This is a genomic window from Enterobacter cloacae complex sp. I1M, assembly GCF_014982425.1.
GTDB classification, from domain to species: domain Bacteria; phylum Pseudomonadota; class Gammaproteobacteria; order Enterobacterales; family Enterobacteriaceae; genus Enterobacter; species Enterobacter intestinihominis.
Map to the genome: position 1 here is coordinate 105,536 of NZ_JADCLG010000029.1, position 57,671 is coordinate 163,206.

A 57,671-nucleotide genomic window follows, 5' to 3' on the forward strand; every position below is an offset into this window, starting at 1 on the left:
TTGTCAGTGTTGCCGCCGTTGTCGGTGTTACCACCATCATCGGCGTTACCACCGTCATCTGTGTTACCACCATTATCGGTGTTGCCACCGCCGTCGGTGTTACCGCCGTCATCATTATTGCCACCGTCATCGGTGTCGTCGGAAGGATCATCAGAAGGCGTCGCCTTTGATTCCAGATACCAGTTTCCGTCACTGTGCTGGTAGAGGTTATATTCCCAGGCGCCTGCGACGACCGGTTTTGCCAGCGTCAGCTGGGCTTCGGAACTGCCGCCAATGCTGACAATTTCCATACCGTTAATGGTTTGCGCGCCTGCGCCGCCAATGTTGGTAATGCTGACGCCGGACTGACCGAAGCTGCTGCCCGTAATGGTGAGGTGGTCAGTTGGTGAGTTATCTTCACCCAGAGTGCTGTTCATCACAATCTGGCTACCGTCAGAGCCGGTGTAGTCGCCATTAATCGTAAAATTATTGCCAACGCTATTATCAGCCGCACTCAGCAACAGCGTGCCGCCATTAGCCACGTTGCCGTTGATGGTATCAACACCGGAAGCGCTGAGCGTGGAGTTACCCTGGACTGCATTCCATGCCGCCAGCGTACCGCCGCTAAGAATCGCGATGTTGTTGTTCACTTCGCCTGCGGTGGCAAAGGTCGCGCCGTTTTCAACGGTAACGGTGGCGTTACTGCCCTTGACGCCGAGCGTTGCTCCGGTGGAGACCAGCGTGGTGCCACCGTGCAGAACCGTATTCCCTGTATAGCTATTTTTGCCTGTCAGGGTCAGCGTGTTGGAATCAACTTTTTCGACGTTACCGCTACCGGTCATGTCGGTGGCGAAAGTGAAATCGCTACCCTGATTAAAAATGACGGTACCATTGTTGGTGAGCCCACCGCTGAGCGTCGCAGTTTTTTCGCCATCGCCCAGTTGCAGCGAGGCGTCTTTGGCCACCCGCGTATTACCGGTATTCGATACCGCACCCGACAGGGTTAACGCGCCAGTCTCTATCAGCAAGGAGTCGCCAGAGCCAATAATGTCGAGATCGCCCGACAGTGTCCAGCTTTCACCCTCCATTTTTACGCTGGCAAAACCGTCGCCTTCATTCAGACCCACGAAGTTACTGTCTTCCGTACCGGTGCCGATCAACGTCAGGGTATTTCCTCTGGAATTTGTGGATATTACGTCACCGATGAGGTTGGAGCCAGTGTCGAGCAGTAGCGTGTTATTTTTATCGCTGGCAAACATAATAGCGTTTGTTTCACCACTAATCGTTCCGCTATTTTTGATATCTAATTTTGCTGTATCTTTTACATTGATTCCGTACTGGGTTCCCTGCACAGTGGCACTGTTAAAAATCTTAGTGTTGCCATCATTTGCCGTAATAGCATCACCGTTTGTACCGATAATTTCGCCACTGTTATTAATGCCAATGCCAACCTGAGTACTAAGACCTGTTTTTCCTTTTATCGTTCCGGTGCTGGTATTGGTAATATTTACTGCGGAGGAGTTTTCACTGACAAAAATGCCATTTTCCGAGCCAGTAATGTTTCCACTGTTATTAAAATCACCGAGTAGTGACTGAATATTCACCGCATTCGCGGTGGTGGAGGAAATGGTTGCGCCGATGTCGTTATTAATTACAATGCGCTGTACACCAGTATTTATATTCAGGCCATTTCCCGTGCCAGAAATATTCCCTTCGTTAGTGACATGGGTGAGAGTAAACCCAGAGACCGATACCGCCGCTTCACTACCGGCGGAGGAGATCGTCACGTTTTTATTAATAATATATTCAGCATCGGCTGAGAAATCTTGAGGAACAGAAGTTGATTGGTCAATCGTTGCAGAAAATGCAACCGCAGGGGTGCATATCAACAAGGCAGGAAATATCTTTCCAAGAGTTTTGGTTGTATGATTTAATCTAAAGAAATTGTTGCTCATGTACACATCCATTTGAGTGAGAAGGAACATTAGATAACGTGCGTAAAACGTATTTAGTCCGTCTTAAAGCGTGAGCTTAAAACAAAAAAAGCATAAAATTATTATTTTTTCAATAGGTTATGTACAGGTTGATTTATTAAATAATGACTTAAGTTTCGCTAAAAATATCTGTTGATAATATGAATGGCCATAACTATTTTGTAGGATGAATTTGTCTCGCGTATCGCTCTTCGTGTTTAGCGCCACTGTCGCTGGTAAGGTGGGATGGGTTGCCAATACTTGCGTTTTACTTTTAACCGTTAGATAGCCCCTTTAAGTCGGGGTGGTAACTGTCTACACTCAATGCTACAAGAAAAGTAAAAGACAGGCATATTCATGGTTCTGATAATTTATGCGCATCCCTATCCGCAACATTCGCATGCGAATAAACGGATGCTTGAGCAGGCAAGGACGCTCGAAAACGTTGAGATACGTTCCCTCTATCAACTCTATCCTGATTTCAGTATCGATGTCGCCGCCGAACAGGAGGCGCTCTCTCGTGCCGATCTGATCGTCTGGCAGCATCCGATGCAGTGGTACAGCACACCTCCGCTGCTGAAATTGTGGATCGACAAAGTCTTGTCGCACGGTTGGGCATACGGACATAACGGCAAAGCGCTTCAGGGAAAAAGCCTGATGTGGGCTGTAACCACCGGTGGGGGGGAAAGCCACTTTGAGATTGGCGCTTTCCCCGGATTTGACGTGCTGGCGCAGCCGCTCCAGGCTACCGCCCTTTACTGTGGCCTGAACTGGCTTCCGCCTTTTGCAATGCACTGTACCTTTGTCTGCGACGATGAAACCTTGCAGGCGCAGGCTCGTCACTACAAACAACGCTTACTCGAGTGGCAGGAGGGGCACAATGGATAGCCATACGATGATACAGGCGCTGATTTACCTCGGCGCGGCGGCATTAATTGTGCCCGTGGCGGTCCGTCTGGGGCTGGGCTCGGTGCTCGGCTATCTGATTGCCGGGTGTGTGATTGGCCCCTGGGGCTTTCGGCTGGTGACGGATGCCGAGTCAATCCTGCATTTTGCGGAAATCGGCGTGGTGCTGATGCTGTTTGTTATTGGCCTGGAATTGGATCCGCAGCGGCTGTGGAAACTGCGCGCCTCGGTGTTTGGCGGTGGCGCTTTGCAAATGCTGGCCTGCGGTCTGCTGTTGGGCGGGTTCTGCATTTTGCTGGGGATGGAGTGGAAAGTCGCAGAGCTGATCGGCATGACGCTGGCGCTCTCCTCGACGGCGATTGCCATGCAGGCAATGAACGAACGTAACCTGACGGTCTCGCAAATGGGGCGCAGCACCTTCTCCGTACTGCTGTTCCAGGATATTGCCGCCATCCCGCTGGTAGCGATGATCCCGCTGCTGGCAACCAGCGGCGCTTCAACGACGCTGGGGGCATTTGCCTTATCTGCGCTGAAGGTTGTCGGTGCGCTGGCGCTGGTAATTCTTCTGGGGCGCTACGTAACGCGTCCGTTGCTGCGCTTTGTGGCTCGCTCTGGCCTGCGCGAAGTATTCAGCGCCGTTGCGTTATTCCTGGTGTTTGGTTTTGGATTGCTGCTTGAAGAGGCTGGGCTGTCGATGGCGATGGGCGCTTTCCTCGCAGGGGTCTTACTGGCAAGCTCCGAATATCGTCACGCGCTGGAAAGCGATATCGAGCCGTTTAAAGGATTGCTGCTTGGGCTGTTTTTCATCGGCGTCGGGATGTCTATCGACTTCGGGACGCTGGTAACCCACCCGCTGCGCATCATCATTCTGCTGGTGGGTTTCCTGGTCATTAAAATGGCGATGCTGTGGCTGATTGCCCGACCGTTAAACGTGCCAAAACCGCAACGCCGCTGGTTTGCCGTGCTGTTGGGGCAGGGGAGTGAGTTTGCTTTCGTGGTCTTTGGCGCCGCGCAAATGGCAAATGTACTCGATCCGGAATGGGCAAAAGCGCTGACGCTGGCGGTCGCGCTGTCGATGGCCGCAACGCCAATTCTGCTGGTGCTGCTGACGCGTCTGGAAAAAACGGGAAGCGAACAGGAGCGAGAAGCCGATGAGATCGACGAGGAGCAGCCTCGCGTGATCATCGCCGGATTTGGCCGCTTCGGGCAGATCGCCGGCCGTTTACTGCTCTCCAGCGGTGTGAAAATGGTTATCCTCGATCACGATCCTGACCATGTTGATACGCTGCGTAAATTCGATATGAAAGTGTTTTACGGTGATGCGACCCGGGCGGACCTGCTGAAATCCGCCGGAGCGGCGAAAGCCGAGGTGCTGATTAACGCCATCGACGATCCTGAGACCAGCATGCAGATGGTTGAGCTGGTTAAAGAGCATTTTCCGCATCTGACCATTATCTCACGTGCGCGCGATGTGGATCACTACATCCAGCTGCGTCAGGCGGGGGTGGCAGCCCCTGAACGTGAAACCTTCGAAGGGGCGCTCAAATCTGGCCGCATGGCGCTGGAAAGTCTGGGGCTTGGTGCGTATGAAGCGCGTGAACGTGCCGATCTGTTCCGCCGCTTTAACCATGATATGGTGGAAGAGATGGTGGCGATGGCGAGCAGTACGGCAACCGAACGCGCAGCGGTGTTTAAACGCACCAGCACCATGCTGACGGAAATCATCAACGAGGATCGTAATCACCTGTCGCTGGTTCAGCGCCACGGCTGGCAAGGGACGGAAGAGGGCAAGCATACCGGTGATCCTGCGGATGAACCGGAGAGTAAACCCTCTGCGTGAAGTGGAGTTGCCAGCAATATTAAAAAATTTCTAATTCTTTACCCTGCCGCCAGTCGACGAAAGATTAAGCTTTCCGTATAGTGGCGGCAATTTTTTGCATCCGGGAAATTTTCAATGATCAGTCTGATTGCAGCGCTGGCGGTAGACCGCGTTATCGGCATGGAAAACGCCATGCCGTGGAACCTGCCTGCCGATCTCGCATGGTTTAAACGTACTACGTTAAACAAGCCGGTAGTGATGGGCCGCCTGACCTGGGAGTCGATTGGTCGTCCATTGCCGGGTCGTAAGAATATTGTGATCAGTAGCCAGCCGGGCACTGACGATCGCGTGCAGTGGGTGAAATCCGTTGATGAAGCGATTGCAGCCTGCGGCGATGCCGAAGAGATCATGGTGATCGGTGGTGGTCGCGTGTATGAGCAGTTCCTGCCAAAAGCGCAGAAACTGTATCTGACGCACATTGATGCGGAAGTGGAAGGGGATACCCATTTTCCGGATTACGATCCGGACGAGTGGGAGTCCGTATTCAGTGAGTTTCACGATGCGGATGCGCAGAACTCGCACAGCTACTGCTTCGAAATTCTGGAACGTCGTTAACGTTTTTATCCTCTCCCCAAAGGGAGAGGATAAACATCTTCAGGAGGCGACCGCCTCTCCCTCGCCTAAATCCAGCTGTCGGTTGGATGGCTGGACAAAGTAGGTTTTATCTTCCCAGCGTAAGCAGGTTAAATCCCCGCCCCAGCAGCATCCGGTATCCAGCGCATAGATATTTTCCGGGGTGCCTTTTCCTTCCAGTGATGCCCAGTGCCCAAATACCACGCTAAATTCGTTTGTCACGGGGCCCGGAATCGCAAACCATGGCTTAAGCGGCGCAGGGGCATTTTCCGGCGTATCTTTGCAATACATATCCAGCTGCCCGTTCGGGAAGCAGTAGCGCATCCGCGTAAAAGCATTGGTGATAAAACGTAGCCGCGCCAGGCCGCTGAGGTCATCACTCCAGTTATTCGGCATGTCGCCGTACATCGCATCGAGGAAGAACGGGTAGGAGTCGCTCGCCAGCACCGCTTCGGCGTCGCGCGCACAGGTTTTTGCCGTCTCAAGATCCCACTGAGGCGTGATGCCGGCATGAGCCATCACCAGCTTTTTCTCTTCGTCAATCTGTAGCAGTGGCTGGCGACGCAGCCAGTTGAGCAACTCATCGGCATCCGGTGCTTCCAGCAGGGGGGTAATGCGATCTTTCGGCTTATTACGGCTGATCCCGGCGTATACGGCCAGCAGATGCAGATCGTGGTTGCCCAGTACCAGCCGCACGCTGTCGCCCAGAGATTTGACGTAACGCAGGACGTCAAGGGAGCCAGGGCCGCGCGCCACTAAATCGCCTGTAAGCCAGAGCGTGTCCTGCCCGGGAGTAAAATCGACCTGTTTTAATAATGCGATCAGTTCATCGTAGCAACCGTGAACGTCGCCAATCAGATATGTAGACATTAGATTAATGAATAAGTGTAGGTACGGCGAGACGGAACACAGGAATAGCAATGCGGAAAGCATTACCGTCGGCATCGACCATTTCGTAATGGCCTTGCATGGTACCCAGTGGCGTTTCAATGACCGCACCGCTGGTGTACTGATACTCTTCGCCAGGGGCGATATGGGGTTGTTCACCGACCACACCTTCACCCTGGACTTCAATTTCGCGGCCATTGCCGTTGGTGATAAGCCAGTAGCGCCCGAGCAGTTGCACAGGCATCCGCCCCAGATTGCGAATGGTTACTGTATAAGCAAAGACAAAACGTTCTTCATCCGGTGTGGATTGGGACTCAATGTAGACGCTTTGAACCTGAACACAGACGCGGGGCGAATCAATCATGGCTTAGCTCTCCTTCGGCGGCGCATTGTCGCTGATGTAATTAGCCAGCTTGCAGTACTGCTCTACGGAAATATTTTCCGCACGCATTGCCGGGTCGATGCCCAACTCAGCTAACACGTCAACGGTAAACAGATTGCCAAGGCTGTTACGAATCGTTTTACGGCGCTGGTTAAAGGCTTCTGTCGTGATACGGCTCAGCACGCGCAGGTCTTTGACCGGATACGGCATCGTTTTATGTGGCACCAGGCGCACAACCGCAGAATCCACTTTTGGTGGTGGCGTGAACGCGGAAGGCGGCACTTCTAATACCGGGATCACGTTACAGTAATATTGCGCCATCACGCTTAAACGACCATACGCTTTACTGTTCGGCCCTGCAACCAGACGGTTAACGACCTCTTTTTGCAACATGAAGTGCATGTCGGCAATGGCATCAGTATAGCTAAACAGATGGAACATCAGCGGGGTGGAGATGTTGTACGGCAGGTTACCGAACACGCGCAGCGGCTGTCCCATTTTTTCTGACAGTTCGCCAAAGTTCATGGTCATCGCATCCTGCTGATAAATCGTCAGCTTCGGCCCGAGGAAAGGGTGCGTTTGCAGACGCGCGGCCAGATCGCGGTCGAGTTCGATAACGGTCAGTTCGTCAAGGCGTTCGCCTACCGGCTCGGTCAGCGCGGCAAGACCCGGGCCGATTTCGACCATGGCCTGGCCTTTCTGCGGATTAATGGCAGAAACGATACTGTCGATCACAAACTGATCGTTGAGGAAGTTTTGCCCGAAGCGTTTACGGGCTAAGTGGCCCTGATGGACTCGATTAGTCATTGAGTATTAACAATCATTTTGATGGCGAGATTAAGCGCCGTGATAAAACTGCCGACATCTGCTTTTCCCTGGCCTGCCAGATCCAGCGCAGTACCGTGGTCAACGGACGTTCGAATAAAGGGTAAGCCGAGGGTGATATTCACCCCGCGACCAAATCCCTGGTATTTTAGCACGGGCAGACCCTGATCGTGGTACATCGCGAGTACGGCATCGGCTTTATCCAGGTATTTGGGCTGGAAAAGGGTGTCGGCAGGCAGTGGCCCGCTGAGGTTCATCCCCTTCGCCCGCATCTCCTCAAGCACCGGAATGATGGTGTCGATCTCTTCAGTGCCCATATGTCCGCCCTCACCCGCGTGCGGATTCAGGCCGCAAACCAGCACATGCGGCTGCGGAATACCGAATTTGGTTTGCAGATCGTGATGCAAAATGCCAATGATCTCACGCAGGAGTTCAGGCGTAATGGCATCCGGAATGGCTTTGATCGGCAGGTGCGTTGTTACCAGCGCAACGCGCATTGCTTCGGTTGCCAGCATCATCACCACTTTCGGGCTGTGCGAACGCTCTTCGAAAAATTCGGTATGCCCGGTAAACGGAATGCCCGCGTCGTTGATTACGCCTTTATGCACCGGACCGGTGATCAGGGCTGCAAATTCGCCCTGAAGGCAACCGTTACAGGCGCGCGCCAGCGTCTCGACAACGTAGTGGCCGTTTTCGATGTGTAACTCACCGGGGACAACAGGTGCACGGAGCGGAACTGAAAGCAGGGTGAGAGTACCAGCCTGCTGCGGTGCGGACTGTTGGCCTTCAACGTAAGGGAGGAGCGTTAAAGGCAGACCGAGCAAGGCTGCCCGGTCTTGTAACAGTGTTGCATCTGCGCAAACAACCAACTCTACCGGCCAGCTGCGCTGGGCGAGCTGAACCACAAGGTCAGGCCCAATCCCGGCGGGTTCGCCGGGAGTGATCACAACACGATGCGGTTTCATTAGTTGCTCAACACTTTCACGTAAGCGCTGGCGCGTTGTTCCTGCATCCAGGTTGCGGCTTCTTCAGAGAACTTACGGTTAAACAGCATGCGATACGCACGATCTTTCTGCGCCGCGTCGGTTTTATCCACGTTGCGCGTGTCCATCAGCTGGATCAGATGCCAGCCGAAGGAGGAGTGCACTGGCGCGCTCATCTGACCCTTATTCAGCTTCATTAACGCATCGCGGAAAGCTGGATCGTAAATATCCGCTGCCGCCCAACCCAGGTCACCGCCCTGGTTTGCAGAGCCAGGATCCTGAGAGAACTCTTTTGCCGCTTTATCGAAGGTGGTTTTACCGCTCTTGATGTCTGCGGCGATCTGTTCCAGCTTCGCACGGGCCTGATCGTCAGTCATGATCGGAGACGGTTTGAGCAGGATATGGCGCGCATGCACTTCGGTAACCGAAATGTTCTGGCTCTGACCGCGCAGGTCGTTCACTTTCAGAATGTGGAAGCCCACACCGGAACGGATTGGACCGACGATGTCGCCTTTCTTCGCCGTGCTCAGCGCCTGGGCAAACAGGGATGGCAGCTCCTGAATACGGCCCCAGCCCATCTGGCCGCCTTTCAGCGCCTGCTGGTCAGCAGAGTAGGTGATCGCCAGTTTGCCGAAGTCATCGCCATTACGCGCCTGCTCAACGATAGCGCGCGCCTGACTTTCCGCCTCAGCCGCCTGATCGGAGGTTGGGTTTTCCGGCAGTGGGATCAGGATGTGGCTCAGGTTAAGTTCAGTGCTGGCATCATTCTGATTACCCACCTGTTTCGCCAGGGCATCCACTTCCTGAGGCAGGATGGTGACGCGGCGACGGACTTCATTGTTACGCACTTCTGAAATCAGCATCTCTTTACGGATCTGATTACGGTAGGTGGCATAGCTGATGCCGTCATAGGCCAGGCGGCTACGCATCTGGTCCGGGGTAATGTTGTTCTGCTTTGCAATGTTAGCGATCGCCTGATCGAGCTGCTCGTCAGAGATCTTCACACCCATTTTCTGGCCCATTTGCAGGACAATCTGATCCATGATCAGACGTTCCAGGATCTGGTGGCGCAGCGTAGCGTCATCCGGAAGTTGTTGACCTGCCTGGCCCGAGTTGAGCTTTACAGATTTCATCAAACCGTCAACGTCACTTTCAAGCACGACGCCGTTGTTAACCACAGCCGCGACTTTATCGACAACCTGTGGGGCCGCGAAGCTGGTATTCGCAACCATAGCGACACCGAGTAGCAGCGTTTTCCAGTTCTTCATACTTTTTCCATTTCAATTAACCGCAAAGCGGATTACGTTGTAAATCAAGCACATTACAATGAACTACGATACGGCAGAATGTTCGAGCGCAGCATCTGCTGCGTGCCCAGACCGTAGTTAGAGCTCAGGCCGCGCAACTCGATATTAAAGCCAATCACGTTATCGTATTTGCCCTGACTGTTTTGCGTATCCCAGCCGTTAAGTTTGCGTTCGTAACCGACACGTATTGCGTAACAGCAGGAGTTATATTGCAGACCCAGCATCTGGTCAGCAGGTTTTTGGGCATTCGTGTCATAGTAGTAGGCTCCGACGACTGACCAACGATCGGCGATAGGCCAGCTCGCGGCGGTACCCACCTGTGAAATACCGTCTTTGTATTGGTCTGTATTCGCATAGTTTGGCAGTGTCGCCTGGATATACTCCGGGCTGGCGTAACGGTACGTCAACTGCAACATGCGATCTTCATCACGACGATATTCGATGGCAGCGCTGCCCGTCGCGATATTGTCCAGTCGTGTATCGTACTGAACACCACCGCGCAGACCCCAACGATCCGTCATACGCCAGTAGGTGTCGCCCGCCCATACCAGTGAGCCCGTTTTGTTGTCTTTCTCCCAGTTAATGTCGTCATCACCGGTACGAGACTCGGTGAAATAGTAGATTTGACCAACAGAAACGTTAAAACGTTCAACGGCAGCATCATCATAAACGCGCGTTGTGACGCCGGTCGTTAACTGGTTAGCAGACGCAATACGGTCAAGGCCGCCGTAGGTACGATCGCGGAACAGGCCGCTGTAGTCTGATTGCAGGAAGGACGAGTCGTAGTTTTGAATTTTGCTCTGATCGCGATAAGGCACGTACAGATACTGCATACGTGGCTCAAGCGTCTGGGTGTATCCATCCGCAAGAAGAGCCATGTCACGTTCGAAAATCAGCTTCCCGTCCATTTTGAATTGCGGAAGCGTACGGTTTACCGACTCTTCAAGATCGGTGCCATAGCGTTTGTTATACCAGTCCAGATTTTTCTGCTGATAGTGGGTGGCCATCAGCTTGGCTTCGGTATTCAGGCTTGCCCAGTCGTTTGACCACGGCAGATTGATCGTCGGCTCGATATGCAGACGCGTTGATTCCGGCATATCCGAGTTGGTGTTGACGAAATGGACCGCCTGAGCGTAAACGTGCGTGTCGAAAGGACCCACATCGTTCTGGTACCAGTTCACGTCCAGCTGCGGCTCTGCACCATAGGTACTACGCGATTGCGTATCAAATACCTGGAACTGCTTGGTCGACACCGTCGCGTCAAAGTTCTCAATGGCGTAGCCCACGCTGAATTTCTGCGTGGCGTAACCGTCGGTACTGGACCCGTATTTAGAGTCGAAGTCGTTGAAGTAATACGGATCGCTGACTTTGGTGTAGTCGATGTTGAAGCGCCACACCTGATCCAATACCCCGGCGTGCTTCCAGTAGTACATCCAGCGGTGCTTATCACCTTCGCTCGGATGTTCGTCCTGGAACACCTTATCTGATGGCAGATAATCAAACTCCATCAGACCCGCGCCCGCTTTGGTCAGATAGCGGAATTCGTTCTCCCACATGATGTTACCGCGCTTATGGATGTAGTGCGGCGTGATCGTGGCGTCCATGTTGGGCGCAATGTTCCAGTAGTACGGCAGGTAGAACTCAAAGTAGTTCGACGTGCTGTACTTGGCGTTCGGGATCAGGAAGCCTGAACGACGTTTGTCACCCACAGGCAGTTGCAGGTAAGGACTATAGAAAATGGGCACCGGGCCGAGTTTAAAACGGGCGTTCCAGATCTCTGCAACCTGTTCTTCACGGTCGTGGATCACTTCGCTGCCCACAACGCTCCAGGTATTTGACCCTGGCAAACAGGACGTAAACGAGCCGTTTTCGAGAATAGTGTAGCGGTTCTCGCCGCGCTGCTTCATCAGGTCTGCGGTACCGCGCCCCTGACGACCGACCATCTGATAATCACCTTCCCAGACGTTGGTGTCTTTGGTATTCAGATTCGACCAGGCTTTCGGACCTTTCAGGATGACCTGATTGTCGTCATAGTGCACATTACCCAGCGCATCCACCGTACGGACAGGCGCCTGAGCACCTTCCGGCTGCTTCTGGTGCAATTGCACTTCGTCAGCCAGCAGACGGCTGTTACCCTGGTTAATATCGACATTGCCCGTAAAGGTTGCATTGTCAGGATAATTACCTTTTGCGCTGTCGGCATTAATGGTGACGGGTAAGTCATTCGTATCGCCTTTCACCAGTGGGCGATTGTAACTTGGGACGCCAAGCATACACTGCGAGGCGAGATCGGCTGCGAGCCCCTGTTGGCTGTACAGGGCGGTGCCAATCATTGTGGCCAGAAGGGTGGGGATACGTTTTTTCATACGTTGTATTTTATTGTTCCGTCATCAGTGGCTACGGCTTACAAACGCTCAGAGACTATCTTACTCATCAGCGCAGTACCAGCGTTAATCCTGCCCGTTTGCGCGCCAGAGTGTTAGGCTCGCTATCGAATGACGAGTATGATAATGCAAATTATAGGCGATGTCCCTCAATTGACCGTGGCGCGACCACTGTAATGATGGCGTTGCGTCGGCCAGGAACATGACCATTCGGGGAGTATATGCAGTATTGGGGTAAAATAATCGGCGTTGCGTTCGCAATTATTATGGGTGCCGGATTCTGGGGTGTTGTTCTTGGCCTCATTATCGGCCATATGTTTGATAAAGCACGCAGCCGCAAAATGGCCTGGTTTGCCAACCAGCGCGAGCGCCAGTCACTCTTCTTCTCCACCACCTTCGAGGTGATGGGGCACTTAACCAAATCAAAAGGGCGCGTAACGGAAGCCGATATTCAGGTTGCCAGCGTCTTTATGGATCGCATGAATCTGCACGGCGAATCCCGCGTCGCGGCGCAGAATGCATTCCGGATTGGTAAAGCGGATAACTACCCGCTGCGTGAAAAAATGCGGCAGTTCCGTAGCATCTGCTTCGGGCGCTTTGATTTAATTCGGATGTTTCTGGAAATTCAAATCCAGGCCGCCTTCGCGGATGGCTCTCTGCATCCGAATGAACGGGACGTCCTGTATGTGATTGCTGAAGAGCTGGGCATTTCCCGCATGCAGTTCGATCAGTTCCTGCGCATGATGCAGGGCGGCGCGCACTTTGGCGGCGGTTATCAACAGCAATCGTCCGGTGGCGGCTGGCAGCAGGCGCAGCGTGGCCCTACGCTTGAAGATGCCTGTAATGTCCTCGGCGTGAAGCCCTCTGACGATGTCACGACCATCAAACGCGCCTATCGTAAGCTGATGAGCGAGCACCATCCGGATAAGCTGGTGGCGAAAGGCCTGCCGCCTGAGATGATGGAGATGGCGAAACAGAAAGCGCAGGAAATCCAGAAAGCCTACGAGCTGATTAAAGAGCAGAAAGGTTTTAAATAAAAAAATGGCCCGACAGTGTCGGGCCATTTTTTCAGAAGTCCACCGGGGCTTTGAACGTCATGGCGTTGCAGAAAGCAGGGTGGGTGATGGTGAGCGTCTGCGCATGCAGTTGCAGGCGCGGCGCTAACGCCAGCGCTTCCGGCGGCGCATAGAATCTGTCACCCAGAATCGGGTGACCCATCGCAAGCATATGCACACGCAGCTGATGGGAGCGCCCGGTAATCGGCTTCAGCAGGACGCGCGCGGTATTATCCGGCGCGTACTCCAGCACTTCATACTCGGTCTGCGCAGCCTTGCCGGTTTCATAACACACCTTCTGCTTTGGCCGGTTCGGCCAGTCGCAAATCAGCGGTAAATCCACCAGCCCTTCCGCCTGCGCCGGATGGCCCCACACGCGGGCGACATACTGCTTCTTCGGCTCGCGCTCGCGGAACTGACGCTTCAGCTCACGTTCTGCCGCCTTATTAAGAGCCACCACAATCACGCCGCTGGTCGCCATATCCAGACGATGGACAGACTCGGCCTGGGGATAATCGCGCTGGATACGCGTCATCACGCTGTCTTTATGCTCTTCCAGACGCCCCGGCACGGACAACAGACCGCTCGGCTTGTTAACCACCATAATGTGCTCGTCCTGATACAGAATGACCAGCCACGGATCCATCGGGGGATTGTAGGGCTCCATTACCATTTTGCGCTCCGCTTACTGATGCGTCACAACGATAAGACGCAGGGCGTCGAGACGCCATCCCGCCTGATTCAGGCTTTCCAGCACCTGCTGGCGGTTGCTCTCAATTGCGGCCAGCTCATCGTCACGAATGTTCGGGTTCACCGCTTTCAACGCTTCCAGACGCGACAGCTCGGCAGAAAGCTTCTCATCGGCTTCGCTGCGCGCCGCATCAATCAGCACTCTGGCCGCTTTTTCGGCCTGGGTTTCACCCATTTGCAGAATGGCATGCACGTCCTGTTGCACCGCATTCACCAGCTTGCTGCCGGTATGGCGGTTCACCGCGCTCAACTGACGGTTGAAGCTTTCAAACTCCACCTGGCCGGCCAGATTCGTACCGTTTTTATCCAGCAGCAGACGCACCGGCGTTGGCGGGAGGAAGCGGTTAAGCTGAAGCTGTTTCGGCGCCTGCGCTTCCACAACGTAGATCAGCTCCACCAGCAGCGTGCCCACAGGCAAGGCTTTGTTCTTCAACAGGGAAATGGTGCTGCTGCCGGTATCGCCGGAGAGGATCAGATCCAGACCGTTGCGGATCAGCGGGTGCTCCCAGGTAATGAACTGTGCGTCTTCGCGGGACAGCGCCACATCACGCTCAAAGGTGATTGTGCAGCCGTCTTCCGGCAGGCCCGGGAAATCCGGCACCAGCATATGATCGGACGGGGTCAGCACGATCATGTTCTCGCCGCGATCGTCCTGGTTTATACCGACGATGTCGAACAGATTCATGGAGAAGCTGATCAGGCTGGTGTCGTCGTCCTGCTCTTCAATGCTTTCGGCCAGCTGCTGCGCTTTTTCACCGCCGTTGGAGTGGATCTCCAGCAGGCGATCGCGACCCTGCTCCAGCTGCGCTTTCAGTGCGTCGTGCTTCTCACGGCAGGATTTAATCAGCTCATCGAAGCCCTCACTATTTTCAGGCGCGGCCAGGTAACCGATCAGATCGCCATGGACCTGATCGTAAATGGTGCGGCCGGTCGGGCAGGTGTGTTCAAACGCGTCCAGCCCTTCGTGGTACCAGCGCACCAGCACGGACTGGGCGGTTTTCTCCAGATACGGCACGTGGATCTGAATATCGTGCGCCTGCCCGATACGATCCAGACGGCCGATACGCTGCTCCAGCAGATCCGGGTTAAACGGCAGATCGAACATCACCAGATTGCTGGCGAACTGGAAGTTACGGCCTTCAGAACCGATTTCAGAGCACAGCAGAACCTGCGCGCCGCTGTCCTCTTCACCAAACCAGGCTGCTGCACGATCGCGCTCAACTATGGACATGCCTTCGTGGAACACGGCGGCGCGAATGCCTTCGCGCTCACGCAGAACCTGCTCCAGCTGCAATGCGGTAGCGGCTTTGGCGCAGATCACCAGCACTTTCTGGGAACGGTGAGCGGTGAGGTAGCCCATCAACCACTCCACGCGCGGATCGAAGTTCCACCAGGTGCCGGTGTCGCCTTCGAATTCCTGATAAATCTGCTCCGGGTAGAGCATGTCGCGCGCGCGATCTTCCGCAGATTTACGGGTACCCATAATGCCGGAGACTTTAATCGCCGTCTGGTACTGGGTCGGCAGCGGCAGTTTGATGGTGTGCAGCTCGCGTTTCGGGAAGCCTTTCACGCCGTTACGGGTGTTACGGAACAGCACGCGGCTGGTACCGTGGCGATCCATCAGCATGTCGATCAGCTCTTTACGCGCGGATCCCGCATTATCGCTGTCGCTGTTCGCGGCCTGAAGCAGCGGCTCAATATCCTGCTCGCCAATCAGATCGCTGAGAGTGTTAAGCTCATCATTAGAGAGACGATTACCGGCCAGCAGCAGCGCGACGGCGTCCGCCACCGGGCGGTAGTTTTTCTGCTCTTCAACAAACTGCTCAAAATCGTGGAAACGGTTGGGATCGAGCAGACGCAGACGGGCGAAGTGGCTCTCAAGACCCAGCTGCTCCGGCGTGGCGGTCAGGAGCAGAACGCCCGGTACGCGCTCGGCAAGCTGCTCAATCGCCATGTATTCACGGCTTGGCGCGTCTTCGCTCCAGACGAGGTGATGCGCTTCGTCGACGACCATCAGATCCCATTCAGCGTCGCACAGATGCTCCAGGCGCTGCTTGCTGCGGCGCACGAAGTCCAGGGAACAAATGACCAGCTGTTCGGTTTCAAACGGGTTGTCCGCGTCGTGCTGGGCTTCGGCATAGCGCTCATCGTCGAACAGGGAGAAGCGCAGGTTAAAGCGGCGCAGCATTTCAACCAGCCACTGATGTTGCAGCGTTTCTGGAACCACAATCAGCACGCGCTCGGCAGCGCCAGAGAGCAGCTGCTGGTGCAGGATCATGCCTGCTTCGATGGTTTTACCCAGACCCACTTCGTCAGCCAGCAGCACGCGAGGCGCATGGCGACGGCCCACGTCATGGGCGATATTCAACTGATGGGGAATAAGGCTGGTACGCTGACCGCGCAGGCCGCTCCACGGCATGCGGTACTGCTCACTCTGGAACTTACGCGCGCGGTAGCGCAGGGAGAAGCGATCCATTCGGTCGATTTGCCCGGCAAACAGACGGTCCTGCGGCTTGCTGAACACCAGTTTGCTGTCGAGCAGCACTTCACGCAGGATGACATTTGTCTCGTCGGTATCAAGACGCGTTCCGATGTAGGCGAGCAGTCCATTCTCTTCTTTTACGTCTTCAACCTTCAGTTGCCAGCCGTCATGGCTGGTCACGGTATCACCCGGATTGAACATTACGCGGGTAACAGGGGAGTCATTGCGAGCGTACAGGCGGTTTTCACCGGTAGCAGGGAAAAGGAGGGTAACCATGCGCGCATCGACGGCAACGACGGTTCCTAATCCAAGTTCGCTTTCTGTATCGCTGATCCAGCGTTGACCAAGTGTAAAAGGCATAGTTGTTCGGCTCTAATCTTTAATTGCAGGCAATAGTTCGACCCCGTCAAAAAAGACGGTCATCGAAAAATGGGTCCGGGAATGGAAAGGGCGCTATGGTACTGGATGGCAACGGTTTCGTCACGCGTCAAAATAGCCCAAGTTGTCCTGTCACTAGTGTAGCAAAGTCGTCGTTGATGAACGGTAAAATTCCCTCCGCAACAGGCTGAAGCTGGCGGGTCAGGTAGTGATCGTAATCGAGCGGAGACTGCTGGTAATCAACGGGTTCTGGTCCGTTCGTTGTCCAGACGTATTTGATCGTTCCCCGGTTCTGATACTGCGGCGCGCGGCCCCGGCGAACGTTCTCTTCATCCGCCAGCCGCGCCGCGCGGACGTGCGGAGGAACATTACGCTGGTAGTCCGCCAGCGGGCGGCGCAGGCGCTTGCGATACACCAGCTGCGCGTCAAGTTCGCCTGCCATCAGGCTGGCTATCGTCTCGCGCACGTAGTCCTGATACGGCTCATTGCGGAACACCCGCAGATAAAGCGTTTGCTGAAACTGCTGTGCCAGCGGCGTCCAGTCGGTGCGCACTGTCTCCAGCCCTTTAAACACCATCCGCTGCTTGTCGCCTTCCTGAATCAGTCCGGCGTAGCGCTTCTTGCTGCCCTGGTCGGTTCCGCGAATGGTCGGCATTAAAAAGCGGGCAAAATGGGTTTCAAACTCCAGCTCTAACGCACTGGTTAACCGCTCTTTTTGCAAACTTTCGCGCCACCAGGCGTTCACGAAGGCGACCAGTTCTTTGCCGATTTGCGCGGCGTCGTCTTCTGAACGGGCCGATTTCAGCCAGACAAAGGTGGAATCGGTGTCGCCATAAATAACGTCATAACCCCGGGATTCAATCAACGCTTTGGTCTGGCGCATAATGTCGTGCCCGCGCATGGTGATGGACGACGCCAGACGCGGATCAAAGAAGCGGCAGGCGCTGGTGCCCAGCACCCCGTAAAAGGCGTTCATAATGATTTTCAGCGCCTGTGAGAGCGGCTTGTTGCCGTGGCGTTTTGCCTCGTCGCGGCCGTGCCAGATGTTTCCCACGATCTCAGGCAGGCAGTGTTTTTCGCGCGAGAAGCGTGCCCCGAGAAAACCTTCAGTACTGTGCGCATCGTCTGGCTGCGCCATCCCCTCGACCAGCCCTACCGGATCAATCAGAAATGTGCGGATAATCGACGGGTACAGACTTTTATAATCCAGCACCAGCACCGAATCATACAGCCCGGGCCGTGAATCCATCACGTAACCGCCGGGACTGGCCTGCGGCGGCACGTCACCGAGGTTAGGGGCCACATAGCCCGCCCGGTGCATCCGCGGGAAATAGAGGTGGCTGAAGGCCGCTACCGAGCCGCCGTGCCTGTCGACCGCGAGACCGTTTACCGTTGCGCGTTCCAGCAGGAAGGGCATGATCTCGGTTTTATGGAAAATCTGCGTTACCAGCTCACAGTCTTTCAGGTTATAAGTAGCGAGCGCCGGCTTATCCTCATTAAAGCGCCGGTCGATCTCGTCCATTCGGTCCCAGGGATTGTCGATGGATTTACCTTCACCGAGCAGCGCCTGGGCGACCGCTTCCAGCGAGAAGGAAGAGAAGTTCCAGAAGGCGGATTTCAGCGCCTCGATGCCGTCGACAATCAGGCGACCGTTAGCCTGTGCGAAGAATACGCCGTTCTTAAAACCGTGCTCACGCCACTCCAGCTCCGTGTTTCCGCGCCCTAACGTCAGGGGAATGCGGTACCGCTCGGCATGTTTTTGCAGCACGCGCAGGTCAAACTGCACCACGTTCCAGCCGATCAGCACGTCGGGATCGTGCTCGGCAAACCACTGGTTAAGCTTCTCCAGCAGCTGTGGTCGGCTGGTAACGTATTCCAGATGAAAATCCAGCGCGGACGCATCGCCGTTCGGGGGCCCGAGCATATAGACAACCCGCTGCCCGCAGCCTTCAAGGCCGATGCAGTACAGCTCGCCGTGACGGGTGGTTTCGATATCCAGCGAGACCCACTTCAGCGGCGGGCGATAGTGCGGGTTAGGCTTCAGGCGCGCGTTCACGAGACAACCGTTCTGCTCAGCGCCGTCCACCCAGACGGGGGCGGTGATAAACCGCTCCATCAGAAAACGTTCCGGCGGGCGAATGTCCGCTTCGTAGAGCGTCACGCCCGCTTCGCGGAGCAATTTTTCATAGCGCATCAGCTGGCGATGGGCGCGGCAGTAGAGGCCATAAACCGGCTGGCGGTGGAAGTCTTTTAGCTCAAGGGGAGTAAGGCGCCAGCCGTTTTCACCGCGCAGCAGCTGCTTTACTTTCTCGACGTGGTGTTCAGGGATAAACGCCACGGACTCCTGAGGCGGCAGGGTAACGTGCAGCGGGCCGTTATCCGTCGCCAGCCAGAACGCAACCTCGGTGCCCTGAGGGGTATCCCGCCAGTGTCGGGTCAGTAAAAAGCCTTCTTGCGCCTGTGCCACGCCGCTATCCCACAAAACAAACCAGGCCTGATTATAGCCTGGTTGAGGGGTGTTTGCTGGGGTTTTATACAGTGCCTGTTTTGCCGGATGGCGCTACGCTTATCCGGCCAACAGGATCCGTAGGCCCGATAAGCGCAGCGCCACCGGACAATGTTTTACTGCCCGTAGTACGCCTTCGCGCCGTGCTTGCGCAGATAATGCTTATCGAGCAGGGTTTGCTGCATATCCGGCAACTGCGGTGCCAGCTGGCGGCAGAAGATCCCCATGTAGGCGACTTCCTCCAGCACGATCGCGTTGTGCACCGCGTCCTCCGCGTTTTTACCCCAGGCAAACGGACCGTGGGAGTGCACCAGCACGCCGGGCATTTGCGCCGCGTCGATACCCTGTTTTTCGAAGGTTTCGACGATCACGTTCCCGGTTTCCCATTCGTACTCACCGTTAATCTCCGCATCGGTCATCAGACGCGTGCAGGGAATGGTGCCGTAGAAGTAGTCCGCGTGGGTGGTGCCGGTGGCCGGAATAGGCTGGCCCGCCTGCGCCCAGATGGTCGCGTGACGCGAATGGGTATGCACAATCCCACCGATGGTCGGGAAGGCCTGATACAGCAGGCGGTGAGTGGGCGTATCGGAGGAGGGCTTTTTATCGCCTTCAACCACTTCACCCGTTTCGATGCTGACCACCACCATATCTTCCGCGGTCATCACCGTGTAATCCACGCCCGAAGGCTTGATCACGAACACGCCTTTTTCCCGGTCAACGGCGCTGACGTTGCCCCAAGTCAGGGTCACCAGGTTATGTTTTGGCAGCGCCAGGTTGGCTTCGAGTACCTGACGTTTGAGATCTTCTAACATTGTCGTCTCCTGCCGGATGGCGCTGCGCTTATCCGGCCTACAGAACCGTAGGCCCGGTAAACGAAATGCCACCGGGCATTCAGGGCTTAGCGTTTTGAACCGTAATAGACTTCGTTCCAGCGCAGCGCGTCTTTAAAGGCTGGCAGACGGGTGTCGTTATCAATCACGGTCAGTTCGATGTCGTGCAGCTCGGCAAACTGACGCATATCGTTCAGGTCAAGCGCGTGGCTGAAGACGGTGTGGTGCGCGCCGCCGGCCAGGATCCAGGCTTCCGACGCGGTTGGCAGGTCAGGTTGCGCTTTCCACAGGGCGTTCGCGACCGGCAGTTTCGGCAGAGAATGCGGAGTTTCCACAGCATCGACGCAGTTCACCAGCAGGCGGAAACGGTCGCCGAGGTCGATCAGGCTGGCGTTAATGGCCGGGCCGGTACGGGTGTTGAAGATCAGACGGGCCGGATCCGCTTTGCCGCCAATGCCGAGGTACTGCACATCGAGGATCGGTTTCTCTTCGACGGCGATAGACGGACACACTTCCAGCATGTGCGAGCCGAGCACCAGATCGTTGCCGTTCTCGAAGTGGTAGGTGTAGTCTTCCATAAAAGAGGTGCCGCCCTGCAGACCGGTTGACATCACCTTCATGATGCGAAGCAGAGCGGCAGTTTTCCAGTCGCCTTCGCCCGCAAAACCGTAGCCCTGCTGCATCAGACGTTGTACCGCCAGACCCGGGAGCTGTTTCAGGCCGTGGAGATCTTCAAAGGTGGTGGTGAAGGCATGGAAGCCGCCCTGTTCCAGGAAGCGCTTCATGCCCAGTTCAATGCGTGCGGCATCCAGCACGTTCTGGCGCTTGTCGCCGTTGACCTGTGCCGCAGGCGTCAGGCGGTAGCTGCTTTCGTACTCGTCCACCAGCGCGTTAACGTCGCCATCGCTGATGTCATTCACCACCTGCACCAGGTCGCCCACTGCCCAGGTATTCACGGAGAAGCCGAACTTGATCTGCGCGGCCACTTTGTCGCCGTCGGTTACGGCAACTTCACGCATGTTGTCGCCGAAACGCACCACTTTAAGGTGACGGGTATCCTGCTTAGAGACCGCCTGACGCATCCAGGAGCCAATGCGTTTTTGTGCCTGGCCGTCCTGCCAGTGGCCGGTCACCACGGCATGCTGTTGACGCATACGCGCGCCGATGAAGCCGAACTCGCGACCGCCGTGCGCGGTCTGGTTCAGGTTCATGAAGTCCATGTCGATGCTGTCCCACGGCAGAGAGGCGTTGAACTGAGTGTGGAATTGCAGCAGCGGTTTGTTGAGGATAGCCAGGCCGTTGATCCACATTTTGGCTGGCGAGAAGGTGTGCAGCCACACCACCAGGCCAGCGCATTTGTCATCGTAATTGGCATCGCGGCAGATGTTAGTGATTTCGTCCGGCGTAGTACCCAGCGGCTTCAGCACCAGTTTGCACGGCAGTTTGGCTTCCGCGTTCAGCGCATTCACAACGTGCTCCGCGTGTTTCGTCACCTGCTGCAACGCTTCCGGTCCGTATAAATGCTGGCTGCCAATCACAAACCACACTTCATAATTATTAAAAATGGTCATTATCGTGTCCTTAATGTGTCAGGGTTGCCGTAGTGTCCGCGGTGCTTTTGGCCGGGGCGGCGACAGGGAGATAGTGAAGTTCGGCGCTTTTTGCCCATTGCTGGTAGCGCTGATAAAGCTGTTCAAAGCGTTGTGCCTGCTGAGCCTGCGGCTGAAGCGTACTTTCGACGGCGCTCGCCATATGCTGTTGCGCGGTCGGGATATCCGCATGGACGCCTGCGGCCACGGCAGCGAAAATCGCTGCGCCCAGCGCACAGCACTGATCGGAGGCCACAATTTGCAGCGGACGGTTGAGCACGTCGCAGCAGGCCTGCATGATCACCGGGTTTTTACGGGCGATACCGCCCAAAGCCATCACGTTGTTCACGTCAATGCCCTGCCCGGTGAAGCACTCCATAATGGCGCGCGCGCCGAACGCGGTGGCGGCGATCAGGCCGCCAAACAGCGCGGGCGCGTCGGTCGCCAGGTTGAGATCGGTAATCACCCCTTTCAGACGCTGGTTGGCAAACGGCGTACGACGGCCGTTGAACCAGTCCAGCACCACCGGCAGGTGATCGAGAGACGGATTTTTTGCCCAGGCTTCGGTGAGCTGCGGCAGGAGCTGTTTTTTGCTCGCGGTAATCTGGGTTTTCAGTTCAGGATGCGCGGCCGCCAGCTGATCCAGCGGCCAGCCGAGCACCCGGCCAAACCAGGCGTAGATATCGCCAAACGCGGACTGACCCGCTTCGAGGCCGATAAAATCGGGCACCACGCTGCCGTCAACCTGACCGCAGATACCCTTCACCGCGCGGTCGCCAACGGTCGTTTTATCCGCCGTCAGAATGTCGCAGGTGGAGGTGCCAATCACTTTCACCAGCGTGTTAGGCTGCGCACCCGCGCCCACGGCGCCCATATGGCAGTCGAACGCGCCGCCGGAAATGGTCACGTTTTGCGGCAGACCGAGGCGTTTCGCCCACTCTTCGCAGAGCATGCCGACCGGAATATCGGCGGTGAAGGTGTCGGTAAACAGCGGGTATGTCAGGTTTTTGTTGATGATCGGGTCGAGTTCATCGAAGAACGCTGCCGGAGGCAGACCACCCCAGCTTTCATGCCACAGCGATTTATGCCCGGCGCTGCAACGGCCACGGCGAATAGCCTGCGGGCGAGTGGTGCCGGAAAGCAGGGCGGGAACCCAGTCGCACAGCTCAATCCATGACGCCGCTGCCTGTGCGACCGACGCGTCCGCGCGGGTAACGTGCAGGATTTTTGCCCAGAACCATTCGCTGGAGTAGATCCCGCCGATGTAGCGCGAGTAGTCGGTTTTGCCCGGCTGGTGGCATAAGCGGGTGATGGCTTCCGCCTCTTCCACGGCGGTATGGTCTTTCCACAGCACAAACATGGCGTTCGGGTTGTCGGCAAACTCCGGTCGTAGCGCCAGTACGCGGCCTTCGGCATCGACAGGGGCAGGCGTTGAGCCGGTGCTGTCGACGCCAATCCCCACGACATCGGCCCGCTGGGCGTCCGTCAGCTCCGCCAGCACGGTTTTGATCGCCGCTTCCATTGATTCAATGTAATCACGCGGGTGGTGGCGGAACTGGTTGTTCGGCGCATCGCAGTAGCGCCCCTCTTGCCAGCGCGGATACCACTCAACGCTGGTTGCTATCTCCCGGCCAGTCGTACAGTCCACTGCCAGCGCGCGAACTGAGTCGCTGCCAAAATCGAGGCCAATTGCAATTGCCATGGTGTTGCTCCATCCAAAACAGGTATGGAAGAACATTAGAGACTGAGGACAAAGATCGTCAGGCAGGATCCGCTAATCTTATGGACTAAATTGCTGTAGCAGCGGAAAGTGTGACGCCGTGCAAATATTCAATGTGGACATTTCTGCCGTACTTATAGACACTTTTGTTACTGCTTATCCGCCCGTGCTGGCGGAGAAATCAGGGGAAAAGGCTGAAACATGGCGGACGTAAAAGAGGCGTGATGCTTTTTGGATCTTTTCGCGGGCCATTTTTATACTGCTTTTATCGATATGGACAATTGGTTTCCTTCAGGACCCTTGGGAGAACTGAATCTATGGCCGAACCGCAAAACGATCCCCTGCTGCCGGGATACTCATTTAACGCCCATCTGGTGGCGGGGCTGACGCCCATTGAGGCCGAGGGGTATCTCGATTTCTACGTCGATCGACCGCTCGGAATGAAAGGGTATATTCTGAACCTGACCGTTCGCGGGGAAGGGGTGATTAAAAACGGCGATCGGCAGTTTATCTGCCGCCCTGGTGATATGCTGCTGTTCCCGCCGGGGGAGATCCACCACTACGGACGCCACCCGGATGCCAAAGAGTGGTATCACCAGTGGGTCTATTTCCGTCCGCGCGCCTACTGGCAGGAGTGGCTCTCGTGGCCGGCCATTTTCGCCCATACTGGTTTATATCGCCCGGATGAGGCGCATCTGGCGCAGTTCCGTGAGCTGTTCGCACAAATTATTGAGGCAGGGCAGGCGGGAGGGCGCTACGCTGAACTGCTGGCTATCAACCTGCTTGAACAGGTGCTGCTGCGCCGCATGGAGGCCATCAACGAGTCGCTTAATCCGCCGCTGGACAACCGCGTCCGCGACGCCTGCCAGTACATCAGCGACCACCTTGCCGACAGCCAGTTTGATATTGCCAGCGTCGCCCAGCATGTGTGCCTGTCGCCGTCACGGCTGTCGCATCTGTTCCGCCAGCAGCTTGGCGTGAGCGTACTCAGCTGGCGCGAGGATCAGCGCATCAGCCAGGCGAAACTGCTGCTCAGCACCACCCGAATGCCTATCGCCACCGTCGGGCGTAACGTCGGCTTTGAAGATCAGCTCTATTTCTCTCGCGTGTTTAAGAAGTGCACCGGTGCCAGCCCGAGCGAATTCCGTGCGGGATGTGAATAATCGGTAAACATTCAGGTGAACTTCAGGCGCATCTTGTAAACTATTCAGACAATTGATGCCTTGACGCGGTGCAGGGCGCTAAGCAGAATCGCTGATTCGTTTTCTGACCGGAATAGTTATGCAGGCATTGCTGGAACATTTTATTACCCAGTCCGTTATGTATTCGCTCATCGCAGTGGCGCTGGTGGCGTTTCTGGAGTCGCTGGCGCTGGTCGGGCTGATCCTGCCCGGCACCGTGATGATGGCGGGGCTTGGGGCGCTTATCGGCAGCGGTGAGGTCAATTTCTGGCAGGCGTGGATGGCCGGTATTATCGGCTGTTTGCTGGGGGACTGGATCTCCTTCTGGCTGGGCTGGCGCTTTAAGAAGCCGCTACACCGCTGGTCGTTCATGAAAAAAAACAAAGCGCTGCTGGATAAAACCGAGCATGCGCTGCACCAGCACAGCATGTTCACCATCCTCGTGGGGCGCTTCGTTGGGCCAACGCGTCCACTGGTGCCGATGGTGGCCGGGATGCTGGATCTGCCCGTCGCGAAGTTTGTGGTGCCGAATATCATCGGCTGCGTCTTCTGGCCGCCGTTCTACTTCCTGCCGGGTATCCTGGCGGGCGCGGCGATTGATATTCCTGACGGTATGCAAAGCGGTGAGTTTAAATGGCTTCTGCTGGGTACGGCGGTGCTGCTGTGGCTGGCGGTTTGGCTCTGCTGGCGCCTGTGGCGCAGCGCGAAAGCGAGCGTCGATCGCCTGACCCGCTATCTCCCGCGCACGCGCCTGCTCTGGCTGGCCCCACTTACGCTCGGCGTGGCGGTGGTAGCGCTGGTGGCGCTGATCCGCCACCCGCTGATGCCGGTGTACGGCGAGATCCTGTTGAAGGTGGTGAGCCGTTAAGGTGTTTTCCCTCTCCCCGTGGGAGAGGGCCAGGGTGAGGGCATCAGACCGCACGAATGCCCAACAATGAAGATGCCCCTGCGTTACCACTCAGAAGTTCTTCTGTTTCTCCATCCCACAAAATACGTCCCTCCGCGATCACCACCGATCGCGGCGCGATGCGTGCGGCATCTTCAATGCTGTGCGAAACCATCAGCATCGTCAGTTGTTCGCGCTCGCACACCTCCTCAACCAGCGAGAGCATCTCCTGGCGCAGGGCCGGGTCGAGCGCCGAAAAGGGTTCATCGAGCAGCAGCAGCGGCTGCTCGCGCACCAGACAGCGTGCCAGCGCCACGCGCTGGCGCTGGCCGCCGGAAAGCTCCCCCGGTAGTCTGTTGATAAACGCAGACAGGCCCATTTGTTCGGCGATCGCCTCCAGCGTCTGACGCTGCGCAGCACTGAGCTTTAACCCCGGATCCATACCCAGCGCGATGTTCTGCCAGACCGTAAGATGATTGAACAGATTGTTTTCCTGAAACAGCATCGACACCGGGCGCTTAGCCGGCGGAGCGTAGGTAAACTCGCCGTTATCAATGACGATGGACCCGCTGGCAGGCTGCAAAAAACCGGCAATCAGATTGAGCAGGGTACTTTTTCCGGCCCCGCTGGGGCCAAGCACTGCGATTCGCTCTCCCTGACGAACGGAAAGGGTAAAACGCATTGGCAGGTGCTCATAAAGCCAGGTTACATCAGTCAGTTTTAACATCACGCCCCGGAAGTTTTTCGATTACGGTAAATAACGCAAAGCACAGCAGCAACAGGAGCAGCGCCGTGACGGCGCCGTCCTGGCTACGATAGGAGCCAATTTGCTGATAAAGCCAGAACGGCAGCGTGCGGAAATCCTCGTTGCCGAAGAGCGCCACTACGCCAAAATCGCCAATCGACAGCACGCAGGCAAACGCCAGCGCCTGGGCGAGCGGGCGTTTCAGTGCGCGCAATTCTACCACCTTCAGACGCTGCCAGCCCTGCATGCCCAGCGACTGACACAGCAAGCTGTAGCGGCTGTTGACGTCGCGCATCGGGTTTTCCAGTACCTTGAGCGCGTAAGGGATGGCCATCAGTGCGTTGGTAAAAATGACGATGCCGTCGGCGCTTTCCGGCAGGCCGATGGTGCTGTTGAACAGTAAAAAGAATCCGGTCGCCAGCACAATGCCCGGCATCGCCAGGATCAGCATACCCGTCAGTTCCAGCGCGTGTCCGGCTTTACGGGCATGACGCGCGTACAGCTCGCGGCTGCTCCATAGCAGCATCATGGTCAGGATCACGCACAGTAGCCCGGCTGCCAGCGCAATGCGCAAGGAGGTCCACGTCGCTTGCCACAGGACAGGTTGTTGCAGTACCGACAACACATTGCGATTCAGTCCATCAACGATAACGGCCAGCAGCGGGGGCAGCAAAAGCAGGAGTGCCAGTGCGATCAGCATAAAATCCGCGACGCGACTATACAGGCAGTCCTGCGGATCGCGCCAGCCTGTCATGTTATTGCTTCCTGTGGGGATCGTTTTGCTTAGCCTCTGGCTGAGTAACACCAGTGCCAGACAGCATACCATCTGCACGATCGCCAGCAGCGCGGCGCGGCCCGGATCGTAGTCGTAACTTAAAGCCTGATAGATCGCCAGCTCAATGGTGGTGGCCTGCGGCCCGCCGCCGAGAGAAAGTACGGTCGCGAAGCTGGCAAAGCAGAGCATAAAGATTAGTGCGGCAACCGGGGCAATCTGGCGTCGCAGCCACGGCCATTCGACAAAGCGGAAGAACGACCAGCCGCGCATGCCAAGCTGGGCGGCAATCTGACGCTGCTCACCGGGAATGTTTTCCAGCGCCTGTAAAAAGAGGCGCGTGGCCATCGGCATATTGAAAAAAATATGCGCCAGCAGAATGCCTTTCAGGCCGTATGGCGAGAAGGTCCATTCCAGACCAAGCAGGTTGAAAAGGAATGCCAGCCATCCCTGGCGACCATAGACGCTCAGAATGCCGAACACCGCCACCAGCACGGGCAGGATCAGCGTCATCGCGCACAGCCGCAGCAGGGCAAGCCTGCCGGGGAAACGTCTGCGATAGAGGGCGCGCGCGAGGAAAATGGCCGGGAGCGTCGACAGCAGCGCGGAGAGAAACGCCTGCCAGAAGGAGAAACGGATGACGTGCCAGAGATAGCTGTCGTGCCAGAGGGCAAGCAGATCGCTCTCTGGCGCGTTAAACCACAGCGCAAGGAATGCACCCAGGCTGACGACCACCATCAGTATAGCGGCGAGCAGCCCGGGAACTAACCAGCCGGGGATCAGCGGCTGACGGCGCGTTGCCATTCACTTATCCATGCGGCGCGCTGGGTGGCAACCTGCTGCGGCGTAAATTCCAGGGAGGTTTGCGGTTTGTTCAGCTGCTCAAAACCTGCCGGCAGCGCAACATCAGTGACCGGGTACATCCAGTTTCCTGTCGGAATAGCATTCTGGAATGCCGGTGAAACCATAAACTTCAGGAATTTCTCGGCGAGCTCCGGCTGTTTGCTCGCGGCGGTGCGGGCGGCCACTTCCACCTGCAAATAATGCCCTTCAGCAAAGTTCGCGGCGGCGTAGTTGTCTTTCTTCTCGGCGATAATGTGGTAGGCCGGAGAAGTCGTGTAGCTCAGCACAAGGTCGCTTTCGCCTTTCAGGAACAGGCCGTAGGCTTCGCTCCAGCCTTTGGTGACGGTAACGGTTTTCGCAGCCAGTTTCTGCCACGCCTCAGGCGTTTTGTCGCCATAGACTTTCTGCATCCACAACAGCAGCCCCAGACCCGGCGTGCTGGTGCGCGGATCTTCATAAATCACGCGCCACTTCTGATCGCTTTCGACCAGCTCTTTCAGGCTTTTGGGCGGATTCTTCAGCTTGTTTTTATCGTAGACAAACGCAAAGTAACCGTAATCAAAGGGAACGAAGGTGTCGTTTTTCCAGCCGCCCGGCACGTTGACGGCATCTGCCGCCACGCCGCTTTTGGCGAACAGTCTGGTTTGAGTGGCGGCTTGCAGCAGGTTGTTATCCAGCCCGAGCACCACGTCGGCTTTGCTGTTTTTGCCTTCCATACGCAGCCGGTTAAGCAGAGAGACACCATCTTCCAGTGCCACGAATTTCAGCTCGCAGTTGCAGTCGGCTTCAAAGGCTTTTTTCACCGCCGGGCCGGGGCCCCAGTCGGCGGAGAAGGAGTCGTAGGTGTAGACCGTCAGGACAGGCTTAGCAAAAACAGGCAGCGCAAACAGCGCCAGCAGAGGAAGAACGTTTTTTAACACTTTGCACCTCAGGGTTGAGTGGCAAAGGATTTTGAGAGACAGCCTCAAATCCCTTCGCCGGCGTTATCCGGATCAGGTTCGACGGGTATTATCTCAGCGCACATCAGTGATGCAGCACCCCGTTGAGAACGGCGCTATTGTAATGATTTGGTGAATATTACGAAAGCGTTATGGCTCCGGCGGCGCAAACCACGCGGATTTAAAATCAAACCAGCCCAGGGTATTCATTCGCAGGCCGCGCATGCTGCGCTGACCCTGGATCAGCAGCCAGTGGTGAATCAACGGTACGATCGTCTGCCCGGCCAGCAGCTCCTGACACCAGGCGGCCAGATCCATTTCTCCTGCCCGCCACCGTGCGGCGTCTCGCTGCCAGTCCCGCTTGATACAGTGCTGAATCAGGGGCACTTCATACAGGTGAGAGAAGAGCGAAAAATCAAGCGGCAGCGTGAAGTTCGCACTGTTGAGCCAGATATCGCTGATAACATCTCCACGGTGCCATTCATCATAGTCCACTTCCTGTATCGCCAGCGTCACGCCCTCGGCTGCCAGCAGCTTACTCATGATCCTTGCGATAAACCGGTGCTCAATGTGATCGCGATAGTAGCTGAGGGTGATGGTCTCCAGTCCGGCAGGTTTTTCACTGCGTACTGGCTGCGCATGGTGCCAGCGCGGAAGCAGGCCATAGGCCGGGAACCACCAGGTCTGGTATTGCTCCTCTGCGTGATAAATCAGGTTAGCGGGCGCCAGAACATGGCTGATCCACCTGCGTACGTCGTGATTCGCCCCGCGATGGCTGCGGCTATCGAAGAGCAGGTAGTAGCAGCCCTCCTCCAGGCGGCTTTCGAACGCCTTTTCACCGGCTGTTGGCCCTTCCAGCGTCAGGCCTGCGCTCAGCTCTTCGTTGAGATCCGGTAGTACCCAGACGTTGACTTCGTCGATCAGCGCCCTATAGCCAAAGTAATCATCAAAGGCGCGGATCTTCAGCTGATTACTATTGTTCCGTGAAACGGAGTAGGGGCCCGTGCCAATCGGCTGGCTGGAAAAATTGTTCAGGGATCGCCACTCGGCAGGCAGGATCATCGAGGGCACGTAGCCCAGAAGCCACGGAAGCCATTTGTCCGGCTGCGATAGCTCAATATCCAGGGTCCAGGCCGTGGGGGAGTGGATCCGCGCGATATGCGAATAGAGCGGCAGCGTGCGGGCGCGCTCTAAGGAATCGATAACGTCGCGCATCTCCAGCTCGCGTCCATGGTGGAAATGTATGCCGGGGCGTAAAAAGAAGCGCCAGTGCAACGGAGACACCTGTTGCCAGTGATGGGCAATATCCGCTTCCAGTTCCCCGTTTTCCTCATTTATCCGCGTCAGGCCGCTAAAAATCTGCCGGGCCATGTGGGTTTCAGAGCGACGTAACGCCGTACCGGGCAACAGATTTTTCATTGGGCGATAGTAAAGCACTCGCAGAATGTGGCGTCCCTGACGAAAGCTGCGTCCCAGATGCGAGACCAGCATCTGGCGCACGGCGGCTTTGTCGCCCACCAGCTGGACCAGCTGATCGATGCGGTCCTGCTCCAGCAGATCCTCCGCCCGCTGTTGCTGCAACGCCAGGCCGGTATAGAGGAAAGTCAGGCGCGAGCGCTTACCGCGTCCGGCTTCGGCCTCCCAGTTTAGCCAGCCCTGCTGCTGCATGGTGTTAAGGAGGGTACGCATATGACGCCGGGAGCAGTTGAGGAGCTCAGCCAGCTCGTTCAGCGTGGTCTCCTGCGATTGCCCCTCGCAGCACTGCCAGAGGCGGATAAATTGTTGTTGCAGACGACCAGAAGGCATAAAAGAGGAACTCCTGACAAAAAATCAGCAATTTATTAATCCCTATATTAAGCCAATAATCCTTATCGATGAAGCGAGGAGGTAAATTATGAAGAGGTCTACCGCACGTCAGTTTTATCAGCACTATTTTTCAGCGACAAAGGGAGTGTCCTGGCTGGCCCGCCAGTGCGCAGAGCAGCGGCTGAGAATACTGGAAGATCTGATGCAGTGGGACGTTACGAAACCGACCTCTTCTCGCTAACTCGCCTCGATCATGTGTGACTGAGTATTGGTGCTAATCACCCGCCAGCAAAATGTTTTTGCTGGCTTTTTTCGTTTACTATTTCACCCAATTTCGATTCGCTTTCATAAGGACTTGCGCATGCTCTGGTTGATGACGATGGGGCGACGCCTGAACGGCGTGTACGCCGCTTTTATGCTGGTGGCCTTCATGATGGGCGTGGCCGGTGCGCTACAGGCGCCGACGCTGAGCCTGTTTCTCAGTCGTGAGGTTGGGGCGCAGCCATTTTGGGTAGGCCTGTTCTACACCGTCAACGCCATTGCCGGGATCCTCGTCAGCCTGTGGCTGGCGAAACGATCCGACAGCCAGGGCGATCGCCGCAAGCTGATCCTCTTTTGTTGCGCCATGGCCGTGGGCAACGCGTTGCTGTTTGCCTTTAATCGTCACTACCTGACGCTTATCACCTGTGGCGTGCTGTTGGCCTCTCTGGCGAACACCGCCATGCCGCAGCTCTTCGCCCTGGCCCGGGAGTACGCCGACAACTCGGCGCGGGAAGTGGTGATGTTCAGCTCGGTGATGCGTGCGCAGCTCTCTCTCGCATGGGTCATCGGCCCCCCGCTGGCGTTCATGCTGGCGCTGAACTACGGTTTCACCGTCATGTTCACCATCGCGGCGGGAATTTTTGCCATCAGCCTGGCGCTGATAGCCTTTGTGCTGCCATCGGTGGCGCGCGTAGAGCAGGTGACGGACAAGCCCATCACCCAGGTAAGCGGCTGGCAGGATAAAAACGTCCGCATGTTGTTTATCGCCTCCACGCTGATGTGGACCTGCAACACCATGTACATTATCGATATGCCGCTGTGGATCAGCAGCGATCTGGGACTGCCCGACAAGCTCGCGGGGATCCTGATGGGCACCGCTGCCGGGCTGGAGATCCCGGCGATGATTCTGGCGGGTTACTACGTAAAACGTTTCGGAAAGCGTCGGATGATGGTCGTCGCCGTGGCGGCTGGGGTGGTGTTCTACGCGGGGTTAATCCTTTTCCATTCGCGGGAAGCTTTGCTGGCGTTACAGCTATTTAACGCGGTATTTATCGGAATCGTTGCCGGGATCGGCATGCTCTGGTTCCAGGATTTAATGCCGGGGCGAGCAGGCTCCGCGACCACGCTGTTTACTAACAGTATCTCTACCGGCGTGATTCTGGCAGGGGTGATTCAGGGGGCGCTGTCGCAAAGCTATGGACATGCATCCGTGTACTGGGTGATCGCAGCGATTTCGGTCATCACGCTTGTGTTAACGTGCCGGGTTAAAGACGTTTGATTCTGGAAGGCGGCTTCACGAAATGAAACGATTTTCTGACAGGAGCAGAGAAGGCGCATAGAGTGCGTGACGGGTGCTTGAGGCTGTTTGCCTCAGGCTTTCGCAAGAGGCAAACAGTGGAGAGTCCCACATCAAAAAAACTGATGGGGAGACCAACTTCACAACCAACATTGCGAGGTTAGTCTCTTCATTGCCGAAAAGCAATAAGGAGGCTGGAATGCCAAAACGTACTCTGCTGTTAGGTTTGTTTCTGATCTGTACGACGTTGTTGATCTTCACCTGGATGGTGCGCGACTCGCTGTGTGAGCTGCACTTCAGACAGGAGAAAACAGAGCTGGCGGCAGTGTTGGCTTACGAAGCAAAACGTTAGCGGTATTGGCGGGGTTTTTCCCCGCCTCTCCAGAGTGGTTACGCCTCAACGCACCCTTATCAATGGCCCGCGCCCTGCGGGCCATTGCCTTTAGCCCATAAACGCAGGCTGTTTTTTCTCGTAGGTGGAGATAGCCTCTTCGTGCTGCAGCGTCAGGCCAATGCTATCCAGACCGTTCAGCATGCAGTGGCGACGGAACGCATCAATGCTAAAGCTGTAGGTCTTGTCACCGGCTTTCACCACTTCTGCTTCCAGATCCACTTCAAACGACATCCCCGGATTTGCCTGCACCAGCGCAAACAGTTCATCGACCTGTTCGTCACTCAGCGTCACCGGCAGCAGCTGGTTGTTGAAGCTGTTGCCGTAGAAGATATCCGCGAAGCTTGGGGCGATAACCACTTTAAAACCGTAGTCGGTCAATGCCCATGGCGCGTGTTCACGCGACGATCCGCAGCCAAAGTTTTCCCGCGCCAGCAGAATGGAGGCGCCTTTGTATTCCTGAAAGTTCAGGACGAATTCCGGGTTCGGCACTTCGCCTTTATCGTCGAGGAAGCGCCAGTCGTTGAACAGATGCGCCCCAAAACCCGTGCGCGTCACTTTCTGCAAAAACTGTTTAGGAATGATCGCGTCAGTATCGACGTTAGCGGCGTCCAGCGGGACAACACGGCCCGTATGTTGGGTAAATTTCTCTGCCATGATTGTCTCCTTATTTCAGGCTGCGAATATCGGCGAAATGACCGGTGACTGCCGCAGCGGCGGCCATTGCCGGGCTGACCAGGTGGGTGCGCCCACCGCGGCCCTGACGGCCTTCAAAGTTACGGTTGCTGGTGGAGGCACAGCGCTCGCCCGGATTAAGGCGGTCGTTGTTCATCGCCAGACACATGGAGCAGCCGGGCAGGCGCCACTCGAAGCCTGCTTCGATAAAGATCTTATCCAGACCTTCCGCTTCCGCCTGGGCTTTCACCGGACCGGAGCCCGGCACAACCAGCGCCTGCACGCCCGGTGCCACTTTGCGGCCTTTTGCAATTTCTGCCGCAGCGCGTAAATCTTCGATACGGGAGTTAGTGCAGGAGCCGATGAACACTTTATCAATGCTCACGTCGGTCAGCGGTACGCCGGGTTTCAACCCCATGTAAGCCAGCGCCTTTTCCGCACTCGCGCGCTCGACCGGATCGGCGAAGGAAGCCGGGTCAGGAATGCTGTCGTTGACGGAAATGACCTGGCCCGGGTTGGTGCCCCAGGTGACTTGCGGGGCGATCTCTTCCGCCTGCAACGTCACAACGGTATCAAAAATTGCCCCCTCGTCCGTTTTCAGGGTTTTCCAGTACGCTACCGCGTCGTCAAAATCCTGTCCTTTCGGCGCATGAAGACGCCCCTTCACATAGTTGAAGGTGGTGTCGTCTGGGGCCACCAGGCCTGCTTTGGCACCCATTTCAATGGCCATGTTGCACAGGGTCATACGACCTTCCATGCTCAGCGCCTGGATAGCGTCGCCGCAGAACTCAACGACGTGACCGGTACCGCCTGCACTGCCGGTTTTGCCGATAATCGCCAGCACGATATCTTTCGCGGTGATACCCGGCGCAGCTTTCCCCTTCACTTCAATCTTCATGGTTTTGGCGCGGCCCTGCTTCAGGGTCTGCGTTGCCAGAACGTGTTCCACTTCAGAGGTGCCAATCCCGAACGCCAGGGCGCCAAATGCGCCGTGCGTCGCGGTGTGGGAGTCGCCGCAGACAATGGTCATGCCCGGCAGAGTAATACCCTGTTCAGGCCCCATTACGTGGACGATGCCCTGATAGGGGTGGTTCAGATCGTACAGCTCCACGCCAAACTCGTTACAGTTCTTAATCAGCTCCTGCATCTGAATACGCGCCATCTCGCCAGATGCATTAATGTCTTTGGTCTGGGTGGAAACGTTGTGATCCATCGTGGCAAAGGTTTTACCCGGCTGACGCACCGGGCGCTTGTGCGCACGCAGGCCGTCAAATGCCTGAGGAGACGTCACTTCGTGTACCAGATGACGGTCGATGTACAACAGTGGGGTTTCGTCTGGCGTCTCGTAAACAACGTGCGCATCAAACAACTTCTCATATAACGTCTTAGCCATGATTACACCCCTTCAGCGACATAGCGGGCAATGATGTCGCCCATTTCATCGGTACTGACTGCCGCCGTGCCGCGTGCTAAATCACCGGTACGGACGCCTTCTTCTAACGCCCGGTTAATGGCGTTTTCAATTGCGGTTGCTGCATCGCCTGCATCCAGGCTGTAGCGCAGCAGCAGAGCCAGGGAGAGGATCTGCGCAATCGGGTTGGCGATGTTTTTGCCTGCGATATCCGGCGCGGAGCCCCCCGCCGGTTCGTACAGGCCAAAGCCTTCTTCGTTCAGGCTGGCGGAGGGCAGCATTCCCATGGAGCCAGTGATCATGGCGCATTCATCCGAGAGAATATCGCCGAACAGGTTGGAGCACAGCAACACGTCAAACTGAGACGGATCTTTGATCAGCTGCATCGTTGCGTTGTCGATATACATATGCGACAGCGCAACGTCCGGGTACTGCTTAGCGACTTCACTGACGATTTCGCGCCACAAAATGGAAGACTGGAGCACGTTCGCTTTATCAATAGAGGTCACTTTACGGCGGCGTTTGCGCGCTGACTCAAACGCGATATGGGCGATACGTTCAATTTCAAAACGGTGATAGACCTCGGTATCAAACGCTTTCTCATGCTGACCGCTGCCTTCGCGACCTTTTGGCTGACCGAAGTAGATGCCGCCGGTCAGCTCACGCACGCAGAGAATGTCGAAACCGTTGGCCGCGATATCCGCGCGCAGCGGGCAAAACTCTTCCAGCCCCGGGTACAGCTTCGCCGGACGCAGGTTGCTGAACAGTTTGAAATGTTTACGCAGCGGCAGCAGCGCACCGCGCTCCGGCTGCTCTGCTGGCGGCAAATGTTCCCACTTAGGGCCGCCCACGGAGCCAAACAGCACGGCATCGGCATTTTCACAGCCTTCCACAGTGGCTTTCGGCAATGGCGTACCGTGGTTATCAATCGCAATACCGCCCACATCGTAGTGGCTGGTGGTAATTTTCATCGCAAAACGCGAACGAACGGCTTCCAGTACTTTCAGCGCCTGTGCCATCACTTCCGGGCCAATACCGTCACCCGGCAACACAGCAATATGGTAATTCTTCGACATCACACGGTTTCCTTGTTGTTCTCTTTATTCTGAGCTTTGCGTTGCAACTCTTTTTCGACTTCGGCGGCGCGCCAGATGTTGTTCAGGACATGCACCATCGCTTTCGCGGAGGATTCGACGATATCTGTCGCCAGACCCACACCGTGGAAGCGGCGACCGTTATAATTGACGACGATATCCACCTGACCCAGGGCGTCTTTACCGTGCCCTTTAGCCGTCAGGTCGTATTTCACCAGCTCTACGTCGTACTCAGTGACGCGGTTAATCGCCTGGTAAATGGCATCCACAGGGCCGTTGCCGTTGGCGGCTTCCGCTTTAATTTCATCCCCGCAGGCCAGCTTAACGGAGGCGGTGGCGATGTCGCTTGAGCCGGACTGGACGTTGAAGTAGTCCAGACGGAAGTGCTCTGGCTCTTCCTGCTGTTTGTTGATGAATGCCAGCGCTTCCAGATCGTAATCGAACACCTGGCCCTTCTTGTCCGCCAGCTTCAGGAAGGCGTCGTACAGCTGATCCATGTTGTAATCGCTGTCCTTGTAGCCCATCTCTTCCATACGGTGCTTCACTGCCGCGCGACCAGAGCGTGAGGTCAGGTTCAACTGAACCTGGTTCAGACCGATGGATTCCGGAGTCATGATTTCGTAGTTTTCACGGTTCTTCAGCACTCCATCCTGGTGGATACCGGAAGAGTGAGCGAACGCGCCCGTACCGACAATCGCTTTGTTGGCCGGGATCGGCATGTTGCAAATCTGGCTGACGGTCTGGCTGGTGCGCCAGATTTCGTTGTGATTGATGCGTGTGTGCACGTCCATGATGTCTTTGCGCACTTTGATCGCCATGATCACTTCTTCCAGCGAACAGTTGCCTGCGCGTTCGCCGATGCCGTTCATCGCGCCTTCTACCTGACGCGCGCCGGCGTGCACCGCCGCGATAGCATTGCCAACGGCCAGACCCAGGTCATCGTGGGTGTGTACAGAGATAATGGCTTTATCAATATTTGGTACGCGGTCATACAGACCGGTAATGATGTTGGCAAACTCAAACGGCATGGTGTAGCCGACGGTATCCGGGATGTTGATGGTTCTGGCTCCGGCATTAATAGCGGCTTCCACAACACGGGCCAAATCGTCAATCGGCGTGCGGCCTGCATCTTCACAGGAAAATTCCACGTCGTCAGTGTAGTTACGCGCCCGTTTAACCATATACACCGCACGTTCGATCACTTCATCCAGCGTGCTGCGCAACTTGGTTGCAATGTGCATGGGGGAGGTGGCAATAAAAGTATGGATACGGAAAGCTTCTGCAACTTTCAGGGATTCCGCGGCCACATCGATATCTTTCTCAACGCAGCGAGCCAGAGCGCACACGCGGCTGTTTTTGATGGTGCGGGCGATGGTCTGCACTGACTCAAAATCACCCGGCGAGGAGACAGGAAAACCGACCTCCATTACGTCTACACCCATGCGTTCCAGGGCCAGCGCAATTTGCAGTTTTTCTTTAACACTCAGGCTCGCCTGTAATGCCTGTTCACCGTCACGTAAAGTAGTATCGAAAATAACGACTTGCTGGCTCATGGGTTAGGTCCTTGTCAGTCTTAGGGCGCCTTGCTACGAGCATAAAAAAACCCGCGCAGTGGCGCGGGTTTTTAGTTTTACTGAAGACGATTCAACGCTGAATTTCGCCCGCCAGTCTACCGCGCACAGTGGATGCGTTTAGTAGTAGTAGACCGGTGAAACGAAGGGTGCGAATCATGAATCCTGCTCCAGGTGAATGCGATATGCTTTTAGTGGTACTGGATACGCCGACTCATGTCAACCCCTCCCCGACAAAACGGAGACCCAACGCAGGGAGAATACATTAGCTAATTGTGCTGGTTTTTGCGTGGCTAACCGATTTTATTGTCTATTATTGGACTGGGGATTCATCTCTGGAATAATTTGAATATAATTGGTAGCAATTGAACATACTATTTTCACCAACATGCTATGAAATGGAATGTGTTTCATATCATTGATTTATAGACTTCATGAATGATTTACGGGTAAGTAAGTTATCAAAATTGATATCAATTTGTTAATGAATATGCGTTGTATACTATTAATAGTTTAATAACGCTTAAGTCATTATTAATGAGAGCGTCGATTGTGTATTTGTCTGGTTTATGGTTTCATGCTCACAATAAAGTTTGAGATATCTTTTGAACGATTTTTAACTCTTCATTTATGGGGTGCGTAAAGCCGCTCGGTGAATGGGGCTCTTTATATATTCCGAATTTTAAATAATTTCCTTTCGCTTGTTGTATATGCATGGTAAATCATATTTTTCGAAGTTATTACTGTACCTGGGCAAAGGGAATTTAGCGTGACGGTGGAGTCAGAAATGCCAGAAAATAATATTAACCAACCACAGACTTATGATGGGGTTAAGCCTCAGTTACGCACAGTGGATCTTAACTTGTTAACTGTATTCGATGCAGTGATGCAGGAGCAGAATATTACGCGAGCAGCGCAATCTCTGGGAATGTCTCAGCCTGCCGTGAGTAATGCCGTAGCCAGACTTAAGGTGATGTTTAACGACGAGTTATTCGTTCGTTATGGGAGGGGAATTCAGCCCACAGCGCGTGCATTCCAGCTATTCGGTTCGATTCGTCAGGCGCTACAGCTAGTTCAAAATGAACTTCCCGGTTCGGGCTTTGAACCCTTAAGCAGTGAGCGGGTTTTCCATCTCTGTGTATGCAGTCCGTTAGATAATTATTTGACGTCTGTTATATATAATAAAGTTGAACAGATCGCCCCAAATATTCATCTCGTTTTTAAATCATCATTAAATCAAAACACTGAACACCAGCTTCGTTATCAGGAAACAGAGTTTGTTCTGGGATACGAAGAGTTCCGCCGTCCAGAGTTTGCCTGTGTTCCGTTGTTCAAAGACGAAATGGTGTTAGTCGCCAGTAAAAAACATCCCCGTATGAATTCGCCGCTGCGTGAAAGCGATGTTTACAGTGAGCAACACGCCGTTGTTGCTCTTGACAGATATGCCTCGTTCAGTCAGCCGTGGTATGACACCGCCGATAAACAAGCCAGCGTGGCTTATCAGGGAATGGCCATGGTCAGTGTATTAAATGTCGTTTCTCAGACGCAGTTAGTCGCTATTGCGCCGCGCTGGCTTGCTGAAGAGTTCTCCGATTCACTGAATCTGCAAATTTTACCTCTGCCGCTCAAGCTTAATAGCCGTACCTGTTATCTTTCCTGGCATGAGGCTGCGGGTCGGGATAAAGGGCATCAGTGGATGGAAGAGCTGCTGATCAATATTTGCCGTCGCTAGGTTCTGGTGAATAAACCGCATGGCGTCATGCGGTTTATTCTGCGGTTTTTAAAACTGGCGATATTATGTTCCGTGTTCATTTTTTCAGTTACTTATGCATGCTCAAAAATAGATGATTTCCTGATCCATCCTCTTTTTAAGAGATGAATTATTATTGTCTCCACTCATACCAGACGAATTCACCATATTCATGTCTGTCAGCTGTTTTTTCTGCTTTTATTGCTCATTCCCGCATCCCGTTTGCTAATTGCCTGCCTCATAACGAGCGGTTAAGGTATCCATCACTCTGCACATTATAAGATGGGTTTACCCTGTCAGAAGACGGCGCGGAAATGAATTCTGTAGACCGTCTATAACAAAAGCCTGGAGGCAAAGCATGGAGATGTTGTCTGGCGCGGAAATGGTCGTCCGATCGCTTATCGATCAGGGCGTGAAACAAGTGTTCGGCTATCCCGGAGGCGCGGTTCTCGATATTTATGACGCGCTGCACACGGTAGGCGGTATTGATCATGTTCTGGTTCGTCATGAACAGGCTGCTGTGCATATGGCTGACGGCCTGGCCCGCGCCACGGGCGAAGTGGGTGTTGTGCTGGTCACTTCCGGGCCGGGGGCGACCAATGCCATTACCGGCATAGCGACTGCGTATATGGACTCTATTCCACTGGTCATTCTTTCCGGACAGGTGGCGACGTCGCTGATTGGCTATGATGCGTTTCAGGAGTGCGACATGGTGGGGATCTCACGCCCCGTGGTGAAGCACAGCTTTCTGGTTAAACAAACTGAAGATATCCCGGGCGTACTGAAAAAAGCCTTCTGGCTGGCCGCCAGCGGTCGTCCTGGGCCAGTGGTTGTCGATCTGCCAAAAGATATTCTCAATCCGGCGAATAAACTGCCTTACCTTTGGCCTGAGTCGGTGAGCATGCGTTCGTATAATCCGACCACGCAAGGGCACAAAGGACAGATTAAACGTGCGCTGCAAACGCTGCTGTCTGCGAAAAAACCGGTGGTCTATGTGGGGGGCGGCGCCGTCAATGCAGCCTGCGAAACGCAACTACGCGAACTGATCGAGAAGCTCAATCTTCCTGTTGCGTCATCACTGATGGGGCTGGGGGCATTCCCTGCCACGCATCGGCAGGCGCTGGGCATGCTGGGTATGCACGGCACCTACGAAGCCAATATGACGATGCACAATTCTGACGTGATTTTTGCCGTCGGCGTGCGTTTTGACGATCGCACCACGAACAACCTGGCGAAATACTGCCCGAATGCGACGGTGCTGCACATTGATATCGATCCTACTTCTATCTCTAAAACGGTGCCGGCGGATGTGCCGATCGTGGGAGACGCACGACAGGTGCTGGATCAAATGTTGGATCTGCTGGCGCAGGAGACCGCCTCTCAACCGCTGGACGAGATCCGCGACTGGTGGCAACAAATCGAGCAATGGCGTGGCCGTCAGTGCCTTAAATACGACACGCAAAGTGAGAACATCAAACCGCAGGCGGTGATCGAGACGATCTGGCGTCTGACCAATGGCGATGCGTATGTCACTTCTGACGTGGGCCAGCATCAGATGTTTGCTGCGCTGTATTACCCGTTTGATAAACCGCGTCGCTGGATCAACTCAGGCGGGCTCGGCACGATGGGCTTTGGTTTGCCCGCCGCGCTGGGGGTAAAGCTGGCGTTGCCAAACGAAACGGTTATTTGCGTAACGGGTGACGGCAGTATACAGATGAATATTCAGGAACTTTCCACTGCGCTGCAATATGAACTGCCAGTGCTGGTGCTGAACCTGAATAACGGTTACCTCGGCATGGTAAAACAGTGGCAGGATATGATTTATTCGGGCCGTCACTCCCAGTCCTATATGAAATCACTTCCGGACTTTGTCCGTCTGGCTGAAGCCTATGGTCATATTGGCATGCGGGTAACCGATCCGTCAGAGCTGGAAGCGAAGCTCGGCGAAGCGCTTGAGCACGTTAAAAACAATCGCCTCGTCTTCATGGACGTTATCGTCGATGGCACAGAGCACGTTTATCCGATGCATATTCGTGGCGGTGGTATGGATGAAATGTGGTTAAGCAAAACGGAGAGAACCTGATATGCGCCGGATATTATCTGTATTACTGGAAAATGAGTCGGGCGCACTGTCGCGGGTTATTGGGCTTTTTGCCCAGCGCGGCTATAACATTGAAAGCCTGACCGTGGCACCGACCGATGACCCTACGCTCTCGCGCATGACGATCCAGACTGTCGGCGATGCGAAAGTGCTTGAGCAGATCGAAAAGCAATTGCACAAGCTGGTGGACGTACTGCGCGTCAGCGAGCTGGGGCAGGGTGCTTACGTCGAACGTGAAGTGATGCTGGTGAAAATTCAGGCCAGCGGTTACGGCCGTGATGAGGTCAAGCGCAACACGGATATTTTCCGTGGGCAGATTATTGACGTCACGCCTTCTATATATACTGTCCAGCTTGCCGGAACGAGCGATAAGCTGGACGCTTTCCTGGCCTCTGTCAGGGATGTGGCAAAAATTGTTGAAGTTGCGCGCTCTGGCGTTGTTGGCCTCTCGCGCGGCGATAAAATCATGCGTGAGTAGCGCAATAGGTTCGCCTCTTTCAGCCCGGTAGCCAAAGCCGGGCTTTTTTTTGCGTAATCCGCCGACAACGCAGACAAAAGCGGTTGCCGTGAAGGCTATTCTGCGTTTAGATGTTAAAATATTTAACCATAACCTTGACAGGGCCATGGACTCTTTTCTTTTTTTGAGGGGCAATTGTGAAACTGGATGAAATCGCCCGGCTCGCCGGCGTGTCGAGAACCACGGCCAGCTATGTGATTAACGGTAAAGCAAAGCAGTATCGTGTCAGCGATAAGACCGTTGAGAAAGTGATGGCAGTCGTTCGTGAGCATAATTACCATCCGAATGCTGTCGCCGCAGGTTTACGTGCCGGGCGCACCCGCTCTATTGGCCTGGTGATCCCGGACCTGGAAAACACCAGCTATACCCGCATCGCCAACTATCTGGAACGTCAGGCTCGTCAGCGGGGCTATCAGCTGTTGATTGCCTGCTCCGAGGATCAGCCCGACAACGAGATGCGCTGCATTGAGCATCTGCTGCAACGTCAGGTTGATGCCATCATCGTGTCGACCTCTTTACCACCCGAGCATCCGTTCTATCAGCGCTGGGCGAACGATCCGTTCCCGATAGTGGCGCTGGATCGTGCGCTCGATCGTGAACATTTCACCAGCGTCGTGGGTGCCGATCAGGACGATGCAGAAATGCTGGCTGCCGAGCTGCGTACCTTCCCGGCTGAAACGGTGCTGTATCTTGGCGCTTTGCCTGAACTTTCGGTAAGCTTCCTGCGTGAACAAGGGTTCCGTACGGCATGGAAAGACGATCCGCGTGACGTTCATTATCTCTATGCCAACAGTTATGAGCGCGAAGCGGCTGCCCAGCTGTTCGAGAAATGGCTGGAAACGCACCCGATGCCGCAGGCGTTGTTTACCACCTCGTTTGCTCTGTTGCAGGGAGTGATGGACGTGACGTTACGTCGCGATGGCAAGCTGCCATCCGATCTGGCGATTGCTACCTTCGGTGATAACGAACTGCTCGACTTCCTGCAATGTCCAGTGCTGGCGGTGGCTCAGCGTCACCGCGACGTCGCCGAGCGCGTGCTGGAGATTGTTCTGGCAAGCCTGGATGAACCCCGCAAGCCTAAACCCGGACTTACGCGTATCAAACGTAATCTCTATCGGCGCGGAATTTTGAGCCGCCATTAATATTTCCACAGGGGCGGTATAACTGCCCCTTTTGCGGCGAATTTATTGCGATAAATAATTCCCGGATAAAAATTAGGATTTATCTCTAAGATTCATAGCCTGCTATTTTTCTGAATCCATTTTGGTGTTAAAAAGCACAATTATAAATTTTTGACTGACATTTCTTTGTATTGTTTTGTTACAAACAGGTGCCAGCCGATGAATATTCAGCCATTTTTCACTCTCCCTCCAGGCCTCAATGCACACGAACGAATCCATATTGCCTCGGGATTAAACTGGTGCTGTTATCCCCCGGCGATATGCCTTAAAATGCTGCCCGCGTCGCAAACTGACACTTTATATTTCCCTGCGATGATATTGAGTGAGTCTTAACGCTCGTGTGCATATTCGGTTTTTTTCTTACAAATATTCATAACGTTAATTTTGCCTCGCCAGTTGTTTAGTTATTAGCCAGGTCACTCTTGCTCTGTAAATAGGATGCTTTCGGGTCCGTACAGAGAGAGTCCTGGCTTGACAAGCTTTTCCCTCGCTCCGTAAACTCCTTCAGGTGGGAATTTGTGGGTTAAAGTGGTGAGGAGGGGTGAGGCTGGCATGTTCCGTGGAGCAACGTTAGTCAATCTCGACAGCAAAGGGCGTTTATCGGTACCAACCCGATACCGTGACCAGCTGATTGAGAACGCTTCGGGTCAACTGGTTTGCACCATTGACATCAACTCCCCCTGCCTGCTGCTTTATCCTTTGCCTGAATGGGAAATCATTGAGCAAAAGCTGTCGCGACTGTCGAGCATGAACCCGCAGGAACGCCGCGTACAGCGGTTGTTATTGGGACATGCCAGTGAATGTCAGATGGATAGCGCCGGGCGATTATTGATTGCGCCTGTGTTGCGGCAACATGCCGGTCTGACTAAAGAAGTGATGCTGGTCGGGCAGTTCAACAAGTTTGAACTGTGGGACGAAACGACCTGGTATCAACAGGTCAAGGAAGATATCGACGCTGAGCAGTCTGATTCCGCAACATTATCGGAACGGCTGCAGGACTTGTCTCTATAAATATGATGGAAAATTATAAACATACAACGGTGCTGCTGGATGAGGCCGTTAACGGCCTGAATATTCGTCCAGATGGCATCTATATTGATGGCACTTTTGGTCGCGGTGGCCACTCGCGTTTGATCCTCTCTCAGCTTGGAGCGGAAGGGCGCCTGCTGGCAATTGACCGCGATCCGCAGGCGATTGCCGTTGCGCAAACCATCGATGACCCTCGCTTTTCCATCGTGCATGGACCTTTCTCTGCGCTTGCGGATTATGTCGCCGAGCGCGGCCTGACCGGCAAAATCGACGGGATCCTCCTCGATCTTGGTGTCTCTTCACCACAGCTTGATGATGCAGAACGCGGCTTCTCCTTTATGCGCGACGGTCCGCTGGATATGCGTATGGACCCCACCCGCGGCCAGTCTGCCGCCGAGTGGTTACAAACTGCTGACGAAGCGGATATTGCCTGGGTGATCAAAACCTTCGGCGAAGAACGCTTTGGCAAACGTATTGCGCGCGCCATCGTTGAGCGCAACCGCGTTGAGCCAATGACCCGTACCAAAGAGCTGGCAGAAGTCATCGCGGCGGCAACGCCAGTGAAGGACAAGCACAAACATCCTGCGACCCGTACCTTCCAGGCGGTTCGTATCTGGGTAAACAGTGAACTGGAGGAAATAGAGCTGGCGCTAAAAAGCTCGCTCGACGTGCTGGCCCCGGGTGGGCGGTTATCCATCATCAGCTTCCATTCGCTGGAAGATCGCATCGTTAAGCGCTTTATGCGTGAACAGAGCCGCGGTCCGCAGGTTCCAGCTGGGCTGCCGATGACGGAAGAACAACTCAGAAAGCTGGGAGGCCGTCAGTTGCGAGCATTAGGCAAGTTGATGCCGGGCGAAGAAGAGGTGGCAGAGAATCCACGTGCCCGTAGTTCAGTGCTGCGTATTGCAGAGAGGACGAACGCATGATCAGCAGAGTGACAGAGACCCTAAGCAAAGTTAAGGGATCGTTAGGAAGCAACGAGCGCCATGCCTTGCCTGGCGTGATCGGCGACGATCTTTTGCGGTTTGGGAAGCTGCCACTCTGCTTGTTCATTTGCATCATTGTGACGGCAGTCATGGTGGTAACCACCGCTCACCATACCCGTTTATTAACTGCGCAGCGCGAACAGATGGTACTGGAACGCGATGCGCTGGATATTGAATGGCGAAATCTGATCCTTGAAGAAAACGCGCTCGGCGATCACAGCCGGGTTGAACGGATCGCAACGGAAAAACTGCAATTACAGCATGTTGATCCTTCGCAGGAAAATATCGTAGTACAAAAATAAGGGAAAACGCGACGCATGAAAGCAGCGGCAAAAACGCTTAAACCAAAACGCCAGGAAGAACAGGCCAACTTTATCAGTTGGCGTTTTGCGTTGCTTTGCGGCTGCATTTTACTGGCGCTGGGTTTCCTGCTGGGACGCGTGGCGTGGCTACAAATCATCGCGCCTGACATGCTGGTGCGTCAGGGGGATATGCGTTCTCTGCGCGTGCAGGAAGTTTCTACCTCTCGTGGGATGATCACCGACCGCTCCGGCCGCCCGCTGGCGGTGAGCGTACCGGTGAAGGCGATCTGGGCCGATCCTAAAGAGCTGCATGACGCAGGCGGGATCACCCTTGATAACCGCTGGAAGGCGCTCTCAGACGCGTTGAAAATGCCGCTGGATCAGCTGGCGTCACGCGTTAACGCCAACCCGAAAGGGCGCTTCATCTATCTTGCCCGTCAGGTGAACCCTGATATGGCTGACTACATTAAAAAACTCAAGCTGCCCGGCATTCATCTGCGGGAAGAATCCCGCCGTTATTATCCTTCCGGCGAAGTCACCGCGCACCTGATTGGCTTCACCAACGTGGATAGCCAGGGGATTGAAGGCGTTGAAAAAAGCTTCGACAAGTGGCTTACCGGCCAGCCTGGCGAGCGAATCGTGCGTAAAGACCGCTATGGTCGCGTCATTGAAGATATTTCCTCGACAGACAGCCAGGCCGCGCACAACCTGGCCCTCAGTATTGATGAGCGCTTGCAGGCGCTGGTCTATCGTGAGCTGAACAACGCCGTCGCGTTTAACAAGGCGGAATCGGGCAGTGCCGTGCTGGTGGATGTGGCGACAGGTGAAGTGCTGGCGATGGCCAGTAGTCCCTCATACAACCCGAATAATTTTGCCGGTACAGCAAAAGATGCGATGCGTAACCGCTCCATCACCGATGTGTTTGAACCCGGTTCAACCGTAAAACCTATGGTGGTGATGACGGCTCTACAGCGGGGCATCGTCAACGAAAATACCGTTCTGAATACGATCCCTTATCGAATTAACGGCCACGAAATAAAAGACGTGGCACGTTACAGCGAACTGACCCTGACCGGGGTCTTACAGAAGTCGAGTAACGTCGGTGTGTCAAAACTGGCGTTAGCGATGCCGTCCTCAGCGTTAGTAGATACTTACTCACGTTTTGGGCTGGGAAAGGCGACCAATTTGGGGTTGGTCGGAGAACGCAGTGGCTTATATCCTCAAAAACAACGGTGGTCTGACATAGAGAGGGCCACCTTCTCTTTCGGCTACGGGCTAATGGTAACTCCCTTACAGTTAGCGCGAGTCTACGCAACGATTGGCAGCTATGGCATTTATCGCCCGCTGTCGATCACCAAAGTTGATCCACCGGTTCCGGGGGAACGTGTTTTCCCGGAATCTATCGTTCGTACCGTCGTACATATGATGGAAAGCGTCGCGCTGCCCGGTGGTGGTGGCGTGAAGGCTGCGATTAAGGGCTATCGTATCGCCATCAAAACCGGTACAGCGAAAAAAGTGGGGCCGGACGGCCGCTATATCAACAAATACATTGCCTATACCGCAGGCGTAGCGCCTGCAAGCAATCCGCGTTTTGCGCTGGTGGTCGTCATCAACGATCCGCAGGCGGGTAAATACTACGGCGGCGCCGTCTCCGCGCCTGTGTTCGGGGCTATTATGGGCGGCGTGTTGCGCACCATGAACATTGAACCGGATGCGCTGGCGACGGGCGAAAAAAGTGAATTTGTAATTAATCAAGGCGAGGGAACAGGTGGCAGATCGTAATTTGCGCGACCTTCTTGCTCCGTGGGTGCCTATGCTACCTGCGCGAGCACTGCGAGAGATGGTACTGGACAGCCGCGTAGCGGCTTCTGGCGATCTTTTTGTGGCAGTGGTAGGTCATCAGGCGGACGGGCGTCGTTATATCCCGCAGGCGATTGCGCAAGGTGTTGCTGCCATTATTGCTGAGGCCAAAGATGAGGCAACAGACGGTGAGATCCGTGAAATGCACGGCGTGCCGGTCATCTATCTCAGCCAGCTGAATGAGCGTCTCTCCGCGCTGGCAGGACGTTTTTACGACGAACCTTCCGACCAGTTAAAGCTGGTTGGCGTGACAGGAACCAACGGAAAAACCACCACCACTCAGTTGATGGCGCAGTGGGCTCAGCTGCTGGGTGAAACCGGTGCCGTCATGGGCACGGTGGGGAACGGTATTCTGGGCAAAGTAAGCCCGACGGAAAACACGACAGGCTCGGCGGTTGACGTGCAGCGTGTGCTGGCAGGCCTTGCAGAGCAGGGGGCGACCTTCGCGGCGATGGAGGTCTCCTCCCATGGTCTGGTACAACATCGCGTGGCGGCACTGAAATTTGCCGCCTCTGTCTTTACAAACCTGAGCCGCGATCACCTTGATTATCATGGTGATATGGAGCACTACGAAGCGGCGAAATGGCTGCTTTATTCCACTCACCACCACGGGCAGGCGATCATTAACGCCGACGACGAAGTCGGTCGCCGCTGGCTGGAAAAACTGCCAGATGCGGTGGCGGTGTCGATGGAAGATCGCATTAATCCGAACTGTCGTGGCCGCTGGCTGAAGGCAGTCGAAGTGAACTACCACGATAGCGGGGCGACGATCCGCTTTGCTTCCACCTGGGGCGAAGGTGAAATTGAAAGCCGCCTGATGGGGGCTTTCAACGTCAGTAACCTGCTGCTGGCGCTGGCGACGCTGCTGGCGCTGGATTACCCGATGGCGGATCTGCTGAAAACGGCTGAGCGTTTGCAACCGGTCTGTGGCCGCATGGAAGTGTTCAGTGCGCCGGGCAAGCCGACGGTGGTCGTGGATTACGCCCACACGCCGGATGCGCTGGAAAAAGCGCTGGAAGCGGCGCGTCTGCACTGCGCTGGCAAGCTCTGGTGCGTGTTTGGCTGCGGTGGCGATCGCGACAAGGGCAAACGTCCGCTGATGGGCGCCATCGCTGAGCAGTTCGCGGATATTCCCGTGGTGACCGATGACAACCCGCGTACCGAAGAGCCGAGGGCCATTATCAACGACATTCTGGCGGGCATGCTGGATGCGGGTCGTGCGCGCGTGGTCGAAGGCCGTGCGGAGGCCGTGACTAACGCCATTATGCAGGCGCAGGAGAACGATGTGGTTCTGCTGGCCGGTAAAGGTCATGAAGATTATCAGATCGTCGGCAATCGTCGTCTGGATTACTCAGACCGCGTGACGGCAGCGCGTCTGCTGGGAGTGGTGGCATGATTAGCATTACGTTAAGCCAGGCCGCTGCGGTATTGCAGGGGATGCTGCATGGTCAGGATCTGACCATTGAGGCTGTGACCACCGACACCCGTAAGGTGACGGCGGGCTGCCTGTTTGTGGCGCTGAAGGGTGAACGTTTTGACGCCCACGATTTTGCGCAACAGGCTAAAGATAACGGCGCGGGTGCGCTGCTGGTCAACCGTAAGCTCGATATCGATTTGCCGCAGATTGTGGTGAAAGATACGCGCCTGGCCTTTGGTGAGCTGGCGGCATGGGTTCGCCAGCAGGTGCCAACACGCGTCGTGGCGCTGACGGGCTCGTCGGGCAAAACCTCCGTTAAAGAGATGACGGCGGCGATCCTTAGCCAGTGCGGAAACACGCTTTATACGGCGGGCAACCTTAATAATGACGTCGGTGTACCGATGACGCTGCTGCGCCTGACCCACGAGCATGAATATGCGGTGATTGAGTTAGGGGCTAACCATCAAGGCGAAATCGCCTGGACCGTGAGCCTGACGCGTCCGGAAGCGGCGCTGGTGAATAACCTGGCGGCGGCACATCTTGAAGGTTTTGGTTCGCTGGCCGGTGTGGCGAAAGCGAAAGGTGAAATTTATACCGGCCTGCCGGATGACGGCATCGCCATTATGAATGCCGATAACAATGACTGGCTGAACTGGCAGAGCATCATTGGTTCACGCAAAACCTGGCGCTTCTCCCCGAATGCGGCAAACAGTGATTTTTCGGCGACCAACATTCATGTGACGTCACACGGCACCGAGTTCACCCTCACGACCCCAACGGGCGACATCGACGTGCTGCTGCCTCTGCCGGGTCGTCATAACATCGCCAATGCGCTTGCTGCGGCAGCGCTCTCAATGGCGGTAGGGGCCTCACACGCTGCGATCAAAGCAGGTCTGGCAAATTTAAAAGCCGTGCCGGGGCGTCTGTTCCCGATCCAGCTGGCTGAAAACAAACTCCTGCTGGATGACTCCTACAACGCTAATGTCGGCTCCATGACGGCGGCCGTGCAGGTCTTGTCTGAGATGCCGGGCTATCGCGTGATGGTTGTGGGCGATATGGCCGAGCTGGGTGATGAAAGCGAAGCCTGCCACGTACAGGTTGGCGAAGCGGCGAAAGCTGCCGGGCTTGACCGCGTACTGAGCGCAGGCACGCTGAGCAAGGCCATTTCCGATGCCAGTGAAGTTGGCGAACATTTTGCCGATAAATCTGCACTGATCGAACGCCTGAAGGCATTGATTACAGAAAAACAGATTGTGACTGTTTTAGTTAAAGGTTCACGTAGTGCCGCCATGGAAGAGGTTGTGCACGCATTACAGGAGAACGGGACATGTTAGTTTGGCTGGCCGAACATTTGGTCAAATATTATTCAGGCTTTAACGTCTTTTCCTATCTGACGTTTCGCGCCATCGTCAGCCTGCTGACTGCGCTGTTCATCTCGTTGTGGATGGGCCCGCGCATGATTGCCCGTCTGCAAAAACTCTCTTTCGGCCAGGTTGTACGCAACGATGGTCCGGAATCACACTTCAGCAAGCGCGGTACGCCGACCATGGGCGGGATCATGATCCTGACCGCGATTGTGGTGTCCGTTCTGCTGTGGGCTTATCCGTCTAACCCCTACGTCTGGTGCGTGCTGACCGTTCTGGTTGGCTACGGGATCATCGGTTTTGTTGATGACTACCGCAAAGTCGTGCGCAAAGACACCAAAGGTTTGATCGCCCGCTGGAAGTATTTCTGGATGTCGGTAATTGCGCTGGGTGTGGCCTTCGCGCTTTACCTGGCAGGAAAAGACACCCCGGCCACCGAGCTGGTGGTGCCGTTCTTCAAAGACGTGATGCCGCAGCTGGGGCTGTTCTACATTCTGCTGGCTTACTTTGTGATCGTCGGCACCGGCAACGCCGTCAACCTGACCGATGGTCTGGACGGCCTGGCCATCATGCCAACCGTGTTTGTCGCGGGCGGTTTCGCGCTGGTGGCGTGGGCGACCGGTAACATGAACTTTGCAAACTACCTGCACATCCCGTACCTGCGACACGCTGGTGAGCTGGTGATCGTCTGTACGGCGATTGTCGGCGCGGGGCTGGGCTTCCTGTGGTTCAACACCTATCCGGCGCAGGTCTTTATGGGCGACGTCGGTTCACTGGCACTGGGCGGCGCGCTGGGCATTATCGCCGTGCTGCTGCGTCAGGAGTTCCTGCTGGTGATTATGGGCGGTGTGTTTGTGGTTGAGACCCTGTCGGTGATTTTGCAGGTCGGTTCCTTCAAGCTGCGCGGCCAGCGCATCTTCCGTATGGCACCGATTCACCACCACTATGAACTGAAAGGCTGGCCGGAGCCGCGCGTCATTGTGCGCTTCTGGATTATTTCGCTGATGCTGGTGCTGATTGGCCTGGCAACGCTGAAGGTACGTTAATCATGGCAGATTACCAGGGCAAAAAAGTCGTTATCATCGGGTTGGGCCTCACCGGCCTCTCCTGCGTGGACTTTTTCCTTGCGCGTGGCGTGACGCCGCGCGTGATGGATACGCGCGTCTCTCCGCCGGGTCTGGACAAGCTGCCGGAGCAGGTTGAACGCCACCTGGGTGGTCTGAATGATGAGTGGCTGCTGGTCGCCGATCTGATTGTTGCCAGCCCGGGCATGGCGCTGGCGCATCCTTCGCTGAGTGCCGCGGCGGATGCAGGCGTTGAGATTGTTGGCGATATCGAACTGTTCTGCCGGGAGGCGCAGGCCCCGATCGTTGCCATTACCGGTTCAAACGGTAAAAGCACCGTCACCACCCTGGTGGGTGAGATGGCGAAAGCGGCGGGCAAAAATGTCGGCGTGGGCGGTAACATTGGCCTACCCGCGTTGATGCTGCTCGATAAAGGGTGTGAGCTGTTTGTACTTGAGCTTTCCAGCTTCCAGCTGGAAACCACTTCAAGCCTGCATGCGGCGGCAGCGACGATCCTTAATGTCACCGAAGATCATATGGACAGATACCCGTTCGGCTTGCAGCAGTACCGCGCGGCCAAGCTGCGTGTCTATGAAAATGCCAAAGTCTGCGTGGTGAATGCCGATGATGCACTCACCATGCCGGTGCGTGGCGCAGACGATCGCTGCATTAGCTTCGGTATTAACATGGGTGACTATCACCTTAACCGCCAGCAGGGCGATACCTGGCTGCGGGTGAAAGGTGAGAAGGTGCTGAACGTGAAAGAGATGATGCTCTCCGGCCAGCATAACTACACCAACGCGCTGGCGGCGCTGGCGCTAGCGGATGCCGTTGGCCTGCCGCGATCTTCAAGCCTGAAGGCGCTGACCACCTTTACCGGCCTGGCTCACCGTTTTCAGCTGGCGCAGGAACACAACGGCGTACGCTGGATTAACGATTCCAAAGCGACCAATGTGGGTAGCACCGAGGCGGCATTGAACGGTCTGCACGTTGAAGGCACACTGCATCTGCTGCTGGGCGGCGACGGTAAATCAGCCGATTTCTCCTCGCTGAAGCAGTACCTCAACGGTGATAACGTGCGCCTTTATTGCTTTGGCCGCGATGGCAGCGAGCTTGCGGCGTTGCGTCCTGAGGTCGCCGAACAAACCGAGACCATGGAACAGGCGATGCGCCTTATCGCCCCCCGCGTGAAGCCCGGCGATATGGTGCTGCTCTCGCCAGCCTGTGCCAGCCTCGATCAATTTAAGAATTTCGAACAGCGGGGCGATGTCTTTACCCGCCTGGCGAAGGAGTTAGGCTGATGCGTTTATCTCTCCCTCGCCTGAAAATGCCGCGTCTGCCAGGGTTTGGTATCCTGGTATGGCTGTTTACGGCGCTGAAAGGCTGGGTGATGGCTTCACGGGATAAAGATTCCGACAGCCTGATTATGTACGACCGCACGCTGTTCTGGCTCACGCTGGGGCTGGCAGCGACCGGCTTTATTATGGTCACCTCGGCGTCGATGCCTGTCGGACAGCGTCTGGCAAACGATCCGTTCCTGTTTGCCAAGCGTGACGGGCTGTACATCATTCTCGCGTTCTGCCTGGCGATGATCACCTTACGCCTGCCGATGTCGTTCTGGCAGCGGCACAGTACGGCCATGCTTATCGCCTCAATCATCATGCTGTTGATCGTTCTGGTCGTCGGGAGCTCCGTTAACGGGGCATCACGCTGGATCGCCTTTGGTCCGCTGCGTATTCAGCCTGCAGAGTTCACCAAGCTTTCGTTGTTCTGCTACCTGGCAAACTACCTGGTGCGTAAAGTCGACGAAGTTCGTAACAACCTGCGCGGCTTCTTAAAACCGATGGGCGTGATTCTGGTGCTTGCGATCCTGCTGCTGGCGCAGCCCGACCTCGGTACGGTAGTCGTACTGTTTGTCACTACGCTGGCGATGCTGTTCCTGGCGGGAGCAAAACTGTGGCAGTTCATTGCCATCATCGGGATGGGGATTTCGGCGGTGGTGCTGCTGATCCTCGCCGAACCATACCGTATCCGCCGTGTGACCTCGTTCTGGAACCCATGGGAAGATCCGTTCGGCAGCGGTTATCAGCTGACACAGTCGCTGATGGCGTTTGGCCGCGGCGAAGTTTGGGGCCAAGGCCTGGGCAACTCGGTGCAAAAACTGGAGTATTTACCGGAGGCGCATACCGACTTTATCTTCTCCATTATTGGGGAAGAACTGGGTTATATCGGTGTGGTATTGGCGCTATTAATGGTATTCTTCGTCGCTTTCCGCGCCATGTCGATTGGCCGTAAAGCGCTGGAGATCGATCACCGCTTCTCCGGTTTCCTGGCCTGCTCAATTGGTATCTGGTTTAGCTTCCAGGCACTGGTAAACGTTGGGGCCGCAGCGGGTATGCTGCCGACCAAAGGTCTGACGTTGCCGTTGATCAGTTATGGTGGTTCGAGTCTGTTGATCATGTCGACGGCCATCATGTTTTTGTTACGCATAGATTATGAAACGCGTCTGGAGAAAGCTCAGGCGTTTACACGAGGTTCACGATGAATCAACCGAAGCGGTTAATGGTGATGGCAGGCGGGACCGGCGGACACGTGTTCCCGGGACTGGCGGTTGCGCACCATTTAATGGAACAGGGCTGGCAGGTACGCTGGCTGGGAACCGCAGACCGCATGGAAGCCGACCTTGTACCTAAACACGGTATCGAGATCGACTTTATTCGTATTTCTGGCCTTCGTGGCAAAGGGATCAAGGCGCTGCTGCTGGCGCCGGTGCGCATTTTCAATGCCTGGCGTCAGGCGCGCGACATTATGAAGCGCTTTAAGCCTGACGTCGTTCTGGGCATGGGCGGCTACGTTTCCGGTCCGGGAGGACTGGCGGCGTGGTCACTGGGCATCCCTGTTGTTCTGCATGAGCAGAACGGTATTGCCGGGTTGACCAACAAATGGCTGGCAAAAATCGCCACCAAAGTTATGCAGGCCTTCCCCGGGGCATTCCCGAAAGCGGATGTCGTAGGGAATCCGGTGCGTGTGGACGTGCTGGCGCTGCCGCTGCCAGATACGCGTCTGGCGGGTCGCGAAGGGCCGGTGCGCGTGCTGGTTGTCGGCGGTTCACAGGGCGCACGTATTTTAAACCAGACGATGCCACAGGTTGCGGCAAAACTGGGTGATGCGGTGACCATCTGGCACCAGAGCGGGAAGGGCGCTCAGCAGAGCGTTGAGCAGGCTTACGCGCAGGAAGGTCAGCCGCAGCATAAAGTGACTGAATTTATTGATGATATGGCCGCAGCCTATGCCTGGGCCGATGTCGTGGTCTGTCGCTCGGGCGCGCTGACGGTGAGCGAAATCGCCGCCGCCGGTTTGCCGGCGCTGTTTGTGCCGTTCCAGCACAAAGACCGACAGCAGTACTGGAATGCGCTGCCGCTTGAGAAAGCGGGTGCAGCGAAGATTTTTGAGCAGCCACAATTTACCGCTGATGCGGTCGCCACTACCCTGGCGGGCTGGAACCGGGATGTATTACTGGAGATGGCGCAACGCGCACGCGCGACCGCTATCCCGGATGCAACGGAACGGGTGGCAAAAGAAGTGAGCCTGGCAGCCCAGGCATAATTCTCGCAGCGCGTGTTGCGCTGCACGATTTTTTTGAAGTAGTCGATGGCGTTTAGAGAATGAATACACAACAACTGGCAAAACTGCGTTCTATCGTGCCCGAGATGCGTCGCGTCCGGCACATTCACTTTGTCGGCATCGGTGGTGCTGGCATGGGCGGTATTGCCGAAGTGTTAGCTAACGAAGGCTATCAGATCAGCGGGTCTGACCTGGCGCCAAACCCTGTTACGCAGCAGCTGGCGTCGCTGGGGGCGACTATCTATTTCAATCATCGCCCGGAAAATGTGAGCGATGCGAGCGTGGTTGTAGTGTCCAGCGCGATCTCCGCGGATAACCCGGAAATCGTTGCGGCGCATGAGGCGCGCATTCCGGTGATCCGTCGCGCGGAAATGCTGGCGGAACTGATGCGTTTCCGTCACGGCATTGCGGTGGCCGGTACGCACGGTAAAACCACAACAACAGCGATGGTATCCAGCATTTATGCGGAAGCGGGTCTCGACCCAACGTTCGTTAACGGTGGTCTGGTGAAAGCCGCTGGCGTGCATGCGCGTCTGGGCCACAGCCGTTATCTGATTGCGGAAGCGGATGAAAGCGACGCGTCGTTCCTGCATTTGCAGCCGATGGTGGCTATCGTCACCAATATCGAAGCTGACCATATGGATACCTACCAGGGCGACTTCGAGAACTTAAAGCAGACCTTTATTAACTTCCTGCACAACCTGCCGTTCTATGGCCGTGCGGTGATGTGCGTGGACGACCCGGTGATCCGCGAGCTGCTGCCGCGCGTCGGGCGTCAAATTACCACCTACGGCTTCAGCGAAGACGCTGATGTACGCGTGGAAGATTATAAGCAGATTGGTGCGCAGGGACATTTCACCCTGGCACGCCAGGATAAAGAGCTCCTGCATGTCACCCTGAACGCGCCGGGACGTCACAATGCCCTGAATGCGGCGGCGGCGGTGGCTGTTGCAACGGAAGAAGGCATTGATGATGAGGCGATCCTGCGCGCGCTGGAAAGCTTCCAGGGAACGGGCCGTCGCTTCGACTTCCTGGGTGAGTTCCCACTGGAGCCGGTAAACGGTAAGCCCGGTTCTGCGATGCTGGTCGACGACTATGGTCACCATCCGACGGAGGTTGACGCAACCATCAAAGCGGCACGCGCGGGTTGGCCGGAAAAGAATCTGGTCATGATCTTCCAGCCGCACCGTTACACACGTACCCGCGATCTATATGACGATTTTGCCAACGTCCTTTCGCAGGTCGATACCCTGCTGATGCTGGATGTTTATGCCGCGGGCGAAGCGCCGATTCCGGGCGCGGACAGTCGGTCTTTATGTCGTACCATCCGCGGACGCGGTAAAGTGGACCCTATCCTGGTCCCCGACCCGGCGCAGGTAGCTGAAATGCTTGCCCCGGTCCTGACGGGTAACGATCTGATCCTGATTCAGGGTGCGGGAAATATCGGCAAAATCGCCCGTACCTTAGCTGAAATCAAACTGAAGCCGCAAACTCAGGAGGACGAGCGTCATGGCTGATAAGATTGCTGTCCTGTTTGGCGGCACTTCCGCCGAACGCGAGGTTTCTCTGAATTCGGGCGCTGCCGTGCTGGCGGGCCTGCGTGAAGGTGGCGTGGACGCGCATCCGGTTGATCCGAAAGAGGTGGACGTTACGCAGCTGAAAGCGATGGGCTTCGATAAAGCCTTTATCGCGTTGCATGGCCGCGGCGGTGAAGACGGCACGTTGCAGGGGCTGCTGGAGCTGATCGGTATGCCGTACACCGGCAGTGGCGTGATGGCATCCGCTATCTCCATGGATAAACTGCGCAGCAAACTGCTGTGGCAGGGGGCGGGTCTGCCCGTTGCGCCATGGGTTGCACTGACGCGCCGTGAATTTGAATTGGGCTTGTCGGACAGCGTTAATACACGCATTGCGGCACTGGGCTTACCGGTTATTGTGAAGCCTAGCCGTGAAGGGTCGAGCGTGGGAATGTCCAAAGTTGATAAAGCTGTAGATTTGGCTGACGCTTTAGCTCTGGCATTTCAACATGATGAAGAAGTTCTGATTGAAAAATGGCTTAGCGGGCCGGAATTTACCGTCGCGATGCTTTGTGAAGAAATTTTACCGTCAATTCGCATCCAACCCGCCGGAGTCTTCTATGATTATGAGGCGAAGTATCTCTCTGATGAGACGCAATATTTCTGCCCAGCTGGTCTTGAAGCACAACGTGAAGCGGAATTACAGTCTCTGGTGCTTAAAGCCTGGAATGTTTTGGGATGCCGAGGCTGGGGACGAATTGATGTGATGCTTGACGGTGACGGGCAATTTTATCTGCTGGAAGCAAACACGTCTCCGGGTATGACCAGCCATAGCCTTGTGCCGATGGCGGCGCGTCAGGCGGGAATGAGCTTCTCGCAATTAGTCGTACGTATTCTGGACCAGGCGGGCTGATATGTCTCAGGCTGCGTTGAACACGCGCAACCGCGATGACGAAGAAGAATATTCTTCTTCGCGCCGGAGTAATGGAACGCGTCTTGCAGGGATTATCTTCCTGCTCGGGGTGCTGTGCACCGTGTTTATCAGCGGCTGGATGGTGCTGGGCTGGATGGAAGACGCACAGCGGTTGCCGCTGTCGAAGCTGGTAGTGACCGGAGAGCGTCACTACACGCGTAACGATGACATTCGCCAGTCAATTCTGGCGCTGGGGTCGCCTGGCACCTTTATGACGCAGGACGTCAACATTATCCAGAGCCAGATTGAACGTCTGCCGTGGATAAAACAGGCGAGTGTCAGAAAGCAATGGCCTGATGAATTGAAGATTCATCTGGTTGAATATGTGCCGATTGCGCGTTGGAATGATCAGCATATGGTTGACGTAGACGGAAATTCGTTCAGCGTCCCGAGCGATCGTGTCAACAAGCAGAATTTACCGATGTTGTATGGCCCGGAAGGCAGCGAAAACGAAGTATTGCAGGGTTTTCGTGAGATGGGGCAGGTGCTGGCTAAGGATCGCTTTACGTTAAAAGATGCTGCGATGACGGCGCGCCGTTCCTGGCAGCTGACCTTAACGAATGGCATTAAGCTCAATCTTGGCCGCGGCGACACAATGAAACGTCTGGCGCGTTTTGTAGAACTTTACCCGGTTTTACAGCAGCAGGCGCAGACGGATGGCAAACGGATAAGCTACGTTGATTTGCGCTATGACTCAGGCGCAGCAGTCGGTTGGGAGCCGGCTCC

The 57,671-nt window shown here is 55.6% G+C and carries 48 protein-coding genes and 1 riboswitch (1 of these 49 cut by a window edge); of the genes, 26 read left to right on the top strand and 22 right to left on the bottom strand.

Going from position 1 to position 57,671, the window contains the following annotated elements; translation table 11 throughout:
• On the bottom strand, positions 1-1,934 hold a 1,934-nt coding region (locus tag INF86_RS17565; protein WP_193543762.1), incomplete at its 3' end, for an autotransporter outer membrane beta-barrel domain-containing protein.
• Positions 1,935-2,309: 375 nt separating this feature from the next.
• Between INF86_RS17565 and kefF the strand changes: the two genes are divergently transcribed.
• The 3 genes from kefF to folA all read left to right on the top strand — a co-directional run bounded on the left by kefF (position 2,310) and on the right by folA (position 5,292).
• Positions 2,310-2,840, top strand: coding sequence for a glutathione-regulated potassium-efflux system oxidoreductase KefF (gene kefF / locus INF86_RS17570; RefSeq protein WP_023305423.1), 531 nt, complete (start codon positions 2,310-2,312; stop codon positions 2,838-2,840).
• On the top strand, positions 2,833-4,698 hold the full coding sequence (gene kefC, locus INF86_RS17575; protein WP_193543763.1) for a glutathione-regulated potassium-efflux system protein KefC: 1,866 nt from the start codon (positions 2,833-2,835) through the stop codon (positions 4,696-4,698). Before kefF ends, kefC begins: the two co-directional genes overlap by 8 nt.
• A gap of 114 nt (positions 4,699-4,812) precedes the next feature.
• Positions 4,813-5,292: a type 3 dihydrofolate reductase gene (gene folA, locus INF86_RS17580; RefSeq protein WP_003856431.1), complete on the top strand. Its 480-nt coding sequence runs from the start codon at positions 4,813-4,815 to the stop codon at positions 5,290-5,292.
• 39 nt (positions 5,293-5,331) lie between these two features.
• Here the strand turns inward: folA and apaH are convergent, their stop codons facing one another.
• From apaH to lptD, 6 genes are read right to left on the bottom strand one after another with little or no spacing between them, the layout of a single operon-like run.
• Positions 5,332-6,180: a bis(5'-nucleosyl)-tetraphosphatase (symmetrical) ApaH gene (gene apaH, locus INF86_RS17585; protein WP_154051946.1), complete on the bottom strand. Its 849-nt coding sequence runs from the start codon at positions 6,178-6,180 to the stop codon at positions 5,332-5,334.
• 4 nt (positions 6,181-6,184) lie between these two features.
• A complete protein-coding gene (apaG, locus tag INF86_RS17590; protein ID WP_003856425.1) occupies positions 6,185-6,562 on the bottom strand; it encodes a Co2+/Mg2+ efflux protein ApaG in 378 nt (125 codons plus the stop codon).
• A gap of 3 nt (positions 6,563-6,565) precedes the next feature.
• Positions 6,566-7,387 (bottom strand): 16S rRNA (adenine(1518)-N(6)/adenine(1519)-N(6))-dimethyltransferase RsmA, encoded by an 822-nt coding sequence (gene rsmA, locus INF86_RS17595; protein WP_003856423.1) that lies wholly within the window; start codon positions 7,385-7,387, stop codon positions 6,566-6,568.
• On the bottom strand, positions 7,384-8,370 hold the full coding sequence (pdxA, locus tag INF86_RS17600; RefSeq protein ID WP_063148242.1) for a 4-hydroxythreonine-4-phosphate dehydrogenase PdxA: 987 nt from the start codon (positions 8,368-8,370) through the stop codon (positions 7,384-7,386). The genes rsmA and pdxA overlap by 4 nt, the downstream gene beginning before the upstream one ends.
• Entirely contained in the window at positions 8,370-9,656 is a 1,287-nt protein-coding gene (surA, locus tag INF86_RS17605; protein WP_003856417.1) for a peptidylprolyl isomerase SurA, read from the bottom strand. The genes pdxA and surA overlap by 1 nt, the downstream gene beginning before the upstream one ends.
• Before the next feature lie 53 nt (positions 9,657-9,709).
• A complete protein-coding gene (gene lptD, locus INF86_RS17610) occupies positions 9,710-12,061 on the bottom strand; it encodes an LPS assembly protein LptD (RefSeq protein ID WP_045308053.1) in 2,352 nt (783 codons plus the stop codon).
• A gap of 239 nt (positions 12,062-12,300) precedes the next feature.
• Here lptD and djlA point away from each other — a divergent pair, with 239 nt between their 5' ends.
• Positions 12,301-13,116 (top strand): co-chaperone DjlA, encoded by an 816-nt coding sequence (djlA, locus tag INF86_RS17615; RefSeq protein WP_023299305.1) that lies wholly within the window; start codon positions 12,301-12,303, stop codon positions 13,114-13,116.
• Between the two features lie 31 nt (positions 13,117-13,147).
• Here the strand turns inward: djlA and rluA are convergent, their stop codons facing one another.
• The 6 genes from rluA to araB form a co-directional block, all read right to left on the bottom strand.
• On the bottom strand, positions 13,148-13,807 hold the full coding sequence (gene rluA, locus INF86_RS17620) for a bifunctional tRNA pseudouridine(32) synthase/23S rRNA pseudouridine(746) synthase RluA (RefSeq protein ID WP_058677767.1): 660 nt from the start codon (positions 13,805-13,807) through the stop codon (positions 13,148-13,150).
• Between the two features lie 12 nt (positions 13,808-13,819).
• Positions 13,820-16,726, bottom strand: coding sequence for an RNA polymerase-associated protein RapA (gene rapA, locus INF86_RS17625; RefSeq protein WP_193543764.1), 2,907 nt, complete (start codon positions 16,724-16,726; stop codon positions 13,820-13,822).
• A gap of 127 nt (positions 16,727-16,853) precedes the next feature.
• Complete coding sequence (gene polB / locus INF86_RS17630; protein WP_045622493.1) at positions 16,854-19,211, bottom strand: DNA polymerase II; 2,358 nt, start codon at positions 19,209-19,211, stop codon at positions 16,854-16,856.
• 155 nt (positions 19,212-19,366) lie between these two features.
• Positions 19,367-20,062, bottom strand: a complete 696-nt coding sequence (gene araD / locus INF86_RS17635; protein WP_193543765.1) for an L-ribulose-5-phosphate 4-epimerase — start codon at positions 20,060-20,062, stop codon at positions 19,367-19,369.
• Between the two features lie 86 nt (positions 20,063-20,148).
• Positions 20,149-21,651 (bottom strand): L-arabinose isomerase, encoded by a 1,503-nt coding sequence (gene araA / locus INF86_RS17640; protein WP_015572656.1) that lies wholly within the window; start codon positions 21,649-21,651, stop codon positions 20,149-20,151.
• A gap of 10 nt (positions 21,652-21,661) precedes the next feature.
• Complete coding sequence (araB, locus tag INF86_RS17645; protein ID WP_045622486.1) at positions 21,662-23,371, bottom strand: ribulokinase; 1,710 nt, start codon at positions 23,369-23,371, stop codon at positions 21,662-21,664.
• 335 nt (positions 23,372-23,706) lie between these two features.
• On the opposite strand from araB, the gene araC reads away from it, so the two are divergent.
• The gene (araC, locus tag INF86_RS17650) at positions 23,707-24,552 is read left to right on the top strand and encodes an arabinose operon transcriptional regulator AraC (protein WP_022647026.1); all 846 of its coding nucleotides are present in this window, start codon (positions 23,707-23,709) and stop codon (positions 24,550-24,552) included.
• A 118-nt stretch (positions 24,553-24,670) separates the two neighbouring features.
• Positions 24,671-25,438 carry a DedA family protein gene (locus INF86_RS17655; protein ID WP_017383796.1) on the top strand — a complete coding sequence of 256 codons (768 nt, stop codon included), beginning with the start codon at positions 24,671-24,673 and terminating at the stop codon, positions 25,436-25,438.
• Between the two features lie 43 nt (positions 25,439-25,481).
• Here the strand turns inward: INF86_RS17655 and thiQ are convergent, their stop codons facing one another.
• The 4 genes from thiQ to sgrR form a co-directional block, all read right to left on the bottom strand.
• Positions 25,482-26,183, bottom strand: a complete 702-nt coding sequence (gene thiQ / locus INF86_RS17660; RefSeq protein ID WP_032621321.1) for a thiamine ABC transporter ATP-binding protein ThiQ — start codon at positions 26,181-26,183, stop codon at positions 25,482-25,484.
• Positions 26,167-27,777 (bottom strand): thiamine/thiamine pyrophosphate ABC transporter permease ThiP, encoded by a 1,611-nt coding sequence (gene thiP / locus INF86_RS17665; protein ID WP_126314605.1) that lies wholly within the window; start codon positions 27,775-27,777, stop codon positions 26,167-26,169. The genes thiQ and thiP overlap by 17 nt, the downstream gene beginning before the upstream one ends.
• On the bottom strand, positions 27,753-28,736 hold the full coding sequence (thiB, locus tag INF86_RS17670) for a thiamine ABC transporter substrate binding subunit (RefSeq protein WP_022647029.1): 984 nt from the start codon (positions 28,734-28,736) through the stop codon (positions 27,753-27,755). The genes thiP and thiB overlap by 25 nt, the downstream gene beginning before the upstream one ends.
• Before the next feature lie 31 nt (positions 28,737-28,767).
• A riboswitch (TPP riboswitch) is annotated at positions 28,768-28,868 on the bottom strand.
• A 36-nt stretch (positions 28,869-28,904) separates the two neighbouring features.
• Entirely contained in the window at positions 28,905-30,560 is a 1,656-nt protein-coding gene (sgrR, locus tag INF86_RS17675; protein WP_193543766.1) for an HTH-type transcriptional regulator SgrR, read from the bottom strand.
• A gap of 88 nt (positions 30,561-30,648) precedes the next feature.
• On the opposite strand from sgrR, the gene sgrT reads away from it, so the two are divergent.
• The 3 genes from sgrT to INF86_RS17690 all read left to right on the top strand — a co-directional run bounded on the left by sgrT (position 30,649) and on the right by INF86_RS17690 (position 32,470).
• On the top strand, positions 30,649-30,801 hold the full coding sequence (gene sgrT, locus INF86_RS17680; protein WP_003856388.1) for a glucose uptake inhibitor SgrT: 153 nt from the start codon (positions 30,649-30,651) through the stop codon (positions 30,799-30,801).
• Positions 30,802-30,921: 120 nt separating this feature from the next.
• Positions 30,922-32,100 carry a sugar efflux transporter gene (locus INF86_RS17685; protein WP_022647031.1) on the top strand — a complete coding sequence of 393 codons (1,179 nt, stop codon included), beginning with the start codon at positions 30,922-30,924 and terminating at the stop codon, positions 32,098-32,100.
• 217 nt (positions 32,101-32,317) lie between these two features.
• A complete protein-coding gene (locus INF86_RS17690; protein ID WP_010427008.1) occupies positions 32,318-32,470 on the top strand; it encodes a Hok/Gef family protein in 153 nt (50 codons plus the stop codon).
• Positions 32,471-32,560: 90 nt separating this feature from the next.
• Here the strand turns inward: INF86_RS17690 and leuD are convergent, their stop codons facing one another.
• The 5 genes from leuD to leuL all read right to left on the bottom strand — a co-directional run bounded on the left by leuD (position 32,561) and on the right by leuL (position 37,420).
• Positions 32,561-33,166, bottom strand: a complete 606-nt coding sequence (gene leuD, locus INF86_RS17695; protein WP_023299315.1) for a 3-isopropylmalate dehydratase small subunit — start codon at positions 33,164-33,166, stop codon at positions 32,561-32,563.
• Positions 33,167-33,176: 10 nt separating this feature from the next.
• A complete protein-coding gene (gene leuC, locus INF86_RS17700) occupies positions 33,177-34,577 on the bottom strand; it encodes a 3-isopropylmalate dehydratase large subunit (protein ID WP_022647033.1) in 1,401 nt (466 codons plus the stop codon).
• A gap of 2 nt (positions 34,578-34,579) precedes the next feature.
• Complete coding sequence (gene leuB / locus INF86_RS17705) at positions 34,580-35,671, bottom strand: 3-isopropylmalate dehydrogenase (protein WP_022647034.1); 1,092 nt, start codon at positions 35,669-35,671, stop codon at positions 34,580-34,582.
• A complete protein-coding gene (gene leuA / locus INF86_RS17710; RefSeq protein WP_022647035.1) occupies positions 35,671-37,242 on the bottom strand; it encodes a 2-isopropylmalate synthase in 1,572 nt (523 codons plus the stop codon). Before leuA ends, leuB begins: the two co-directional genes overlap by 1 nt.
• A gap of 91 nt (positions 37,243-37,333) precedes the next feature.
• Positions 37,334-37,420 (bottom strand): leu operon leader peptide, encoded by an 87-nt coding sequence (gene leuL / locus INF86_RS22660; RefSeq protein ID WP_057979999.1) that lies wholly within the window; start codon positions 37,418-37,420, stop codon positions 37,334-37,336.
• Between the two features lie 627 nt (positions 37,421-38,047).
• On the opposite strand from leuL, the gene leuO reads away from it, so the two are divergent.
• The 17 genes from leuO to ftsQ all read left to right on the top strand — a co-directional run.
• A complete protein-coding gene (leuO, locus tag INF86_RS17720; RefSeq protein WP_022647036.1) occupies positions 38,048-38,992 on the top strand; it encodes a transcriptional regulator LeuO in 945 nt (314 codons plus the stop codon).
• A gap of 376 nt (positions 38,993-39,368) precedes the next feature.
• Positions 39,369-41,093: an acetolactate synthase 3 large subunit gene (gene ilvI / locus INF86_RS17725; protein ID WP_046619887.1), complete on the top strand. Its 1,725-nt coding sequence runs from the start codon at positions 39,369-39,371 to the stop codon at positions 41,091-41,093.
• A gap of 1 nt (position 41,094) precedes the next feature.
• Entirely contained in the window at positions 41,095-41,589 is a 495-nt protein-coding gene (gene ilvN / locus INF86_RS17730) for an acetolactate synthase small subunit (protein ID WP_023305437.1), read from the top strand.
• 176 nt (positions 41,590-41,765) lie between these two features.
• On the top strand, positions 41,766-42,770 hold the full coding sequence (cra, locus tag INF86_RS17735) for a catabolite repressor/activator (RefSeq protein ID WP_003856369.1): 1,005 nt from the start codon (positions 41,766-41,768) through the stop codon (positions 42,768-42,770).
• Between the two features lie 591 nt (positions 42,771-43,361).
• Complete coding sequence (gene mraZ / locus INF86_RS17740; RefSeq protein ID WP_014830641.1) at positions 43,362-43,820, top strand: division/cell wall cluster transcriptional repressor MraZ; 459 nt, start codon at positions 43,362-43,364, stop codon at positions 43,818-43,820.
• 2 nt (positions 43,821-43,822) lie between these two features.
• On the top strand, positions 43,823-44,764 hold the full coding sequence (rsmH, locus tag INF86_RS17745; protein WP_003856366.1) for a 16S rRNA (cytosine(1402)-N(4))-methyltransferase RsmH: 942 nt from the start codon (positions 43,823-43,825) through the stop codon (positions 44,762-44,764).
• Complete coding sequence (gene ftsL / locus INF86_RS17750) at positions 44,761-45,126, top strand: cell division protein FtsL (protein WP_003856363.1); 366 nt, start codon at positions 44,761-44,763, stop codon at positions 45,124-45,126. Before rsmH ends, ftsL begins: the two co-directional genes overlap by 4 nt.
• Positions 45,127-45,141: 15 nt before the next feature.
• Positions 45,142-46,908 (top strand): peptidoglycan glycosyltransferase FtsI, encoded by a 1,767-nt coding sequence (gene ftsI, locus INF86_RS17755; RefSeq protein WP_022647040.1) that lies wholly within the window; start codon positions 45,142-45,144, stop codon positions 46,906-46,908.
• Positions 46,895-48,382, top strand: a complete 1,488-nt coding sequence (gene murE, locus INF86_RS17760; RefSeq protein WP_193543767.1) for a UDP-N-acetylmuramoyl-L-alanyl-D-glutamate--2,6-diaminopimelate ligase — start codon at positions 46,895-46,897, stop codon at positions 48,380-48,382. Before ftsI ends, murE begins: the two co-directional genes overlap by 14 nt.
• Positions 48,379-49,737 carry a UDP-N-acetylmuramoyl-tripeptide--D-alanyl-D-alanine ligase gene (murF, locus tag INF86_RS17765; protein WP_193543768.1) on the top strand — a complete coding sequence of 453 codons (1,359 nt, stop codon included), beginning with the start codon at positions 48,379-48,381 and terminating at the stop codon, positions 49,735-49,737. The genes murE and murF overlap by 4 nt, the downstream gene beginning before the upstream one ends.
• Complete coding sequence (mraY, locus tag INF86_RS17770) at positions 49,731-50,813, top strand: phospho-N-acetylmuramoyl-pentapeptide-transferase (protein ID WP_003856353.1); 1,083 nt, start codon at positions 49,731-49,733, stop codon at positions 50,811-50,813. The genes murF and mraY overlap by 7 nt, the downstream gene beginning before the upstream one ends.
• Positions 50,814-50,815: 2 nt before the next feature.
• Positions 50,816-52,132, top strand: a complete 1,317-nt coding sequence (murD, locus tag INF86_RS17775) for a UDP-N-acetylmuramoyl-L-alanine--D-glutamate ligase (protein ID WP_193543769.1) — start codon at positions 50,816-50,818, stop codon at positions 52,130-52,132.
• A complete protein-coding gene (gene ftsW / locus INF86_RS17780) occupies positions 52,132-53,376 on the top strand; it encodes a cell division protein FtsW (RefSeq protein WP_022647044.1) in 1,245 nt (414 codons plus the stop codon). Before murD ends, ftsW begins: the two co-directional genes overlap by 1 nt.
• Complete coding sequence (murG, locus tag INF86_RS17785; RefSeq protein WP_023299322.1) at positions 53,373-54,437, top strand: undecaprenyldiphospho-muramoylpentapeptide beta-N-acetylglucosaminyltransferase; 1,065 nt, start codon at positions 53,373-53,375, stop codon at positions 54,435-54,437. The genes ftsW and murG overlap by 4 nt, the downstream gene beginning before the upstream one ends.
• 59 nt (positions 54,438-54,496) lie before the next feature.
• A complete protein-coding gene (gene murC / locus INF86_RS17790; protein WP_023299323.1) occupies positions 54,497-55,972 on the top strand; it encodes a UDP-N-acetylmuramate--L-alanine ligase in 1,476 nt (491 codons plus the stop codon).
• Positions 55,965-56,885, top strand: coding sequence for a D-alanine--D-alanine ligase (locus INF86_RS17795; protein ID WP_154051881.1), 921 nt, complete (start codon positions 55,965-55,967; stop codon positions 56,883-56,885). Before murC ends, INF86_RS17795 begins: the two co-directional genes overlap by 8 nt.
• Before the next feature lies 1 nt (position 56,886).
• A protein-coding gene (gene ftsQ, locus INF86_RS17800) for a cell division protein FtsQ (protein WP_003856342.1) crosses the window boundary here: on the top strand, positions 56,887-57,671 show its 5' portion. The gene runs 58 nt beyond the window's last position; only the first 785 of its 843 coding nucleotides appear in the window; the start codon lies at positions 56,887-56,889; its stop codon lies beyond the right edge, outside the window.

Coding starts and splice junctions, on each gene's coding strand:
- kefF (WP_023305423.1), top strand. CDS start 2,310: ATGGTTCTGATAATTTATGCGCATCCCTATCCGCAACATTCGCATGCG.
- kefC (WP_193543763.1), top strand. CDS start 2,833: ATGGATAGCCATACGATGATACAGGCGCTGATTTACCTCGGCGCGGCG.
- folA (WP_003856431.1), top strand. CDS start 4,813: ATGATCAGTCTGATTGCAGCGCTGGCGGTAGACCGCGTTATCGGCATG.
- apaH (WP_154051946.1), bottom strand. CDS start 6,180: ATGTCTACATATCTGATTGGCGACGTTCACGGTTGCTACGATGAACTG.
- apaG (WP_003856425.1), bottom strand. CDS start 6,562: ATGATTGATTCGCCCCGCGTCTGTGTTCAGGTTCAAAGCGTCTACATT.
- rsmA (WP_003856423.1), bottom strand. CDS start 7,387: ATGACTAATCGAGTCCATCAGGGCCACTTAGCCCGTAAACGCTTCGGG.
- pdxA (WP_063148242.1), bottom strand. CDS start 8,370: ATGAAACCGCATCGTGTTGTGATCACTCCCGGCGAACCCGCCGGGATT.
- surA (WP_003856417.1), bottom strand. CDS start 9,656: ATGAAGAACTGGAAAACGCTGCTACTCGGTGTCGCTATGGTTGCGAAT.
- lptD (WP_045308053.1), bottom strand. CDS start 12,061: ATGAAAAAACGTATCCCCACCCTTCTGGCCACAATGATTGGCACCGCC.
- djlA (WP_023299305.1), top strand. CDS start 12,301: ATGCAGTATTGGGGTAAAATAATCGGCGTTGCGTTCGCAATTATTATG.
- rluA (WP_058677767.1), bottom strand. CDS start 13,807: ATGGTAATGGAGCCCTACAATCCCCCGATGGATCCGTGGCTGGTCATT.
- rapA (WP_193543764.1), bottom strand. CDS start 16,726: ATGCCTTTTACACTTGGTCAACGCTGGATCAGCGATACAGAAAGCGAA.
- araD (WP_193543765.1), bottom strand. CDS start 20,062: ATGTTAGAAGATCTCAAACGTCAGGTACTCGAAGCCAACCTGGCGCTG.
- araA (WP_015572656.1), bottom strand. CDS start 21,651: ATGACCATTTTTAATAATTATGAAGTGTGGTTTGTGATTGGCAGCCAG.
- araB (WP_045622486.1), bottom strand. CDS start 23,371: ATGGCAATTGCAATTGGCCTCGATTTTGGCAGCGACTCAGTTCGCGCG.
- araC (WP_022647026.1), top strand. CDS start 23,707: ATGGCCGAACCGCAAAACGATCCCCTGCTGCCGGGATACTCATTTAAC.
- INF86_RS17655 (WP_017383796.1), top strand. CDS start 24,671: ATGCAGGCATTGCTGGAACATTTTATTACCCAGTCCGTTATGTATTCG.
- thiQ (WP_032621321.1), bottom strand. CDS start 26,183: ATGTTAAAACTGACTGATGTAACCTGGCTTTATGAGCACCTGCCAATG.
- thiP (WP_126314605.1), bottom strand. CDS start 27,777: ATGGCAACGCGCCGTCAGCCGCTGATCCCCGGCTGGTTAGTTCCCGGG.
- sgrR (WP_193543766.1), bottom strand. CDS start 30,560: ATGCCTTCTGGTCGTCTGCAACAACAATTTATCCGCCTCTGGCAGTGC.
- sgrT (WP_003856388.1), top strand. CDS start 30,649: ATGAAGAGGTCTACCGCACGTCAGTTTTATCAGCACTATTTTTCAGCG.
- INF86_RS17685 (WP_022647031.1), top strand. CDS start 30,922: ATGCTCTGGTTGATGACGATGGGGCGACGCCTGAACGGCGTGTACGCC.
- INF86_RS17690 (WP_010427008.1), top strand. CDS start 32,318: ATGCCAAAACGTACTCTGCTGTTAGGTTTGTTTCTGATCTGTACGACG.
- leuD (WP_023299315.1), bottom strand. CDS start 33,166: ATGGCAGAGAAATTTACCCAACATACGGGCCGTGTTGTCCCGCTGGAC.
- leuC (WP_022647033.1), bottom strand. CDS start 34,577: ATGGCTAAGACGTTATATGAGAAGTTGTTTGATGCGCACGTTGTTTAC.
- leuB (WP_022647034.1), bottom strand. CDS start 35,671: ATGTCGAAGAATTACCATATTGCTGTGTTGCCGGGTGACGGTATTGGC.
- leuA (WP_022647035.1), bottom strand. CDS start 37,242: ATGAGCCAGCAAGTCGTTATTTTCGATACTACTTTACGTGACGGTGAA.
- leuL (WP_057979999.1), bottom strand. CDS start 37,420: ATGATTCGCACCCTTCGTTTCACCGGTCTACTACTACTAAACGCATCC.
- leuO (WP_022647036.1), top strand. CDS start 38,048: ATGCCAGAAAATAATATTAACCAACCACAGACTTATGATGGGGTTAAG.
- ilvI (WP_046619887.1), top strand. CDS start 39,369: ATGGAGATGTTGTCTGGCGCGGAAATGGTCGTCCGATCGCTTATCGAT.
- ilvN (WP_023305437.1), top strand. CDS start 41,095: ATGCGCCGGATATTATCTGTATTACTGGAAAATGAGTCGGGCGCACTG.
- mraZ (WP_014830641.1), top strand. CDS start 43,362: ATGTTCCGTGGAGCAACGTTAGTCAATCTCGACAGCAAAGGGCGTTTA.
- rsmH (WP_003856366.1), top strand. CDS start 43,823: ATGATGGAAAATTATAAACATACAACGGTGCTGCTGGATGAGGCCGTT.
- ftsL (WP_003856363.1), top strand. CDS start 44,761: ATGATCAGCAGAGTGACAGAGACCCTAAGCAAAGTTAAGGGATCGTTA.
- ftsI (WP_022647040.1), top strand. CDS start 45,142: ATGAAAGCAGCGGCAAAAACGCTTAAACCAAAACGCCAGGAAGAACAG.
- murF (WP_193543768.1), top strand. CDS start 48,379: ATGATTAGCATTACGTTAAGCCAGGCCGCTGCGGTATTGCAGGGGATG.
- mraY (WP_003856353.1), top strand. CDS start 49,731: ATGTTAGTTTGGCTGGCCGAACATTTGGTCAAATATTATTCAGGCTTT.
- murD (WP_193543769.1), top strand. CDS start 50,816: ATGGCAGATTACCAGGGCAAAAAAGTCGTTATCATCGGGTTGGGCCTC.
- ftsW (WP_022647044.1), top strand. CDS start 52,132: ATGCGTTTATCTCTCCCTCGCCTGAAAATGCCGCGTCTGCCAGGGTTT.
- murG (WP_023299322.1), top strand. CDS start 53,373: ATGAATCAACCGAAGCGGTTAATGGTGATGGCAGGCGGGACCGGCGGA.
- murC (WP_023299323.1), top strand. CDS start 54,497: ATGAATACACAACAACTGGCAAAACTGCGTTCTATCGTGCCCGAGATG.
- INF86_RS17795 (WP_154051881.1), top strand. CDS start 55,965: ATGGCTGATAAGATTGCTGTCCTGTTTGGCGGCACTTCCGCCGAACGC.